General features: G+C 67.9%; 53 protein-coding genes and 2 tRNA genes (2 of these 55 cut by a window edge). 27 read left to right on the top strand and 28 right to left on the bottom strand.

From position 1 onward, the window contains the following. The 3 genes from gcvPB to ACZ5KP_RS07880 form a co-directional block, all read left to right on the top strand. Nucleotides 1-480: the end of an aminomethyl-transferring glycine dehydrogenase subunit GcvPB gene (gene gcvPB / locus ACZ5KP_RS07890; RefSeq protein WP_460922780.1), read on the top strand. It extends 972 nt beyond the left edge of the window; 480 of the gene's 1,452 nt are visible here — the last part of the coding sequence; its start codon lies off the left edge, out of view; the stop codon is at nt 478-480. A gap of 142 nt (nt 481-622) precedes the next feature. Further along, complete coding sequence (locus ACZ5KP_RS07885; RefSeq protein ID WP_460922783.1) at nt 623-982, top strand: MarR family transcriptional regulator; 360 nt, start codon at nt 623-625, stop codon at nt 980-982. Nucleotides 983-988: 6 nt separating this feature from the next. Beyond that, nucleotides 989-1,321: a type II toxin-antitoxin system PemK/MazF family toxin gene (locus tag ACZ5KP_RS07880; RefSeq protein WP_460922786.1), complete on the top strand. Its 333-nt coding sequence runs from the start codon at nt 989-991 to the stop codon at nt 1,319-1,321. 138 nt (nt 1,322-1,459) lie between these two features. Here ACZ5KP_RS07880 and ACZ5KP_RS07875 read toward each other — a convergent pair whose 3' ends face one another. Together ACZ5KP_RS07875 and ACZ5KP_RS07870 are read right to left on the bottom strand one after the other, a co-directional pair. After that, complete coding sequence (locus ACZ5KP_RS07875; protein WP_460922789.1) at nt 1,460-1,651, bottom strand: hypothetical protein; 192 nt, start codon at nt 1,649-1,651, stop codon at nt 1,460-1,462. 86 nt (nt 1,652-1,737) lie between these two features. Further along, a complete protein-coding gene (locus ACZ5KP_RS07870) occupies nt 1,738-2,595 on the bottom strand; it encodes a hypothetical protein (protein WP_460922792.1) in 858 nt (285 codons plus the stop codon). A 156-nt stretch (nt 2,596-2,751) separates the two neighbouring features. On the opposite strand from ACZ5KP_RS07870, the gene nikR reads away from it, so the two are divergent. From nikR to hepT, 3 genes are read left to right on the top strand one after another with little or no spacing between them, the layout of a single operon-like run. After that, on the top strand, nt 2,752-3,198 hold the full coding sequence (gene nikR / locus ACZ5KP_RS07865; RefSeq protein ID WP_460922795.1) for a nickel-responsive transcriptional regulator NikR: 447 nt from the start codon (nt 2,752-2,754) through the stop codon (nt 3,196-3,198). A 54-nt stretch (nt 3,199-3,252) separates the two neighbouring features. After that, entirely contained in the window at nt 3,253-3,681 is a 429-nt protein-coding gene (gene mntA, locus ACZ5KP_RS07860) for a type VII toxin-antitoxin system MntA family adenylyltransferase antitoxin (protein ID WP_460922798.1), read from the top strand. Further along, the gene (gene hepT / locus ACZ5KP_RS07855; protein ID WP_460922801.1) at nt 3,681-4,112 is read left to right on the top strand and encodes a type VII toxin-antitoxin system HepT family RNase toxin; all 432 of its coding nucleotides are present in this window, start codon (nt 3,681-3,683) and stop codon (nt 4,110-4,112) included. Before mntA ends, hepT begins: the two co-directional genes overlap by 1 nt. Before the next feature lie 12 nt (nt 4,113-4,124). Here hepT and ACZ5KP_RS07850 read toward each other — a convergent pair whose 3' ends face one another. Beyond that, nucleotides 4,125-5,966 carry a Rieske (2Fe-2S) protein gene (locus ACZ5KP_RS07850; RefSeq protein ID WP_460922804.1) on the bottom strand — a complete coding sequence of 614 codons (1,842 nt, stop codon included), beginning with the start codon at nt 5,964-5,966 and terminating at the stop codon, nt 4,125-4,127. Nucleotides 5,967-6,138: 172 nt separating this feature from the next. Between ACZ5KP_RS07850 and ACZ5KP_RS07845 the strand changes: the two genes are divergently transcribed. The 3 genes from ACZ5KP_RS07845 to ACZ5KP_RS07835 all read left to right on the top strand — a co-directional run bounded on the left by ACZ5KP_RS07845 (nt 6,139) and on the right by ACZ5KP_RS07835 (nt 12,165). Further along, nucleotides 6,139-8,175: a helix-hairpin-helix domain-containing protein gene (locus tag ACZ5KP_RS07845; protein WP_460922807.1), complete on the top strand. Its 2,037-nt coding sequence runs from the start codon at nt 6,139-6,141 to the stop codon at nt 8,173-8,175. A gap of 771 nt (nt 8,176-8,946) precedes the next feature. After that, complete coding sequence (locus ACZ5KP_RS07840; protein ID WP_460922810.1) at nt 8,947-10,863, top strand: glycoside hydrolase family 2 protein; 1,917 nt, start codon at nt 8,947-8,949, stop codon at nt 10,861-10,863. A 405-nt stretch (nt 10,864-11,268) separates the two neighbouring features. Next, complete coding sequence (locus ACZ5KP_RS07835; protein WP_460922814.1) at nt 11,269-12,165, top strand: coiled-coil protein; 897 nt, start codon at nt 11,269-11,271, stop codon at nt 12,163-12,165. A 504-nt stretch (nt 12,166-12,669) separates the two neighbouring features. Here the strand turns inward: ACZ5KP_RS07835 and ACZ5KP_RS07830 are convergent. Both ACZ5KP_RS07830 and ACZ5KP_RS07825 read right to left on the bottom strand, forming a co-directional pair. After that, a complete protein-coding gene (locus tag ACZ5KP_RS07830; RefSeq protein ID WP_460922817.1) occupies nt 12,670-13,806 on the bottom strand; it encodes a thiolase family protein in 1,137 nt (378 codons plus the stop codon). Nucleotides 13,807-13,934: 128 nt separating this feature from the next. Next, nucleotides 13,935-14,156, bottom strand: a complete 222-nt coding sequence (locus ACZ5KP_RS07825; protein WP_460922821.1) for a hypothetical protein — start codon at nt 14,154-14,156, stop codon at nt 13,935-13,937. 121 nt (nt 14,157-14,277) lie between these two features. Here ACZ5KP_RS07825 and ACZ5KP_RS07820 point away from each other — a divergent pair, with 121 nt between their 5' ends. Next, complete coding sequence (locus ACZ5KP_RS07820) at nt 14,278-14,598, top strand: DUF5783 family protein (RefSeq protein WP_460922823.1); 321 nt, start codon at nt 14,278-14,280, stop codon at nt 14,596-14,598. A gap of 86 nt (nt 14,599-14,684) precedes the next feature. On the opposite strand, the gene ACZ5KP_RS07815 is transcribed toward ACZ5KP_RS07820, so the two are convergent. From ACZ5KP_RS07815 to ACZ5KP_RS07795, 5 genes are all read right to left on the bottom strand, one after another. Next, nucleotides 14,685-15,692, bottom strand: a complete 1,008-nt coding sequence (locus tag ACZ5KP_RS07815; RefSeq protein ID WP_460923434.1) for an AAA family ATPase — start codon at nt 15,690-15,692, stop codon at nt 14,685-14,687. 182 nt (nt 15,693-15,874) lie between these two features. Further along, a complete protein-coding gene (locus tag ACZ5KP_RS07810) occupies nt 15,875-16,969 on the bottom strand; it encodes an MBL fold metallo-hydrolase (RefSeq protein ID WP_460922826.1) in 1,095 nt (364 codons plus the stop codon). A 246-nt stretch (nt 16,970-17,215) separates the two neighbouring features. Then, on the bottom strand, nt 17,216-17,386 hold the full coding sequence (locus tag ACZ5KP_RS07805) for a hypothetical protein (RefSeq protein ID WP_460922829.1): 171 nt from the start codon (nt 17,384-17,386) through the stop codon (nt 17,216-17,218). Continuing rightward, entirely contained in the window at nt 17,383-17,547 is a 165-nt protein-coding gene (locus ACZ5KP_RS07800; RefSeq protein ID WP_460922832.1) for a hypothetical protein, read from the bottom strand. Before ACZ5KP_RS07800 ends, ACZ5KP_RS07805 begins: the two co-directional genes overlap by 4 nt. Nucleotides 17,548-17,709: 162 nt before the next feature. Beyond that, nucleotides 17,710-18,837: a multicopper oxidase domain-containing protein gene (locus ACZ5KP_RS07795; protein WP_460922835.1), complete on the bottom strand. Its 1,128-nt coding sequence runs from the start codon at nt 18,835-18,837 to the stop codon at nt 17,710-17,712. 238 nt (nt 18,838-19,075) lie between these two features. Here ACZ5KP_RS07795 and thiE point away from each other — a divergent pair, with 238 nt between their 5' ends. From thiE to ACZ5KP_RS07775, 4 genes are all read left to right on the top strand, one after another. Continuing rightward, on the top strand, nt 19,076-19,732 hold the full coding sequence (gene thiE / locus ACZ5KP_RS07790) for a thiamine phosphate synthase (RefSeq protein ID WP_460922838.1): 657 nt from the start codon (nt 19,076-19,078) through the stop codon (nt 19,730-19,732). Beyond that, entirely contained in the window at nt 19,729-20,583 is an 855-nt protein-coding gene (gene thiM, locus ACZ5KP_RS07785; RefSeq protein ID WP_460922841.1) for a hydroxyethylthiazole kinase, read from the top strand. Before thiE ends, thiM begins: the two co-directional genes overlap by 4 nt. 75 nt (nt 20,584-20,658) lie before the next feature. After that, nucleotides 20,659-21,924 (top strand): AGE family epimerase/isomerase, encoded by a 1,266-nt coding sequence (locus tag ACZ5KP_RS07780; protein WP_460922844.1) that lies wholly within the window; start codon nt 20,659-20,661, stop codon nt 21,922-21,924. A 288-nt stretch (nt 21,925-22,212) separates the two neighbouring features. Continuing rightward, nucleotides 22,213-22,812 (top strand): HalX domain-containing protein, encoded by a 600-nt coding sequence (locus ACZ5KP_RS07775; protein WP_460922846.1) that lies wholly within the window; start codon nt 22,213-22,215, stop codon nt 22,810-22,812. 112 nt (nt 22,813-22,924) lie between these two features. Here the strand turns inward: ACZ5KP_RS07775 and ACZ5KP_RS07770 are convergent, their stop codons facing one another. Continuing rightward, nucleotides 22,925-23,974 carry a phytoene/squalene synthase family protein gene (locus ACZ5KP_RS07770; RefSeq protein WP_460922849.1) on the bottom strand — a complete coding sequence of 350 codons (1,050 nt, stop codon included), beginning with the start codon at nt 23,972-23,974 and terminating at the stop codon, nt 22,925-22,927. A gap of 213 nt (nt 23,975-24,187) precedes the next feature. Beyond that, complete coding sequence (locus ACZ5KP_RS07765) at nt 24,188-25,639, bottom strand: MATE family efflux transporter (RefSeq protein ID WP_460922852.1); 1,452 nt, start codon at nt 25,637-25,639, stop codon at nt 24,188-24,190. Between the two features lie 317 nt (nt 25,640-25,956). Between ACZ5KP_RS07765 and ACZ5KP_RS07760 the strand changes: the two genes are divergently transcribed. Then, nucleotides 25,957-26,571: a TetR/AcrR family transcriptional regulator gene (locus ACZ5KP_RS07760; RefSeq protein WP_460922855.1), complete on the top strand. Its 615-nt coding sequence runs from the start codon at nt 25,957-25,959 to the stop codon at nt 26,569-26,571. Nucleotides 26,572-26,598: 27 nt separating this feature from the next. Here ACZ5KP_RS07760 and ACZ5KP_RS07755 read toward each other — a convergent pair whose 3' ends face one another. From ACZ5KP_RS07755 to ACZ5KP_RS07740, 4 genes are all read right to left on the bottom strand, one after another. Then, nucleotides 26,599-27,021, bottom strand: coding sequence for a DUF7575 domain-containing protein (locus tag ACZ5KP_RS07755; protein WP_460922857.1), 423 nt, complete (start codon nt 27,019-27,021; stop codon nt 26,599-26,601). 179 nt (nt 27,022-27,200) lie between these two features. Further along, nucleotides 27,201-27,902 carry a TVP38/TMEM64 family protein gene (locus tag ACZ5KP_RS07750; protein ID WP_460922859.1) on the bottom strand — a complete coding sequence of 234 codons (702 nt, stop codon included), beginning with the start codon at nt 27,900-27,902 and terminating at the stop codon, nt 27,201-27,203. A gap of 106 nt (nt 27,903-28,008) precedes the next feature. Then, nucleotides 28,009-29,043 carry an LLM class flavin-dependent oxidoreductase gene (locus ACZ5KP_RS07745; protein ID WP_460922861.1) on the bottom strand — a complete coding sequence of 345 codons (1,035 nt, stop codon included), beginning with the start codon at nt 29,041-29,043 and terminating at the stop codon, nt 28,009-28,011. A gap of 503 nt (nt 29,044-29,546) precedes the next feature. Next, a tRNA-Gly gene (locus tag ACZ5KP_RS07740) sits at nt 29,547-29,617 on the bottom strand. Between the two features lie 250 nt (nt 29,618-29,867). Between ACZ5KP_RS07740 and ACZ5KP_RS07735 the strand changes: the two genes are divergently transcribed. After that, nucleotides 29,868-30,662, top strand: coding sequence for an NAD+ synthase (locus tag ACZ5KP_RS07735; RefSeq protein WP_460922863.1), 795 nt, complete (start codon nt 29,868-29,870; stop codon nt 30,660-30,662). Between the two features lie 42 nt (nt 30,663-30,704). Here ACZ5KP_RS07735 and ACZ5KP_RS07730 read toward each other — a convergent pair whose 3' ends face one another. Further along, nucleotides 30,705-31,313 (bottom strand): hypothetical protein, encoded by a 609-nt coding sequence (locus tag ACZ5KP_RS07730; RefSeq protein ID WP_460922865.1) that lies wholly within the window; start codon nt 31,311-31,313, stop codon nt 30,705-30,707. 156 nt (nt 31,314-31,469) lie between these two features. Here ACZ5KP_RS07730 and ACZ5KP_RS07725 point away from each other — a divergent pair. Further along, a tRNA-Val gene (locus ACZ5KP_RS07725) sits at nt 31,470-31,544 on the top strand. 255 nt (nt 31,545-31,799) lie between these two features. Further along, on the top strand, nt 31,800-32,666 hold the full coding sequence (locus ACZ5KP_RS07720) for a ribonucleotide-diphosphate reductase subunit beta (RefSeq protein ID WP_460922867.1): 867 nt from the start codon (nt 31,800-31,802) through the stop codon (nt 32,664-32,666). Nucleotides 32,667-32,706: 40 nt separating this feature from the next. On the opposite strand, the gene ACZ5KP_RS07715 is transcribed toward ACZ5KP_RS07720, so the two are convergent. Further along, nucleotides 32,707-34,194 carry a cryptochrome/photolyase family protein gene (locus ACZ5KP_RS07715; protein ID WP_460922869.1) on the bottom strand — a complete coding sequence of 496 codons (1,488 nt, stop codon included), beginning with the start codon at nt 34,192-34,194 and terminating at the stop codon, nt 32,707-32,709. A 240-nt stretch (nt 34,195-34,434) separates the two neighbouring features. Here ACZ5KP_RS07715 and ACZ5KP_RS07710 point away from each other — a divergent pair, with 240 nt between their 5' ends. Continuing rightward, nucleotides 34,435-35,679: a DUF7978 family protein gene (locus ACZ5KP_RS07710; protein ID WP_460922871.1), complete on the top strand. Its 1,245-nt coding sequence runs from the start codon at nt 34,435-34,437 to the stop codon at nt 35,677-35,679. 75 nt (nt 35,680-35,754) lie between these two features. Here ACZ5KP_RS07710 and ACZ5KP_RS07705 read toward each other — a convergent pair whose 3' ends face one another. From ACZ5KP_RS07705 to ACZ5KP_RS07695, 3 genes are all read right to left on the bottom strand, one after another. Continuing rightward, entirely contained in the window at nt 35,755-37,260 is a 1,506-nt protein-coding gene (locus tag ACZ5KP_RS07705; RefSeq protein WP_460922873.1) for an RtcB family protein, read from the bottom strand. Nucleotides 37,261-37,360: 100 nt separating this feature from the next. Further along, nucleotides 37,361-37,741 (bottom strand): Rid family detoxifying hydrolase, encoded by a 381-nt coding sequence (locus ACZ5KP_RS07700; RefSeq protein ID WP_460922875.1) that lies wholly within the window; start codon nt 37,739-37,741, stop codon nt 37,361-37,363. Nucleotides 37,742-37,879: 138 nt separating this feature from the next. Beyond that, nucleotides 37,880-39,088, bottom strand: coding sequence for an aminotransferase class V-fold PLP-dependent enzyme (locus ACZ5KP_RS07695; RefSeq protein WP_460922877.1), 1,209 nt, complete (start codon nt 39,086-39,088; stop codon nt 37,880-37,882). Between the two features lie 407 nt (nt 39,089-39,495). Between ACZ5KP_RS07695 and ACZ5KP_RS07690 the strand changes: the two genes are divergently transcribed. The 4 genes from ACZ5KP_RS07690 to ACZ5KP_RS07675 all read left to right on the top strand — a co-directional run bounded on the left by ACZ5KP_RS07690 (nt 39,496) and on the right by ACZ5KP_RS07675 (nt 44,081). Continuing rightward, nucleotides 39,496-40,782, top strand: coding sequence for an extracellular solute-binding protein (locus ACZ5KP_RS07690; RefSeq protein ID WP_460922879.1), 1,287 nt, complete (start codon nt 39,496-39,498; stop codon nt 40,780-40,782). A 107-nt stretch (nt 40,783-40,889) separates the two neighbouring features. Further along, complete coding sequence (locus ACZ5KP_RS07685) at nt 40,890-41,867, top strand: carbohydrate ABC transporter permease (protein WP_460922881.1); 978 nt, start codon at nt 40,890-40,892, stop codon at nt 41,865-41,867. After that, entirely contained in the window at nt 41,864-42,796 is a 933-nt protein-coding gene (locus ACZ5KP_RS07680) for a carbohydrate ABC transporter permease (RefSeq protein ID WP_460922883.1), read from the top strand. The genes ACZ5KP_RS07685 and ACZ5KP_RS07680 overlap by 4 nt, the downstream gene beginning before the upstream one ends. A gap of 127 nt (nt 42,797-42,923) precedes the next feature. Continuing rightward, a complete protein-coding gene (locus ACZ5KP_RS07675; RefSeq protein ID WP_460922885.1) occupies nt 42,924-44,081 on the top strand; it encodes an ABC transporter ATP-binding protein in 1,158 nt (385 codons plus the stop codon). A 95-nt stretch (nt 44,082-44,176) separates the two neighbouring features. On the opposite strand, the gene ACZ5KP_RS07670 is transcribed toward ACZ5KP_RS07675, so the two are convergent. Next, nucleotides 44,177-44,737 carry a KH domain-containing protein gene (locus ACZ5KP_RS07670; RefSeq protein ID WP_460922887.1) on the bottom strand — a complete coding sequence of 187 codons (561 nt, stop codon included), beginning with the start codon at nt 44,735-44,737 and terminating at the stop codon, nt 44,177-44,179. A gap of 269 nt (nt 44,738-45,006) precedes the next feature. Between ACZ5KP_RS07670 and ACZ5KP_RS07665 the strand changes: the two genes are divergently transcribed. After that, complete coding sequence (locus ACZ5KP_RS07665) at nt 45,007-45,288, top strand: 4a-hydroxytetrahydrobiopterin dehydratase (protein ID WP_460922889.1); 282 nt, start codon at nt 45,007-45,009, stop codon at nt 45,286-45,288. A gap of 121 nt (nt 45,289-45,409) precedes the next feature. Then, entirely contained in the window at nt 45,410-46,141 is a 732-nt protein-coding gene (locus ACZ5KP_RS07660) for an HAD family hydrolase (RefSeq protein ID WP_460922891.1), read from the top strand. Between the two features lie 36 nt (nt 46,142-46,177). Here ACZ5KP_RS07660 and ACZ5KP_RS07655 read toward each other — a convergent pair whose 3' ends face one another. From ACZ5KP_RS07655 to ACZ5KP_RS07645, 3 genes are all read right to left on the bottom strand, one after another. After that, nucleotides 46,178-48,121, bottom strand: a complete 1,944-nt coding sequence (locus ACZ5KP_RS07655) for a molybdopterin biosynthesis protein (protein ID WP_460922893.1) — start codon at nt 48,119-48,121, stop codon at nt 46,178-46,180. Next, the gene (locus ACZ5KP_RS07650) at nt 48,118-49,434 is read right to left on the bottom strand and encodes a molybdopterin molybdotransferase MoeA (protein WP_460922895.1); all 1,317 of its coding nucleotides are present in this window, start codon (nt 49,432-49,434) and stop codon (nt 48,118-48,120) included. Before ACZ5KP_RS07650 ends, ACZ5KP_RS07655 begins: the two co-directional genes overlap by 4 nt. A gap of 75 nt (nt 49,435-49,509) precedes the next feature. Next, the gene (locus tag ACZ5KP_RS07645) at nt 49,510-50,214 is read right to left on the bottom strand and encodes an SDR family oxidoreductase (protein WP_460922897.1); all 705 of its coding nucleotides are present in this window, start codon (nt 50,212-50,214) and stop codon (nt 49,510-49,512) included. 313 nt (nt 50,215-50,527) lie between these two features. On the opposite strand from ACZ5KP_RS07645, the gene ACZ5KP_RS07640 reads away from it, so the two are divergent. Further along, nucleotides 50,528-51,199 carry a glycerophosphodiester phosphodiesterase gene (locus ACZ5KP_RS07640; RefSeq protein WP_460922899.1) on the top strand — a complete coding sequence of 224 codons (672 nt, stop codon included), beginning with the start codon at nt 50,528-50,530 and terminating at the stop codon, nt 51,197-51,199. Nucleotides 51,200-51,224: 25 nt separating this feature from the next. Here the strand turns inward: ACZ5KP_RS07640 and ACZ5KP_RS07635 are convergent, their stop codons facing one another. From ACZ5KP_RS07635 to ACZ5KP_RS07625, 3 genes are all read right to left on the bottom strand, one after another. Beyond that, entirely contained in the window at nt 51,225-52,832 is a 1,608-nt protein-coding gene (locus tag ACZ5KP_RS07635; protein ID WP_460922901.1) for an HVO_2922 family protein, read from the bottom strand. A 189-nt stretch (nt 52,833-53,021) separates the two neighbouring features. Further along, a complete protein-coding gene (locus tag ACZ5KP_RS07630) occupies nt 53,022-53,537 on the bottom strand; it encodes a DUF371 domain-containing protein (protein ID WP_460922903.1) in 516 nt (171 codons plus the stop codon). Between the two features lie 105 nt (nt 53,538-53,642). After that, nucleotides 53,643-53,819 carry a hypothetical protein gene (locus ACZ5KP_RS07625; RefSeq protein WP_460922905.1) on the bottom strand — a complete coding sequence of 59 codons (177 nt, stop codon included), beginning with the start codon at nt 53,817-53,819 and terminating at the stop codon, nt 53,643-53,645. Nucleotides 53,820-54,150: 331 nt separating this feature from the next. On the opposite strand from ACZ5KP_RS07625, the gene ACZ5KP_RS07620 reads away from it, so the two are divergent. Then, nucleotides 54,151-54,394 carry the 5' portion of a mandelate racemase/muconate lactonizing enzyme family protein gene (locus tag ACZ5KP_RS07620; RefSeq protein ID WP_460922907.1) on the top strand. The gene runs 869 nt beyond the window's last position, so 244 of the gene's 1,113 nt are visible here — the first part of the coding sequence; the start codon lies at nt 54,151-54,153; the stop codon falls past the right edge of the window.

Below are 54,394 nucleotides of genomic sequence, written 5' to 3'. Positions count from 1 at the left end.
ATCGGCAAGGTCCACGGCTACGAGGGCAACTGGCTCGTCCTGCTCAAGGCCGCCGCGTACATCGCCCGCCTCGGCGACGACGGCCTCTCCGACGCCAGCGCGAAGGCGGTGCTCAACGCGAACTACCTCGCGAGCCAGCTCCACTACGACGTGCCCTACGGCCCGTTCCACCACGAGTTCGTGGCCTCCGCGGGCCATCGCGACGCCGCGGAGGTCGCCAAGCGGATGCTCGACCACGGCGTCCATCCCCCGACGACGAAGTGGCCCGAGACCGTCCCCGAGGCGCTGATGACCGAGCCCACGGAGGTCGAATCGCGGGACTCGCTGGACCAGCTCGCGGCGGCCTTCGACGCGGTCCAGGCGGAGGACGACGAGACGCTCGCGAACGCGCCCCAGCGGACCGCAGCGAAGCGGATCGACCAGACCAGTGCGGCGCGATCCCCGCGACTGTGCTGGCAGGATCTCGACGGCGAGGAGTGAGCCACTGCCGCTCTGGAAGCAATCAGTCTCCTGTCCTGCGCCCTCGTACGCTCCGTCCCCAGCGACTGATTTTCGCTGCCATTTGGCGAATTTTTATGACTCCTGGCGACAAACGCTGACAACAACGGACGCCTCTCCCACCATGCCAATCCAACTCGACCCCGACGGCAACGACGATTCGCCGCCCGTGACGCCCGGAACGAACGCCCACGAGCTTCTCGAAGTGCTCGCTGACCACCCCGACATGGGCTTTGCCCCGAAGGAACTCGCGGAGTTGACCGAAGTTGCGTCGGGCAGCATCCACAAAACGCTCTCGCGACTGGAAGATCGTGGCCTCGTCCGGCAAATCGATTCCTACTGGGCGATCGCCGACGACGTCGCAGCCTCGCGACTCGCGAACGTGGTCAGCCTGTCCGCCATCGAAGACACGTACGGTGACGACGCCTACGGTGAAGACGACGAGTGGGCCGAGAGCGTGCCGGATCTCGGAGAGCCCGGATAGCTACGCATGACGTACTCCCAGGGAAGCGTCGTACTCGCTCCAGCGACGTTCAAGAGTGGGCTCCGTCCGTATCTCGTCGTCTCGAACGCGAATCGACCGTTTCAGGGCGATCGATACACGGTGGCAGTCGTCACGTCGACTGAGCGTGCCCCTGCGATCCCGATTACTGAAACCGGATTGCGTGCGGGTGAGCTGAAGACGTACCCCAGCTACGTGAGTCCGTGGTCCTTGCACGTGTTTCCACATCGGGATATCTCGAAACGAGTCGCGCACGTGGACCCGTCCATCGTCGCGGACGTTTCCGATCAGATCCGGGCATTCACGGAGGTACTCTCGTAGATGGCTGGCCCGTGCGTGCTACGGTCGGTTCTCCGGGAGGTGTTGCCTCGCAGCCTTTCCACGAGCGAACCGTGTCACGTGACGGGCTGGCGACGACTCGCACCAGCAGCGTCGAATCGATCACTGCTTGACGAGCCGTTAGTTCCGCCGCCGGTCCAATGCCCAGGTGACCACCGTCGCCCCGGTGGCGGCCGCGATCCCCATCCAGAGCGACGGCCAGAGGTCGGCGCCGATGAGCACGATCCGCGTCAGGATCACCGCGACTGCGACGAGGACGAAGAGGACCGGCAGCGATCGGTTCGGGGCGGGGGCGGCGACCGGGAGGGGCATCGAGGTCGATTTCGCCCGCCCCTCCTATCCAGGTTTCGCCGCGTCGCAGCTCGTGCGACTCGCTCCGCGGCGGTGCGGTCCAGCGATCACCACTCGACGTAGGCGAGATACGCCGCTGACTCGTACTCGAGGAGCCAGGTTCCGTAGAAATCGTCCTCGTTCAGCCCCTCGTGTTGGTGGATGCGGTCGACGACCGACTGGAACGCGTCGTCGTCATCGAAGTACGCCCCGTCGATGGCCTCCTCGACGACGGACCGTTCGTCGTCGGAGAGCCCCTCGAGCGCGAACAGGTACTGGTCCCGGAGCTGTTGGGCGAACGCTTCGACGCTGGGCGCGATCTGGGTCACCTCGTAGCGGTACTCGGGCAGGGACTCGGTCTCGGCGGAGACGTGCACCCGATACCGATCCGCACCGTCGACGATCACGTCGTACTGCTGGTCGGGAACGAACACGGACTGGTTCCCCAGCTCCGCCGCGGTTCCCCACTCGTCGGTCACGTCGACGCCGTCGCTCCGCGACTGCGGCTCCGGCGTGAGGAGTGGGTCGAGCCGGTGGCGATCCACTGCCGGGAGCGCCTCGACGGCGATCTCGCCGCGCTCCGGCGTCGCGTCCGCCGGGTCGAAGTCGAAGCCGAGGTCGTAGACGGTGACGTTGCTGCTGCCGACTCGGTGCTCCGAGACGTCGTACACTGCGCCGTCGACCCGGACGGTGCTGGTGCGCCGGAACCGCTCGCCTCGTCCGGTTAGCGTCGTCGATCCGTCCTCGCCGGCCGCCCCGACGATGACTGCTTCTTCGGATCCCGGTTCGGCGGCCATCGACGCCTCGTCGGCGAGTTCGTCCGGCGTCGCTTCGGTCAGATCGAGCACGACTGCTGGATGGGCACAGCCTGCGGCGGCGACCGAACAGAGGGCTGCTCCGCTCGCGAGGAACTGGCGGCGTTGCATACGACCGTTCGATCCACGGACCGGATGAATGCCTTCTGGAGCGCTTCGCGACGAGAAACTGGTGCCGGCCGGGTCTCGCCGACCGCTGTTAAATCGTGGCGAATATGGCGGCCATTTTAGCAAGATATAGATAATCGCACCGCCTTCAGTTGTTACATGGCAGTCGTCTCCGTCTCGATGCCCGACGAATTGCTCGATCGCCTCGACGAGTTCGCGGATGAACACGGCTACACCGGCCGGAGCGAGGTCGTCCGGGAGGCGAGTCGCAACCTGCTGGGCGAGTTCGAGGACGCCTCCCTCGAGGACAAGGAGCTGATGGGCGTCGTCACCGTCGTCTTCGACTACGAGACCACGAGCGTCGAACAGCGCATGACCGAGCTGCGCCACGAACACGAACACCTCGTCGCCTCGAACTTCCACTCCCACGTCGCCGAGCGGTACTGCATGGAGCTGTTCGTGCTGGAGGGCACGCTTCCGGAGATTTCGACGTTCGTGGGGAAGGTCCGGGCGACGAGAGACACGCTCTCGGTGGACTACTCCGTCCACCCGATCGAGGAGTTCTCGCAGACGCTGGAGGCCGCGGAAGAGGCGTCCGAGGACTGAGACCAGCTGGTCTGCCGCCCCAATTATATATCCGATCGCCCGTAAGGTGTCTTCATGGCAGCCGACGCGGTCATCGACGGCGTGGACACGGGGGGAATGCACGAGTACCTCCTGGACACGCCCGTCGTCTACGCCGTCTGCTTCGGATCCAGCGTTCGGGGAGATTCTACGTCCACGTCGGACGTCGACGTCGCGTTGCAGTTCCCCGACGAGCTGGACGACCGGGAACGATTCGACGCGCGCAACCGGATCGATGCCGAACTACAGTCGTACGCTGAGCGCTTCGTCGACGTAAGCGACGTCGAGCGATTACCGGTCAGAATCGCGGCCAGAGCACTCCGGGACGGTCGAGTGCTCTACGGCGACGAGGACCTGGCAGCGGACGATCGGAAGCGATTCGAGGAGCAGGTGGCGGCCGACGCGGACGATCGGAAACGGCAACGCCGCGACGTCATCGACCGACTTGCAGAGGGCAGTTCCTGATGGTCGACGAGGAGATCTTCGTCACGAAACTGGAGCACATCGACGAGTTCGTCACGGATCTCGAGGAGATGCGTGGGATGTCGCGAGCAGCGTACTCCGCCGACACCGTCGTCCAACGAGCCGTAGAGCGGACGCTGATGAATCTCGTTCAGGCGTGTATCGACGTTGCAGGGCACGTCCGGCGTGCCGAGGAACTTGGCGCCGCTGACACCTCGAAAGCGGAGATCGACAGGCTACGAACTGCAGGAATTGTTACCGAGGAGACAGGATCGAAACTCAAGGAGGCAATCGGTTTTCGCAACGTCCTCGCCCATCGATACGGCGAGGTCGACCACGACCTCGTTTTCGACGTGTTGCACGAGGACCTCCACTGGTTCGAGCGATTCGAACGGGAACTCGCGACCTGGTACCGACGTGAACGCGACGTATAGCTGGTCGTTCTCCTACTCGTGTAGCTTCTCCCCTCGATGCAACCGCGTCGCGATCGAGAAGGTCTGCTCGGCCTCGCGTCGCGTCGGGAAGTGGGCGGCCTGGTAGCGGGCGACGGCGACGAGCGCGCGGCGCCGCTCCGCCGGGCTCGCAGCTCTGTGGAACTGCCGCCACCCGGCCTCGTAGTTCTGGAGCGTGTGGAAGCCGGCGTCCTCCCGGAGGAGGGTCTCCCCGAGCGTCGTCCAGACGTCCCCGGGATCGTCGGCTCCGGCGAGCCACTCGACGGCGGCACGGCCAGCGTCGTTGACCTGGCCCTCGCGATCCATGGCGTCGATCAGATCGTCGCGGAGTTGAGCTGGATCCCCGTCTCCGTCAGGCTCGGGGATCGGCGCCGGCGGACTGTTGAGGAAGCGATCGAGGTAGACGTTCATCGCGGCGTCGAAGACGCCCCGGTAGAGCTCCTGGATCTCGGTGCGGAGGGCCGCCTCCCGCACCGCGTTCGCGTAGGTGAACGTGTGGTGGACCGTGTTCCAGTCGGAGAACTCGTTGGAGGTGCCAAACTGCGCGACGCGGGTGGCCGCGGCGTCGGCGACGGGCGCCGCGAGGTCGCTGGGCGTCGCGCCCTCGCGGATCCCCGCCTCGAGGGCGTCGACGATCGCCTGGGGATCCTCCGAGAGCAGGGTCTCGCGGACCTCCTCGTCGGGGGTCCAGCGCCAGCCGTCGGCCCCGTCTGCGCGGTCCCGCCGATCGCTGCGGACGGATTCGCCGGCTGCCGCCGCGTCGTCGAGGTCCTCGAAGGCGTCGAAACACATCGCCGCGACGTCGATCGGCTGGCGCCACTGTGAGAGCTCCTCGCTGCGCGTCGCGTCGGTGAGCCGGGGCACGAGGCTCGCGAGCACCGGCGCGGGATCGGCCCACTGGGTGCGGTCGAGCGCCTCGATCGCCTTGTTGATCATGTCGAGGCTGTGACCCGAGTCGAGGTACAGGTGGTCCGTGGCCGCGCCGAACAGCATCCGCTCGATCGTCTCCCGGCCGTGATCGCCCTCGACGGCATCCTGGCGAGTTCGCGAGCCAGGGCTCGTCGAGCTTCGCTCGACGGCGGTCCGGAGACAGCGCTCCGCGCCGTCGCGATCGCGGACCTCGACGGCGTCCCGGAACCAGCGAACGAGCCGGTCGGGGTCGACGTCGGCGTCGAACGCCGGCTGGGAGAAGTTCGGCGGCTCGCCGGCACAGTCGCTCGCGACGTGGCGGAGGCCGGTGTAGAGCGCGCGGCGCGGGTCGTGCCCCTCCAGCGTCGGGAGGACGTTCCCCATCGCGGCGAGGATCGTCAGCCCGGAGCTCCAGCCGTCCTCGCGGTAGCGTGCCCCGAACCCGAGCCCGCGTTCGAGTGGCCCCTGGTCGGCGACTCCAGCGACGTCGAGGCCGATGACCGACTTCGCGATCACGAGCCGGAGGTTCTCCTCGAGACCGGTCTCGAGACGGTTTCGCCAGCGTTCCTCGGGTGGGAGGTCCGATTCGGGTTCCGGCCGGACGAAGACCCGGCCGTCCTCGATCTTCGTGGGGTAGCTCGCCACGTCGTCTGCCCAGGGGTCGAAGGTGTCGCCACAGGAAAGTTCGAAGCGGGCGTGGTGCCAGTGACAGGTCAGGATGCCGTCGTCGACGCTGCCCTCGATCAGCGGGAACCCCATGTGCGGACAGGCGTTGTCGACAGCGTGGACCTCGCCGTCGTGGTGGAACAGGGCGATCGGCGTGCCCTCCGCGGCGGCGATCGCGGCGCCGTCGTCCTCGAGTGTCTGGAGATCGGTGGCCTCGACGAACCCCTCGGGCGGGTCGGCCGGTGTGTCGTCGGTTGCCATGCGTACCCGTAGCGCACTCGGCGGGAAGAACGTTCCCTGAACGCGGTTTTTGTAAGCCCGTCGGACATCTGTGGCGACACTGGGCCCGCGTTCGGACGTGGTACCCACTCGGCCACCACTTCCACCCCGCTGTCGGGAGCTTTTTCTCGTCACGCGCGTTCGACCCCCGTAGATGGAGCTGGAGGCGATCCCCGGCGTCGGCGCGAAGACGGCCGAGTCGCTGGCCGAGCTCGACGACCCCGAGCGAGCGCTCCGGGAGGGCGACGTCGCCCGGCTCTCCGAAGCACCGGGTGTCTCGCCGGGTCGCGCGGCGCGAATCGCCCGCGGCGCGATCAGGGCCGAGCACGACGATCCCGGTGGGTTCCTCGGGACCGACCGCACGCGCGAGATTCACCAGGAGCTGCTCGGGCTCCTCCAGGAGCGGACCGTCACCGACTACGCCGCACACCGGCTGGAGACGTTCTACCCCTCGCCCGCCGCCTCGCGGATCGAGGAGGCCCGCGCGATCGCGAGTGCCGCGATGGAGCGAGAGCCCGACGAGGCGGTGCTCGAAGCGCTGGAGGGCGTGGCGCCGCTGTCGGCGCCCTCGGACGTCCGCGTCCGGGATCGCTGCCTCGCGACGACCGACGCTGAGCGCTACTCGGAGGCCAACGACGCCATCCCGGAGGTCACCGTCGAGGTCGTCGACGACGCCCGCGGCCTCGCGGAGCTTGCCCGGGGCTATGCGACCGTCGTCGCGCTCGACGAGTCCTTCGCTGGCGTGGACGTCGACGGCGACGTGCGGGTCGAACCGGACGCGCTTGAGCGCCCACAGGACGTGGTGCCGGAACGGGCGCTTTCCTTCTTCGCTGCGAATCGCGAGTCGCTGCGGGCCGCGGCGGCGGTCCACCGCGCCGCCGATCTGGACGCGCAATTGGACCTCGACGCGCTCGAGGACGCCCTCGACCGGCTGGGCGAGGACGGCGAGCCCGTCGGCGACGAGGAGCTCCAGCGGCTCCAGACGGCGCTCGACGATCTCGACACGACGGTCTCGACCGCCGAGAGCGTGGCGACGGACCACCTCCGGGACACCCTCCGCGAGCGCGAGGTCTCCGTCGAGGGCGCGGACCTGCTCTCGCTGGTCGAACAGGGTGCCGGCGTCGACTCGATCCTCGACCGGGAGCTCGCCGACGAGCACGCCGAGGCGGTCGAGGCTGCCCGCGAGCACCTGATCGACGCGCTCGAACTCGAGGGTACCGAGGCCGAGCACGCTCGGCGGATCATTCCGGAGGAGCCCGCCTTCCCCGTCGAGCGCAACGACGACGAACTCTCGCGATTGCGGGAGTCCCTCCGCGCGGACGCCGAGCGCCGCGCGGCCGAACGCAAGCGGGAGCTGGCCGACGACCTCGCGGGGATGCGCGAGGACGCCCGTGCGCTCGTGCGGGCGGCACTGGAACTCGACGTCGAGCTGGCGATCGCGCGGTTTGCAGCGGATTTCGAGTGTACGATGCCGACGTTCGCGGATCCAGCACTGACGCCCGAGGGGGAGGCGGTTCCTGACCCGCCCGACGGGATAGCCGCCGATGCGTCGGGCTGGATCGCCATCGAGGGCGGCCGCTCGCCACTGCTCGACGAACCGCCCGAGGCCATCGAGCCCGTCGACTACGCCGTCGGCGGCGTCGCGCTCCTCTCCGGGGTCAACAGCGGCGGGAAGACGTCGACGCTGGACCTCGTGGCCGCGACCGTCACGCTCGCCCAGATGGGGCTGCCGGTGCCCGCCGACGACGTGACGCTCACGCGCTTTGACGCCCTGCACTACCACGCCAAGACCCAGGGCACGCTCGACGCCGGCGCGTTCGAGGCGACCGTCCGGGAGTTCGGCGACCTGGCGTCGGGGGGCGACGGCGCGCTCGTGCTCGTCGACGAGCTCGAGTCGATCACGGAGCCGGGGGCCTCGGCGAAGATCGTCGCCGGGGTGCTGGAGGCGCTCGACGACCGCGGGGCGACGGGGATCTTCGTCTCACATCTGGCCGGCGAGATCGCGGAAACGGCCGCCTTCGACGTGACCGTCGACGGGATCCAGGCCGAGGGGCTGGAGGACGGCGAGCTGGTCGTGGACCGCTCGCCACGGAAGGATCACCTCGCTCGGTCGACGCCGGAGCTGATCGTCGAGAAGCTGGCGGAGGAGCAGGGCGAGGACTTCTACGAGGACCTGCTCGCGAAGTTTTGACGAATAGGTAGGTTGATCTCGCGTCGGCAGAGCAACCGTTCGGCCTGTGCACCCCGAAAGCCCCAGAGCGCTCGGTACACCGTCGATCAAAGATCGACGGGCCCTCGCTCGTTCCACTCGCGAGGACACCGTCGGAGCAAGCTCCGACGAGGTCACACTCGCTTCGCTCGTGTGACTCCCGGGCCTCGCTGCGCGCTTCCCTCCCTCGCTACGCTCAGTCGGTCCAGTGCTTATTCCGAAAGGCTCGCTTCGCTCACCTTTCGACGTTCGCCTCACGCTGTTCGGCTCACCTTCGCCCGGGGACAGCCGAGTCGCCCTGCCCCTTTCGAAGTCCCACCCGACAGCACCTCGTACCTCCCCAACCTCTTGCGCTGCTCACGTGGCTTCGCTCGTTGCGCTGCTCATCCCTCGCACGCTAGTCGGCGAGTGGCCGCTTGCCCGGAAGCGGGCTCGCGGCCATCGCAAGCGCGCGCCGGAGGGATCCCCGGGGTTTCGCGATAGGTGGAAAATCCACGGGGTGGGACCCCGGAAGGAGCCGACCGCTCGCGTCCTCCGACGAAGTAAGCACTGCAGCGAGCGAACGGAGTGAGCGAGTGAAGCGCGTAGCGAGTCAGAGGTCGCGAGCGGGAGGGGGCTTCCGTAAGCAGTTGCTGTCGCCGGTCTACCAACATCTGCGGTCCCGAACCGATTCCTGCGATCCCGCCACTTCGACAGCAATCCAGCGTTCAGTGGCGGTTCCTTTTTGTCGTACGGGCGTCTCGCCACTGTCGAATGGAGTTCGAGTGGCAGGGAGCCGTCGTCGAGGAGCGCGGGGGAGCCGGGCCGCCGGAGCCCGATTCGTGGGAGCGGGTCGAGGTGCCTGGCCGTCCCACGTCGCTGGCGGGGGCCGACCGCGTGGCGTACCGGACCCGCTTCGCGGACCCACGCGAGTCCGACGTCGAGCGCGGGCTCCTCACGATCGAGGACGTCTACGCGAGCGCGACGGTCTACCTGAACGGCCAGCAGCTCGTGCGCGGCGACTGGGCCGCGCCGATCCGCGCGCCGTTCGAGCCGATGGAAGAGAACGAACTGCTGGTGGTCTGCCACGCCGCCGAAGACCGCTTCGGCGGGGTGGAGGACACGGACGCGGTGCCGGCACGGGCGCGGGTGCCGTCGATCCGCGGCGGAGTGGCGGTCGAGGCGGTGCCGCCGGTGTACGTCCACGACCTGACGGTGATGGGGGACACGAGAACCGGGGAGCGAAGCGCCTCGAACGCTGGCTCGGACGATCGCCAGAACGGCGAGGAGCCGACGATCGAGGTCTCGGCGCTGATCGACGCCGCGAGTCCGATCGACGACAAGCTCACCATCTCCGTGCGCCCGGAGGGGTTCCGTGGCGGCGGCACGATGGAGCGTACGGACGTGACGGCCGACGCGGGCGAGCGGGTGCAGGTCGAGGGTTCGCTGCAGGTCGGCAACGAGCGCCGGTGGTGGCCCGCCGAGCTGGGCGAGCAGCCCCGCTACACCGTCCGGGCGAAGCTCGACGCTCACGAGCGGACGGCGACGACGGGATTGATCGACGTCGAGCGCGAGGGCGGCGACCTCTTCCTGAACGGTCACCGGCACCGTCCCCGCGGCGTGACGGTGCCGCCGACGGCGGATCCCGAGACCGTCGTCGAGCAGGCCCAGGCCGCGAACGCCACGCTCGTCCGGGCGCGATCGCACGTCCCGCCCAAGCGCCTCGCCGAGGCCTGCGACCGGGCCGGCCTGCTCTACTGGCAGGACCTCCCGATCGTGGGGCCCGGCGACATCGACGTCGAGCGCGGGCGCAACGTCGCGCGGGCGCTCGCGGCCTCGCGCGGGAACCACCCGAGTCTCGTCTGCTGGGGCGTCCACGACAGCCCCGTCGACCCCTACGGCACCGGCATCGGGAGTGGCGCCCTCGACAAGCTGAAGTTCCGCTGGCGGGCGTGGCGTTCGAGCTACGACGCAGCGGGTGCGGAGGCACTGGCGGGATCCTTACCGTCCGACGCGGTCGTCTTCCCGGTCACCGGTCCGCCGGGGACCGATGCGGATGCCGTCCACGCCTACCCCGGCTGGCGGTACCTCGACGCGACCGACGTCGAGTGGCTGCTGGAGCAGTACCCCGAGGTCGGCGACGTGGTCGGCGGGTTCGGCGCGGGCTCGCTCGCCCGTCCGGGCGACGGAACCGCAGCCGGGATAGATCGCGACGCCCTCTCCGCTGCCGAGCGGGGCGATCCCGGACGGAGCCAGCGTACGCAGGCCCGGACGGTCCGCACGGTGCTCGACGCGCTCCGTCGGGCGGGCGTCGGCACGATCGTCCTCGATTCGCTGGTGGACGCCGACGTCGCCGGCGGGATGGGCGTCCTGACCGCCGAGGGCGAGCGCAAGCCCGCCTTCCAGTCGGTCGCGAGCGGGTTCCAGCCGCTCCAGGCGGTGCTCGACGGGCCACCGGTGCGGGGCTCCGCCGTCGGGATCACGGTCTGTAACGACACGGACACGGCGCGCTCCGGCGAACTGGCGTGGACCGCCGGCGGCCGAAACGGCGCGACGGACGTCTCCGTGGGCGCGTTCGAACGCGCGGCCGCTGGCGAGGTGTCCCTGCCGAACACGGCCGACCGCCTGACGCTGGAGCTGCGACTCGACGCCGGCACGGTGACGAACTCCTACGACCTCACGATCTGGTGAGAGCAGCTGGGCGTCGGTTCGCCCGCTCGCTCCCGAACTGTCGGCGAGCCCGGGCAGACCGTGCCGCGACAGCCCGGCGTCTGGCCGCCGTCGGGGTCGTCGATTCGCTTTCTCGCGGGAATCGTCGCTTCCGACGGGAAACGAACAGGTCCGTGGACCACTGACCACGTCCTTCCCAACCGTGTGTTGGCCTAACACGGCAGTAGCAGGCCCGTGCTAGCCGTTTTCACGCGAATCCACCGGTACCTTTACAAATGGGCAGGTGAAAGATGTGGGTACCCAGAACGTCACTGGAGTCGGTGGTATCGCCCGCGGAAGAACGACACGAACTATTGTGGCGGGTCGTCAGCTTCCGGAGCGACGCCATCTCCCAGTGCAGTATGGCACAGAGGCACGATTGAACACATGGCAGACGTAGACACACTCGACGACGCGGATAACATCGAACTCACCGACGAGGACCTCGAGTCCGAGTCGAAGGGCGAACTGATCAAACGAGCCGGTCAGCTGCGAGACCGGCGCAACGAACTCAACCAGATGGCTTCCGAGCGGGCCGGCAAGCGGGACGACCTCAACGCCGCGACCCGCGAGAAGGTCGACGAGGCCCAGGAACACCGCGAGAAGCGGGACGAGCTCAACGAACTGGTCCAGTCCCACAAGGAACAGCGCAACGAGCTCAACGCGGAGGCCAACGAGCTCTTCGACGAGGTCGACGACGAGAAGGAGGACCTCGAACTTGAGGACGGCAAGAGCCTCGACACGCTCGAGGAGGAGATCGAGGACCTCGAGTTCAAGCAGCAGACCGAGGTGCTCAGCTCCGAGGACGAGCGCGAGCTCATCGAGCAGATCGAGGAGAAGCGGGAGGAGTACCAGTCCCGCAAGGAGAAGCTCGACAACTCCGGCGACCTCGAGGGGCTCAAGGAGGAGGCCGAGGAGGTCCGCTCAGAAGCTTCCAAGCACCACCGCAAGGTGACGTCCCTCGCGGACGAGGCCCAGGAGCACCACAACGAGATGATCGAGGCCTACCGGGAGGCCGACGACATCCGTGACGAGGCCGACGAGATGCACGAGCTCTTCGTCGAGGCCCAGGAGGCCGCCGACCGCCACCACGAAGACTTCGTGCGCGTCCAGAAGCGCCTGCGCGAGCTCGACAAGGAGGAAGAGGAAGAGCGCAAGACCGAGCGCCAGGAGAAGAAGGAGGACGCCAAGGAGGAGGCCGAGGAGATCTACCAGAAGTTCAAGGACGGCGAGACCCTCGACACCGAGGACCTGATGAAGCTCCAGAAGACGGGGCTGCTCTAAAGACGATCGCGTAATCTGCGGTTTCTCACGTTTTCCACTCTCGTGTAGCGACTGCTGGGATCTGAAGTCAGAATATATGGGTGTCCGAAAGCCCCAGGGCGCTCGGAATCCCGGGGTTCGCTGCGCGCTTCGCTCGGTCGTACCTCCCTCACTGCAGTGCTTGCTTCACCCGGGGACAGCCGACCGCTCTGCCCCTTTCGATGTCCCACCCGACTGCATCCTCAACCCTCCCCAACCTCCTCCCTCGCTTCGCTCGGTCGTCCCTCGCACGCTACGCGGGTGCTGACGCACCCGCGAAACGCGCGCCACCGCGCTTTCCCACCGGTGTTTGGCCAGTCTACGCAAACCTGTGGGTGGGGCTCCGGAAGGGGCCGACCGGTCGTGGATTGTAACGACGTAAGCACGGCTGAGCGTAGCGAAGCCGCGCGCAACGAGTTAGAATCCGCGAGCGGGAGGGGGCTTCCGTATACAGAAATCGCAGTTCAGAAACCGCAGCTTCCTCGTTCAGACTTCGAATTCGATAGCGGCGCCCTGGCCGAAGCCGACGCAGAGCGTCGCCAGCCCGCGGCCGCCGCCGCGCTTCTCCAGTGCGTGGAGCAGCGTCACGGGCAGCCGGGCACCCGAGGCACCGAGCGGATGGCCGACCGCGATCGCGCCGCCGTTGACGTTGAACTGCTCGGGGTCGATCCCGAGCTCGTCCCGGGCGTAGAGCGTCTGGCTCGCGAACGCCTCGTTGAGCTCCACGAGGTCGTACTCCTCGATCGACCGGCCGTTGCGCTCGAGCAGCCCCTCCGTCGCGGGGACGGGCCCGATCCCCATGACGCGGGGATCGACGCCGGCGACGTTGTTCGCGCCGACGGTGGCCATGATCTCGAGGTCGTGCTCCTCGGCGAACGCCTCGCTCGTGACGAGCGTCGCCGCCGCGCCGTCGCTGACCTGCGAGGCATTACCGGGCGTCACTGTCCCGTCGCTTTTGAACACAGTCGGCAGTCCGGCGAGCGTCTCGAGGTCGGTGTCCCGGCGGATTCCCTCGTCCTCCTCGACGGTCCCCGCCTCGGTCTCGATGGGGACGAGCTCGTCGTCGAAACGGCCCTCGTCCGTGGCGGCAGCGGCGCGCCGATGGCTCTCCAGGGCGTACTCGTCCTGGGCCTCCCGGGACACCTCGTAGCGGTCGGCGACTTCCTCGGCGGTCATCCCCATCTGGAGCTCGCCGATGTTGTAGAGTTCGGCGAGTCGCGGGTGGACGTTGTGGGTGTTCTCGCCCATCGCCACGCGGCTCATCGACTCGACGCCACCGGCGATGACGGCGTCGCGGTTGCCCGCTGCGACGGCGTCCGCCGCCGAGATCACGGCCTGCATGGAGGAGGCACACCAGCGGTTGATCGTCGTCGCGGGGACGGACTCGCCCAGCTCCGAGAGGAGGGCGATCACGCGCGCGAGGTTGTTGCCCTGCTCGCCGCGCTGCTGTGCACAACCCCACATCAGGTCGTCGATCTGCTCGCCCTCGAGCCCGGTCTCCGCGAGGATCTCGTCGATCAGCGGTACCGAGAGGTCCTCGCTGCGGACGTCGGCGAAGACGCCGTCTTCCTTGCCCTGCGGCGTGCGATACGCGCGAACGATTACGGGTGTCGGCCCTGCCATACTCGGACGCACGCCCGCAAGCGTGTTAAAGCCTCACAAACGCTCGACTCGTCGCGCGGAGTTGCCGCGCCGCTGGCTGCGCGCTTACGCGAACGGAGGAAGCGAGGCCAAGTGCGTGCCCGGCCGCCTCAGGCCAGTTCCAGCAGCGCCAGCAGGATCTGGGGAACGGCCAGCAGCACGATTCCGAGGACGATCAGTCCGATCGGCACCAGGATCGTCACGTCCACGAACAGCCAGACGCCGATCCCGGCGAGAATGGCGATGATGCCGACGATTCTGAGGAGCCACGCGAACGCCTCTTCGAGCCCCGAATCGGCCAGTACGTCCGCGACCTCGAGGATCTCGTCCATCGTGTCCGGTGACTGGCGACGCGATCCCTATACGTCTTGTGTACGCACGTCTCGGCCGTCTGGCCCGCCGTCGCTCCACCCGATCGCGCGACTTTTCCCGCTGCCACCGCTCTCCTCGGCCATGAGCGATCTCGATCCCGAGACCTTCGACGAGCGAAAGTACGTCGAGGACTTCCCGAAGCTCCAGCGCGCCTACAAGAACGCCTTCGAGACGATGAACGACGCCTACGACTCCGAGCTGGTCCACGCGATCGACCAGCAGGTGCTCGCCGAGAGCGAGCCATTCTACGAGGGCGACGGCGAGTTCCGGATCGAGCTGCCCGAGGACCCCTACGATCGCCTCGAGGGCGCGCTCGTCGACGAGACGAAATTCGAAAAGACGCTCGAGGTGTATCTCGAGGAGCTGGAATCCGAGATCGCGCGGACGTTCTCGGTGCAGTAGCTGGCACTTGGCGCGCCGTTCGCTGGTACCCGGCGGGCCGTTCGCTGGTGCTCGATGGTCCGTCCTTCCCAGACAGAAACCCCGCTTCAGCCGTCCATCCCGAACCGGCGGTGGCGCAACTGCGGCGTCACCTGGATCCGGTCGATGGACTGGCCGGTGCGGTCCCACACGAACGCCGCCCGGGTGAACAGCTCGCGACACTCGATGCGAACCTCGCGAGCGTTCCCACCGCTCCGCTCGGCGACGTCCTCGATCGCGTCGCGCGTGAACAGCGTCTGGTCCTGGCCGTCGTAGCGTTCGCCACGCATGTAGGCCAGGGACCGCTCGACGTACTCCTCGACGGCGTCGGCGTCGAAGGGCTCGATCCCCTCGTAGTAGCGCAGCCGGGAGTCGAGCGTGCCCCGGAGGTTCGCGATCCGATCCTTCCCCTCCGGCGTCCCGAGCAGGAACAGCCGGACGCCGGCGTCGCCCGCGGTCTGGAGCGGCGACAGGAGTTCGGCGGGGAGCACCTCGATCTCGTCGACGATCAGGAGCGGGCGCCTGTCGTCGGCCCGGATCTCCTCGGCCATCTGGCGGACCGCCTGTCTGGCCTCGTCGGTGGCCCACGGGATGCCGTCGCGTGCCTGCGTGAACTGCGCGGTATCGAGCTCGTAGCCGGCCTCGTAGGCGGCTTCGAGCATCTCGCCGTAGAGCTGGCGCGGCGTGGTGTCGCGGGGGTTCTCGACGTGTGCGACGACGAAGTCGTCGTGGGCCCGCAGGTCGCGTAGCGCCACCTCGCGGAAGGCGGTCTTACCCGTCCCGTAGGGCGATACCAGCCCGATGTGCTGGTCCTGGAGCAGCCAGCTCGTCACCTGGTTGAGGAGGACCTCGTCGTGGCGCACGTACAGCGCGGAGGGCATCTCGTCCTGGGCGGCCTCCTCCGTGAAGGGCAGCTCCGAGACGTCGTCGATCTCGCCGCCGAGCGCCCGGCCGAAGGAGAGCAGCCGGTTCTCGACGACGTCGAGCTGGTCGGCGATGACGCCGTCGCTTTCGCCGGTTCCGCGCTCCTCGGATTCCTCCCGACGGGCGCGGATTCGCTCGACGACGTCGCCGATCCGCTCGCCGGGTTGCTCGTCTGCGCCGGGAGCGGACGAATCGTTCGACACGTGACGGTGCTGGCGTTCGAGGGCGTTAGCTCTTTTGCCCGCGCCGGTGGCTTCGTTTCGCGTCGGATCCCCCTCACGGAACGGACCGGCGTGGGCCCGGCGTGGCCGCACTGAAGCACCCGCCGATCGGCTCAAACTGCCCGGAAGACCAGTTGTCCGTCCCGCTCCTCGCGCACGATTTCGCCCCGTTCGACGAGCACGTCGAGGTGTCCCAGCGCCTCGCTCATCCCCGGGAAGTAGTCGATGACCGCGAGATCGGGGAACAGTCCACGCATGACCTCGACCGCCGTCGTGGCGTCGTCGACGATCTCCAGCACCTCGTCGGTTCGCTCCTCGTGGCGTTGGAGGATCTCGTCGATCCGGCTCGGCGGATCCGCGATCGGCTCGCCGTGGCCGGGGAGCAGCCGATCGTGACCGGCGGCGCGGAGTCGCTCCAGCGACTCGTTGAACGCGGGGAGCTGTCGCGAGCGCAGGTCGTCGAGGTCGGCGAGCCCGTCGTGCTCCGGCACGGCGGTCGCGTCGCCATCGCGGGGCGGCGGCTGGAGGAACGGGTTCGGCGTCGTGTCCGGGAGCACGTGGTCGCCGACGATGGCGGTGAACTCGCTCCCGGTGCTCGCGGTCTCGTTCGATTCCCCTCCGTCCTCGCCGCTGGCTGCTGCCGCGCCGCCGAACTCCTCCCACTCGAAGGCGAGTTCGACCTCGGAGTGGCCGACGAGCTCCCGGACCGTGACGTCGACGTCGGTCGCCTGCCGTTCGGTCCCGCCGGTGGCGCCCACGTCCTCGATCGTCACGACGTCGCCGTCGGCGAGCTCCCGATCGACCGCCGTCGAGGGCGCGTACTCCACGAACGCCTCGGGGAGCTGCGTCACGGTCTGGGTCGTCTCGGGGGCCATCCCGTGGGCCTCGAACAGCGCCGAGAAGTAGGACTGCTCGTAGTCGAGGTGGCCCTCGAAGTCCCGCAGGATCCCGGCCGAGGCCGGGCTCGTCAGCACGTCCGCGCCGTGATCGCGGAGGTGGCTCGCGAGCCCGAAGTGATCCGGATGCGGGTGGGTGATCAGCACCTGCTCCACGTCGTCGAGTGCGAGGTCGTTCGCCGCGAGCCCCTCGGTCAGGGCCGCCAGCGCGTCCTCGCTCTCGGGGCCGGGATCGACGACCGTCCGCCCGGCGAGGTACGTGTTGACGGGCCCGACCTGGAACGGCGTCGGGATCGCAAGCCGCTCGAACATAGCTGCAGTCCGGTCGCCACGACCTAATGCGTTCGTGAACGGGCGATGCTACAGTGACCGGTTGATTCGTCGCCGTCCTCGACTGGGCGAACCTGGCGGCAGCACCGCCGGCCTACAATCTGGCGAACGCGGAGTCGCTCCTGCTCACCCCGGACCGCGATCCCGCCGAGCGCGACGACCGGGCCGCCGAGCACCGCGCGTTCGTTCGAGCGTATCTGTAGCGATCGCAGACGGGCGGGGACCCGGTCACTTCTCGCGCTTTTCGAACTGGTTCGCGCCGGAGTGACCACGGAACGTGTCGGCGAACCAGCCGGCGGCGGCGACGAGCCGCTGCCAGATCCGTGCCGGCAGCCCCGCCGATTCCCCACTCGGGGCGTCGTCGCCCGCCGAATCCACGGAATCGACGTCGTCGGTCATCGTTCTGGTGGTCCCGACCGCGAGCCGTCCGGCGCGGCGACGCCCTGTCGGCGCACCGTCCGCTCGCCGCGGTGATTCTCCGAGACGGCGATGCCGGGGAAATCGTCGTTCGTCGTGGAGGGGCAGTCGTACCGTGGCACGTCCCTCGCGAAATCGATCATGAACGATTCATACGAACACCCCGCGCTTAACCTTGGCGCAGGCCACGATCCGCCGCCGTTCTATATGGCGTCGAGAGCCACCGGCTGCCGTCCTGCGACTGGACAGCCTCCGTGGCGCCTCGGAGAAAAAGACGCTCTGTATCGCCGCCCGCTATCGCTGCTCTACCCCTCGTAGCCCGCGTAGTCCATCAGCTCGGCGAAGATGTCCGACTCCATCGCCTCCTCGTAGACGATGCCGCCGACCATCCCGCCGGGGTAGGTGTTGCCGTTCATCGCGTGGGACACCTTGTGGCAGTGCAGCAGGTAGATGCCCGGATCGGCGTTCGCCTCGAACTCGATGGTCTTGCGCTCGGCGGGCGCGACGTTGATCACGTCCTGCTCGTACTGGGCGGCCTCGGGTACCTGTGAGCCGTCCTTCTCGACGAGCCGGAACCGGTGGTTGTGCGTGTGCAGCGGGTGGCTCATGTAGCCGTTGTTGGCGAAGTGGACGCGGACGGTGTCGCCCTGGGAAACGATGATCGGCGAGCCGTCCTCGGGGTGGAGCGTCCGCGGCGCCGAGCGGCCGTTGATCGTGAACACGTCCGGGTGGCGATCCCGCGGCGAGTAAGACACGTCCTCGCCGTTGAGCATCCGGTTGAGTCGGGAGTCCCAGTCCTTCACCGTCATGAACAGCTCCTGGTCGGCGGGCTCGTACCCCTCCGGGTCGACGCGGAAGAAGCCGTACATCCCCATGTCGATGTGCCGGTGGGTCTGGAAGTGGCAGTGGTAGAGGTGCGTGCCGGGCACGTTCGCCGGGATTTCGTAGGTGTGGGACTCGCCGGGCTGGACGGTGATCCCGGTCGTCGTCGGGACGCCGTCGTTCTCCCACGTCTTCGAGACGCCGTGGAAGTGCACCGTGTGGGGCATGTCCGCGTCGGTGTTGTCCAGCGTGACCTCGATGTCCTCTCCCTCCTGGGTCCGGATGATCGGCCCGGGGACGCTGGGCTCACGATCGTCGGCCTGCCACGCCCAGACGCGCGGAAGCGTTACGGGACCGCCCATCGAGCTCTCAGGGTGGACGGGGAGGTGGGACGTGACCGAGCGCAGCGTCACCTCGTTGTTCTGCTCGGTGACGTCGACGACCTGCGGCGGGCCCGCGGCCGGAAGGTCGCTCTGGACTCCCGCGGCAGCCGAGCCGATCTGGTCGGGCACCGTGCAGCCAGCAAGGCCGAGCAGCCCGACCCCGCCGGTCGCCTTCGCGAAGTCTCGACGCGTCCACTCCGAGCCGGGTGCACCGATTGTGTTCGTCATCGTGTATTTAGCGGTTGGTAGCCGGGAAATACACCCCCACTGCCAGTTTCCAGTTCGTGGGAACGCCACCGCACGCGTTCGGAGCGAGAGTCCGTAACACGATACTGCCCGTGCAGCGAGCGAAAGCGATTACGAGCGGCGATCCTCCTCCTCCGGTACTGGCGACGATCCTCACCGTCTCGTCGGTTGACCACCGCGAGGCACCACACCCAAATCCCCTCGTCACCGAGTGCAGTCGATGAGCGTCCTTACCGACGACGATCCGATCGTCTACCTCGTCACGCAGGCCGACGCGTCGGCCGGCCGAGGCACGATCGAGATCGTCGAGGCAGCGATCGACGGCGGCGTCGACGTCGTCCAGCTCCGGGAGAAGAACGCACCAGCGCGCACGCGCTACGATCTCGGTCGCGAGCTCCGCGAACTGACCGCGGCGGCGGACGTCCCGCTGATCGTCAACGACCGGATCGATCTTGCGATCGCCGTCGACGCCGACGGCGTCCACCTCGGCGACGAAGACCTGCCCGTCGCCGTCGCCCGCGAGCAGCTGGGCCCGGACGCGATCGTGGGCCGCTCGGTCTCGACGCCGGAGGCCGCCCGCGCCGCGGAGAACGCTGGCGCGGACTACCTCGGCGTCGGCGCGATCTACCCCACCGACTCGAAGGACAAGCCGCCCGAGGAGAGCGATCTCGGGCCGGAGGGCATCCGCGCGGTCCGCGAGGCGACCGACCTCCCGCTGGTCGGCATCGGCGGCATCGACGCCGAGAATGCCGGTGACGTCGTCGCCGCGGGCGCGGAGGGCATCGCCGTGATCTCCGCGATCACGCAGGCCGAGGATCCCGCCGCCGCGACGCGCGATCTCGCCAGCGCGGTCTCACAGGGGGTGGCCGCCCGATGAGCGACGCGAACAGCGCGTTCGCCCTCGACGTCACGCTCCCCGACGCGTTCGGCGCGATCGCCGAACAGCCGCCGCTCGTCCACTGCATGACCAACGACGTGACCGTCAGCGAGGTCGCCAACGTCACGCTCCACTGGGGCGGCCTCCCGGTGATGGCCGTCGATCCCCGCGAGGTCGAGGACATGGCCGGTGCGGCGGCGGGCCTGTACCTCAACATGGGCACCGTCGACGAGGACGAGGACGCGATGATCGCCGCCGGGCAGGCCGCCAACGAGGGCGGCGCCCCCGTCGCCTTCGACCCGGTCGGCGCCGGCGCAACGCCCACCCGCGACGCGGTCGCCGAGCGGATCCTCGACGAGGTCGGCGTCTCGATCGTCAAGGGCAACTACGGCGAGGTGACCGCGCTCGCCGGCGAGGACGCGGAGGTCCAGGGCGTCGAGTCCGTCGGCGAGTACTCAGAGATCGCCGAGACCGCGATGGCGCTCGCAGCCGACAGCGACGCGGTCGTGGTCGCGAGCGGCGAGGTCGACGTCGTCGCTGACGATACCGTGGCGTACGAAATCGCCTGTGGCGATCCGATGATGGGCAGCTTCGTCGGCAGCGGCTGCATGCTCGGCGTCACCGAGGCCGTCTTCGCGGGCGGGCTCGGCGTCGAGCGGATCCTCGACGCGGCGATCGCCGGCACGGCCGCCTTCGGCATCGCTGGCGAGCGAGCCGCCGCGGCTGACGAGCAGTGGAACGGCCCCGCGAGCTACCGGACGGCGTTCCAGGACGCTGTCGCGGCGATGGAAGCGGGAAGCGTCGACGACGGCGAACTTGCGTCGCGGGTCGAACTGGTCGCGGAGCGATAGCGCGCGGCGGCAGCCACCGTCGCGGTATCGGCGCACGAACGCAACGACTAATTTCCGCGCCGAGCGATTCCTGGTATGGGAGATCTCAGCACGCTCGGCGAGGAGTACGCGCCGGCACTGGAGACGGCCCTCGACGAGTCCATCGTCGACTTCTGGTACCCGCGCTGCATCGACGAGGAACACGGCGGCTACGTCACCAGCTACGATGCAGCGGGCGAGTTCGCCGGCACGTCGGAGAAGCAGATCGTCACCCAGGCCCGCTTCGTCTGGTTCTTCTCGCGACTCGACCGCGAGGGGTACGGCGACTACCGCGAGGCCGCCGAGCAGGGCCTCGACTTTCTCCTCGAAGAGATGTGGGACGACGAGCACGGCGGCTTCTACTGGCAGGTCGAACGCGACGGCACCGTCACGAAGCCGAACAAGCACATGTACGGCCAGTCCTTTGGCCTCTACGCGCTCGCGGAGTTCGACCGCGCCTTCGACAGCGGCCTCTCGACGGGGAGCAACCAGGCGCGCGAGTACGCCGACGAGCTGGTCGAGCTGTTCGAGACGGAGGCGCACGACGACGAGAACGGCGGCTACGTCGAGTACTTCGAGCCGGACTGGACGCCGATCCTGGAGGGGCGGACCTACCTCGACGGCATCGAGCCCGACTGGTCGACCAAGGAGTCCGACGACGAGGAGCTCGACGCCTCCTTCAAGCTGATGAACACGCACCTCCACCTGATGGAGTCCTTCACGGAGTACCACCGGGCGACGGGCGCGGGCAGCGACCAACTGGAGGAACTCCTGCACATCTGCACGAACACCGTGTTCCGCAAGGGCGTCGGCGCCTGCACCGACAAGTACGCGCCCGACTGGGAGCCCCAGCTTGGCGATCTCGCACTGGCGTCCTACGGCCACGACCTCGAGAACGTCTGGCTCGTCATGGACGCCGTCGACGCGCTCGGGCTCTCCCAGGAGCTGTTCGAGGACTTCTACACGACGCTGTGGGACTACTCGCTGGAGTACGGCTACGACGACGAGCACGGCGGGTTCTACTTCTTCGGCCCGCTCGGCGAGCCCGCGACGAACCGCGTGAAGGCCTGGTGGGTCCAGGCGGAAGTGCTGACCTCCGCGCTGCGGATGTACGAGCTGACCGGCGAGGAGCGCTACGCGTCGGTCTTCGAGCAGACCTGGAACTTCCTCGAGGAGTACCAGATCGACCACGAGGTCGGCGAGTGGCACTCCGGGGTCACCGAGGACCTCGAGCCCGTCGGTCGGAAGGGCGCGCTCTACAAGGGCGCCTACCACAACGGCCGCGCGATGATCGAGTGTCTCGACCTGCTGGCGGCGGAATAGCCGACACCTGACGAGCGTTCACTGGCGGCCGTCTGTGCGGCCGGCGCCAGTCCGGTACACGCGCGTCGTCGCCAGGCTCCGGAGTATTCTCAGCCCCGTCTCCCCCGCGTCTCCCGCGAGATCAGTACAGCGTCCTCGCAGATGAATCTACGTCGGATCACCGAGAAGGTTGCACATATCGGCGGATAGCGGGCTTCTATCGAGGTTTCGGCCCGCCGTGGCCAATGGCCATAACACTTTACTCACGAGTTCGCGTGCATTGTTCACACCCAGAGCCCGAGCCCACCCATGAGCACTGCCAACCGAGCATCCGTCCTGATCGTCGAGGACCGTCCGGAGATCGCCCGGCTCTACGAAAGCTGGCTCGAGGACGACTACGGCGTCACGATCGCCCACGACGGCGACGAAGCCGTCGAGATATTCGACGAGAGCGTCGACGTCGTCGTCCTCGACCGCCGTCTGCCCGGCCGACCGGGCGACGAAGTGCTCGCGGCGATCCGCGAGAGGAGCGACTGCAGCGTCGCGATGGCGACCGCCGTCGAGCCCGACTTCGACATCCTCGAGATGGGGTTCGACGAGTACGTGGTCAAACCGCTCACCCGCGGCGAGCTCATCGGGACGATCGAACGGCTGCTCGCGCGCCACACCTACGCGGACTCCCTCCAGCGCTACTTCGCGCTGGTCTCCAAGCGCAGCGTCCTCGAAGAGCACAAGTCCAGCGCGGAGCTCGACGACGAGCGCTACCAGGAGTTCACGGGCCAGATCGACGACCTCGAGGCGAACCTCGAGCACTGCGTCGACAGGTTCGAACACCGCGACTTCGAGGCTCTGTTCCGCTCGCTCGACGATTCCGCGGAGTCCAGTGAGCCGAGCCGCGTCGTCGAGTGACGCGGCACACCTTCTGCGCACCTACGCCCTCTTTCATAGAGCGTTCTCGCTATCGGTCGCCGCTCCTGGAGAATGCGTTCTTCCGGCGGTGGCTGGCTGCCCGCCCTGCCCGCTACTGGATCGTGAGGTGAAACGGCTCGCGGGCAATCGTCTCGCGAACGTCGGCCAGTGACTCCCGTTCGGCGTCGTGGGCGGCCTCCATCACGGCGAAGACTTCCTGTTTCGAGACCTTGACGCCCGCCTCGGTGAGTGCGTCCGCCGGCCGGGTACGGAGCTCGCGGAGCGTGCCGACGCTCAGCAGGTAGGGGATCGACCAGGCTGCAATCGTGTTGCCGAAGACCTGGGGCGCAGCCTCGAGGTACGTCTGCGCGTCGTCGAGGAACGTCTGGGCGTAGCGGGCCGTCCGGTCGACGACGGCCGCAGCGGCGTCGCGGTTGTCCGGCTCGAGCACGGCGTCCTGGGCGACGTCTTCGGCGGCGAGCCACTCCGCCGGGAGGTAGACGTTGTTCTCCTCGGTGTAGTCGTCGTGGACGTCCTTCGAGACGTTCACGAGCTGCAGGAGGAGGCCGAAGGAGTCGGCCGTCTCGTACAGCACCCGCGAGCGCTCGGGCGCGACGTCGCCACGAGTGAGCAGGTTCGTGATGAGCGTCCCGACCGTGCCGGCGGCGTAGTAGCAGTAGGATTCGAGCTCGGTGCGGTCGTCGATTCGCAGGCCGCCGGTGTCGGCGTAGCGATCGACGAACGTCGCCATGCCGGTGACCATCTCGCGCACCGGCGGCACGATGGCCTGCTGGACGTCCTCGGGCTGTTCGGCGAACGTCGCCCAGATCGTCGGCGCCTTCGCGACGACGGTCCAGTCGTCCGTTCGCTCGGCGGGTGCCGGCAGCCACTCGTCGACCGCCTCGCGAAAGTGCGCCATCGTGACGTCGCGTTCGGGACCGAGCGCCGCGTCGTAGCTCTCGAGCAGCGCCACCTGCTCGGCGGGCGGAATGTGGCTGGCGTCCTCGACGGTATCGGCGACCCGACAGAGGAGGTAGCCCAGACAGATCTCGGTCGCCATCGGCTCCTCGAGCACGTCGACGGTGAGCGCGAACGTTCGCGAGACGCCCTGAACGGCCTCGTGACACCACTCGAGGTCGGGCTGGGGCGAGCGGGCGATCACGAACGGGGCCCCCGTTCGTTCGCCCGGGTCCCGAGGGATGGACTGGGCCGTCCTGCCGCGGCGGCGGGGATCGTGGAGGAAGCAGCGGTTCGGGGGACTGCTTCGGAGCGCTGTACGGTTGTGGGCCGTAGCATTCGTTCGTCTGCCCCTACCGACGGTCTCCGAATGCTTGCAATTTCCGGCTTCGGACAGCCGGCGGGATCCCACCGCCGGTCAGTCATCGGTGGCCACTGGTTCGACGCTGGGATCGCCGACGTCGGCGGTCGCGTTCGTGAGGTCCTCCTCGCGCCACGTCCCGCGTCGATACCACGCGTAGGCGATCGCCGCGCCGACGACGTTGGAGATCGCGAAGGACAGCCAGATTCCCGCCTCGCCGATCGCCTCGGCGCCGATCCACGCGATCGGGAACCGGACGACGCCGAGCATCACCACCGATATCGCTGCCGCGGTGAGCGTCTTTCCGGCACCACGGAAGCTCCCGGTGTACGCCCGCATGATCCCGATGAACCCGAAGGTGAGCGCGACGTAGCGCAGGAACTGCGAGGCGACCTCGACGACCCGGTCGCCGTTCGCCTGGTCGCTCCCGACGAACACCGACGCGAGGGGTTCGGGAAACAGGAAGACGACGATCCCGGCGACCGTGAGTACGCCGAAGAGTACCTTGGCCGCGAGCCCGGCGGCCCGCTCGGCCCGCTCCGGCTTGCCCGCGCCCATGTTCTGGCCGGTCATCGTCTCGACGCCGCGGGCGACGGCGATCGCGGGGAGGAAGACGACGGAGAACATGCGCGTCCCGATGCCGTAGGCGGCGACGACGGCGTCGGGGAAGAGCGCGACGATGAACAGCAGGAGGTTCATGGACACCGCTCGGCCGGTCCCCTCGATCGAGGCGGGGAGACCGATCCGCACGAGACGGCGCAGATAGCCGAGGTCTGGCGCCATATCCCGGAGGTTGATCTGGACGCCACGCGACCCGTGGAACATGATCGCGAGCCCGACGACCAGCGCCAGCGCCCGCGAGAACACCGTGGCGATGGCGGCACCCTGGATGCCGAGCTCGGGGAACGGCCCCCAGCCGAAGATGAGGAACGGATCGATGACGATGTTGAGGACCACCGATCCGAACATCACGAGCATCGGCGTGATCGTGTCGCCGTAGCCCCGCATGAGCGCGACGAACACCGCGAATCCGAACATGCACAGCAGCCCCAGCGAGATGACCTCCATGTAGCTCGTCGCGAGGGGTAACACGTCCTTGGAGGCGCCCATGATCCCGAGGAACTCCTCGACCAGAAGGTAGCCGATGCCACCGAGCAGAACCGACGCGATCACGGCGAACGTCACCGTCTGGGACGCCGCGTACTCGGCCTCGGATTCCTCCCCGGCGCCGGTGTACTGGGCCACGAGCACGCTTCCGGCGACGGAGATCCCCATCCCCAGGGATATCAGCAGGAACACCATCGGGAACGCGAAGCTGATCGCCGCGAGCGCGTCCGTGCTGTACTGGCCGAGCCAGAACGTGTCCGCGAGGTTGTAGGCGGTCTGGAAGAGGTTCGTGACGACGATCGGCATCGAGAGGAAGAAGAGCGGCTTCCCGATGCCGCCGGACGTCAGGTCGAACTCCTCGGGACCCCGGAACAGCGAGTCGAGGCGTCTGCGGACGCCCATCAGTCCGTTGCCTCCGCCGGATCGTCGGTTTCGTGGGCGGCAGTCCTGCGGTCGGCGATCGGTCGAACGGAACCGGCGCTGGGCCGTCCAGGCCTCCCGCGACGCGAAGTGCTCCGAACGGTACAGACGAGTGCGGCCTCCATACGTTGGTTGCAGGAACTTACTAATCGGTTAGTCAAAAGGCTTTGGAACCATCGGCATATCGGCGAAGGAGACGGATAACGGCTCGAAGGCTGCTCTACTACCTCTTTGATCCACTGGCACGATCTGACGACAGAGTCAAAACGGTTAACCGGTCCCCAACGAATGATCGACCAATGGCCGACACGCCGGAGCGCTCCTCCTCGGATCCGGACGAGGAGATCATGCGAGCGACGTATCGCGCGCTCCGCGAGCACGGGTACGCCGACCTCACGATCAAGCGGATCGCCGCGGAGTACGGCAAATCGACCGCAGCGATCCACTACCACTACGATACCAAGGACGATCTGCTCGCCGCGTTTCTCGATTTCATCCTCGACCAGTTCGTGGAGACGATCCACGAAGTCGAGACGACCGCACCCGAGGAACGGCTCGACCTGCTGCTCGACAAGCTGCTCGTCACCCCACAGGATCATCCGGATCTGCTGATCGCCATGCTGGAGATGCGAAGTCAGGCGCCGTACAAACCGGCCTTCAGCGAGCGATTCCAGCAGAACGACGAGTACGTTCGCTACGTGCTCAGGACGGTGATCGACCACGGGATCTCCGAGGGCGTGTTCGCGGACGCCGACGCCGAGCACGTCGCGCGATCGCTCCTCACGATCGTCGACGGCGCCCGCACGCGAGCAGTCGTCCTCGACGACACGGCGGCGCTGGAGACGGCCAGACGGACGGCGGAGGAGTACGTGACTTCTATCCTCCTCGACGAGCAGCCAGCGAGTGACGAGTGAGTCCCGAGACGGAGCAGTATGCCATTCTCATGCGTCTCCGTCGTCCGAGCTAGCGACGTTCGCGTCCTCGAGTTCCGTCGTACACCAGTGACAGAACTCCAGCATCGGGTCCAGTTCCTTTCCACACGTGGGACAGTGCGTGCGCTGCCCTTCCGTGGCGGCGGACAGCCGAACGGCCGCGTTCTGGACGTGGGCGAGAAGGTAGGCGTCGACGGCACTGAGCCCTCCGAGGACGAACACCGGCGCGACCGCGACCGGATCGACGGTCCCGCCGGTCGCCAGCGCCTCGAGCGCTCCCGGATCGACGAATAGCACCGCCACTGCGACCGCACCAGCGATCCATCCCAGCGCTCGGCGCCATCGACGGAGGTAGCAGTGCCCGAGCCCCGTGAAGAGCGTCGCGAGCGCCGCAGCGAGCCATGGCCGTTTCCGACCGACGGATCGGCTCATACGTTGACTAACTGGTCAGTCAGCCATAAGTCTTCATACTACTATCGGCGGCGCTCTGGGGGGAACGAGCTCCCGGCGACGTGCTTCGCCGGAACCGGGACGACGTCGTCGCGGTGAACGAATTCGTACGCGGGGGTTCGGGCAGTCGACGGTTCCGTACCGTCGGACTGCAGCAGGCGTCAAAACGGGAGTTTCGGTTCGAGCCGCTGGACGAGCTGCTGGATCTGCTCCTGGTTGCGGAGGCCGAACAGCGAGAGCGAGATCACGATCCCGACCAGCGCGAGCGCGGAGAGGAACTGCCCGCTCGCGAACTGGCCGCCGGCGTACACCGTGATCACGTACGCCGGCAGGCGTCCGATCGTGATCACGATCATGAACGTCTTGAGCGACCATTGCGTGAGGCCGGCGAAAAAGCAGATGACGTCGTCGGGCAGTCCCGGCACGAGGACGAACGCGATCAGCCCCGCGATGCCGACCCGGTCGACGAACCCGTCGAACCGCTTCACCACGTCCTCGTCGAGGATGTCCTCGACGAAGGATCGGCCGTACCGTTTGGCCAGGAGGAAGGCGATCGCACTGCCGATGAGGACGCCGACGAGGCTGTAGACGGTGCCGGCGATCGACCCGAAAAGGTAGCCTGCGACGAGCGCGACGACCTGCCCGGGGATCGGCGCGACGACGACCTGCACCGCCTGGATCACCACGAAGACCAGCGGCGCGAGCGCGCCGAACTGGTCGATCCAGTTCCGGAGCTCCTCGTCGTCGAAGACGAACGGCGCGTAGCGTTGGAGCGCGACGTAAAGCCCGACGAACGCAAGCACGACGACGAGCAGCCCGAGGGCTGCTCGCCAGCGGTCTCGCCGGGAGGAGAACACCTCCATCGTTTCGATACGCGGGTGCCCCACTCAAGAACTTTCTGTGCTGGTCCGGAGCGCCGACCACCTGTCCAGTCTCTGTCCGCGTGGTCGTTCTCTATCCCTGTGATCGTTACCGGCCCTCGAGCCCGACGCCCTCGGCGATCAGCTCGTGGGACCGGATCCGGTCGTCGGGATCTTCGATCAGGTTCTGGACGACGACCTCGTCGGCGCCGACGGCGTCGGTCATCCCCTCGAGCAGCGCGCCGACCGTCTCCGGGCTCCCCGAGATCGCGCGCGGCCACGCGCTGGGGGAGTCCGCGATCGACGCCGACGTGGGCTCCGGCACGCCACCGATCTCGTCGATGGCCTCCTCGACGGTCGGCGGCGGGCCGAACGCACCCTTGGCCATCCGCTGGTAGGCCGCCTCCGAGGACGCCCGGAGCTTCGCCGCCTCGTGGTCTGTCTCCGCGCAGGCGACGTTGGCGGCGAGCATGCTATGGGGCTCGGTCAGCCCCCGATCGAACTCGGAGTCCTCGAAAGCCGCTCTGTAGCGCTCCATCGCCTGCCCGGCGACTGTCGGCCGGATGAACGCCGCGAACGCGTACGGAAGGCCGAGCTTCCCCGCGATCTCGGCGCTCGACGGGCTCGACCCGAGCACCCACACCTCCGGCGTGCCGTTGGCCGAGCGGGGAATGACGATGTCGCTGTAGGGGTGGTCGTCGGGAAAGCCGCCGTAGACGTGCCGTGCCGTCTCCTCGATCTTCGCGGCGTGATCGGCGCCCGACTGCTGGTGGGGAACGCCGGATCGCAGCGCGCGGTCGGCGGCGGGCATCCCCGTCGCCCGGCCGAGCCCGAGGTCGATTCGGTCCGGCGCGAGCGCGTCGAGGCTGGCGAACGTCTCCGCGACCTTGAACGGGCTGTAGTGGTTGAGCAACACCGTTCCGGAGCCCACGCGGATCGACTCCGTCTCCGCGGCGAGGCGAGCGATCAGCACCTCCGGCGTCGTGCTCGCGATCGCGTTCGCGAGCCCGTGGTGCTCCGCGACCCAGAAGCGCGAGTAGCCGAGCTCCTCGGCTCGCTGGGCGAGGTCGATCGTGTCCTCGTAGGCGTCCGTCGCGGTCTCGCCGTTCCGTACCGGGGCGATGTCGACGATCGAGCAGTCCATCTGGATAGCTGCCGTAGGAGGAGGATCCGGGAAAGGTCGTTGTCTCCGGCAGTCGAGGCGCGTTGGTGAGGGCGTGTTGCCGACCGGGACTGAGTAGAACCAACGGTTCTGCGAACACCGCGAGACTCGCAACGCTCGTCTCGCGTGCGCTGGCTCGCCGTGCTCGCCAGCAGGTCGGTCGACATCCGGTCGAGCATAGTGAGACCGGGCTCGGAAACGGAGCGAAGCGACGTTTCCGGTGAACGACCGAAGGGAGTGCGCCGACCGGGAGTTGAACCGGAGGAAGACGGTCCTGCTCGGCTCGCTTCGCTCGCCTGTGCGGGCTGCGACTTCCCGGGCTCAACTCCCGGCGGGCGCAGTTGCTCCTCACGTTCGTTCACCGGAGCAGCAAGCTGCTCCGAGCCGTCGCTCACTACGATCGCGACGACGCCGCAGGATGCGCTCACGGCTCGCTCCGCTCGCCGTTCGCTGTACCGAGGCGCTCACTTCGTTCGCGCCTCGAATGCGCCGACCGGGAGTTGAACCCGGGCTATGAGCTTGGGAAGCTCATGTCCTACCACTAGACCACCGGCGCGCATCGCTCACTTCGTTCGCTCGCGCGCCGAGCCCCGCCTCGCTTCGCTCGGCAGGACACCGGCGCTCGTTCACTCGCCCCGTGCCTCGCCTCACGACTTCGGCGAGACGCCGGCGCGCTGGAACGCGGTGAGTACTCCATCGTACCGGAGTCGCGCACTTCAACGTAGCGCTCCGCGGTGACTCCACGACCGTCCAGCAATTTGCGCCGACGGACGGCTATTTGGGGGCCGATGACGAAGGCTCCGCCAATGGTAGATCTTCGATTCTCCGAGGCCGAACTCGCGGCGCGTCGCGAGCACGTCGTCGAGTTCGTCCGGTCCCAGGTCGACGCTGCAGGCGCGGACGGCGCGGTGATCGGGCTGTCCGGCGGCATCGACAGCGCCACGACGGCATCGCTCGCGGTCGAGGCGCTCGGTGCGGAGTCGGTCCGCGGGCTGGTCCTCCCCGGCACGGTCAGCATGGACGAGAACATGAGCGACGCCGAGCTGGTGGCCGAGGAGCTGGGCATCGCCTACGACGTCGTGCCGATCGGCGGGATGGTGGACTCGGTGCTCGACGGGTTCCCCGAGATCGCCGACGATCGGGTCGCTATCGGAAACGCCCGCGCGCGGCTGCGCGCAGTGTGTGGCTACCTCGTCGCGAACCACGACGACCGGCTGGTGCTCGGCACGGGGAACCGCTCGGAGGCGCTCGTGGGCTACTTCACGAAGTACGGCGACGGCGCGGTGGACTGCCATCCCATCGGGAATCTCTACAAGGTCCAGGTGCGCCAGCTCGCCCGCGAACTCGGCGTGCCCGAGGCGATCGTCGAGAAGCCGCCGACGGCTGGGCTCTGGGCCGGCCAGACCGACGAGGCGGAGCTGGGGCTGTCCTACGAGGACCTCGATCCCATCCTGGCGCTCCACGTCGACGGGCCGCTGTCGGCCGACGCGACCGCGCGGGAGCTCGACGTCGATCCCGAGACTGTCGAGCGGGTGCGGGAACTGCACGAACGGAGCGAGCACAAGCGCGCGATGCCGCCTGCGCCGGCACCGCTGGAGTGAGAAAGCGACGGAGTGAACGTCCCAGTTCGGCGATCGTCGCGGTCAGTTCTCCGTCTCGACGACGATCCTGATGTGGTCGCCCTCCTGCGGGTTCGGGCCGCTGCCGTGGAGTTCGTACGTCGCGGGATCGACCGACTCACCGTTGACCTCGATCGTCAGATTCGTTCCGGGATCGCTCGCATTGTACGTCTCCCCCTCCACTGTGATCGAGTTCTCGGTCAGCTCGATTCCGAGCCGGCCCATCGCCTCGGCGAGGGTCAATCGCTCGGGCGGGCTGGGATGCATGTGCCATTCCGGACCGCTGCCGTGGAAGTGGAAATCCGTCGGGGTGGTGTACTGGGAGCTGGCGAAGGCGATCCGCTCACCCTCGACGGTCATGTTGATCGTCCCGTGCTCGTGGATTCGCTCGGGCGGTGACTCGCTGAACGCGCCGACGGCGACGTACACAGCGCCACCGATCACGGCGACGAAGACGATCCCGATCACCGCGTAGCCGATCGTGGTCGAGAGCTCCGTGCCGCCGTCGCCGCGGTGGTCCGCGACGCGGCGCTGGTCGATGCGTCCCAGCTCGCCCTCGTGGGCCTCTCCCATGTGCTCGAGGAGCGAGCCCTCGTCGGGAAAGGACTGTTCGCAGTAGTCGCAGTCGGCCATCTTCCCGGAACGTCGGCACCCGAGCGATACAACGGTTTCGGACGAGTGGGGCGCCGCGCCGGCCGTGTCCGGTCCGGTCCCGTGGGACGGAGTCGCCCGCTGTCCCCGACATCGAAACCCTTTATTGGAGCCGTGGCGAATCCGGAGATGCACCGCGGGTTGGTGGTCTAGTCCGGTTATGACACCTCCTTGACATGGAGGAGATCGGCGGTTCAATTCCGCCCCAACCCACTTTTCGTGGCCTCACGCGACGAGCGAAGCGAGGAGCGACGGCCACGAAAAGTGGCGTGACGAAGGAATTGAACCAGACGAGTCGCAGCGTCCGAACGGAGTGAGGACGACCGTCTCGGCGAGGTTCAATTCCGCCCCTTCCTCTGCCAGCGACGACGCACGACGTCCCCTCACGAGGCAGTACCTGCTCCCTTGCGTTTTCGGCGGTCCGAATGCTCCTTGGGAACTTATAGCATTCCATGCCCATTTTCGCGTATGGACTCCGCAGCCCCACCGCCGACCGGCATCGACCGCGACCACCGGAGCTACCGGTACTACCGGACGGAGGTCGGCCGCCACTGGGATCCGGCCGAGGTGGTCCTCGAGGCGGACGTCGACGCCCTCCTCGACGCTCCGGCGTCGGCGCTCGACGGGCTCCGCGACGCACTCGCGAAGTTCGGGGCGGGCGAGCAGTCGGTCACCGCCGACCTCGCGCCGCTGGCGGTGGTCCTCGAAGACGTCGAGGACCAGTCGTTCGTCGCCACCCAGCTCTACGAGGAGGCGAAACACGCCGACTTCTTCGACCGGTACTGGCGGGAGGTGATCACGCCGGTCGAGCGCGAGCGGGGTCTCGAGGTCACCACGCCGACCGACGATCGGTGGTTCGACTCGGACTACGAGGCGCTGTTCGACCGCCAGGAGGCCCACCTGCAGGAGCTACTGACCGACGACTCCCCGGAAGCGCGGGCCCGGGCCTACAGCGTCTACCACCTCGTCGTCGAGGGGATCTTCGCCCGGACGGGCTACCACGCGCTCCAGACGCTCTACGGCGAGGAGTACGACGCGACGCCGACGCTGCCCGGGCTGGTCGAGGGCGTCCTGTTGATCCAGGGCGACGAGGGACGCCACGTCGGGTTCGGGGTCTCGAAGCTCCGCACCCTCGTCCACGAGGAGGGCGTCGACCCCGACCTCATCTCCGACACCGTCGGGGAGCTGGCCGGCCTCGTGCAGGGGTCGCTCACGGCCAGCCAGGAGGCTGGCGATGGGGAGCCACAGACGGAGGTCGACATCGACCTCGTCGGGTACGCGATGGAAAAGCACGCCGAGCGAATGGAGGAGATCACGGCGCCCGACCCGTCGTGATCGGTGGCCGACGAGCGATCTCGCGTCGCCGCCAGCGATTCTACGACTCTCCGCGCGCCCGCTCGAACATCGCGATGGCTTCCTCGCGGCGCTCGGCGTGATCGACGATCGGCGCGGGGTACGCCGGGGCGGTTTGACGGCGCTGCGTCGGTGAGAGCTCCGTCCAGTCGTGGATCACGTCTGGCTCGACGTCCCGCAGTTCGGGCACGTATCGCTGAATGTACTCGGCGTCGGGATCGTGGCGTTCGCCCTGGGTGACGGGGTTGAACACCCGGAAATACGGCTGTGCGTCGACGCCGACGGAGGCGGCCCACTGCCAGCCGCCAGCGTCGTTGGCGACGTCGTGATCGACGAGGCACCGCCGGAACCACGCGAGGCCCGCCCGCCAGTCGATCATGAGGTCCTTCGTGAGGAAGCTCGCGACGATCATCCGCAGGCGGTTGTGCACGTACGCCTCCTCGCGGAGCTGGCGCATCCCTGCGTCGACGATCGGGTAGCCCGTCTCGCCGTCCTTCCAGGCCTGCAGCCCCTCGGGATCGTCGCGCCACTCGATCGGATTCTCGAACGTGTTGAGCGGCTGCGTCGGCATCTCGGGGTTGTCCGCGAGCACCTGTGCGTAGAACTCACGCCAGCAGAGTTGCCGGCGGTACTCCTCGGCGTTCTCGCGAGCGTCCGCGTCGGGCGCCTCCGCTTTCGCCGATTCGACGGCTGCAAGCACCTCCCTGGGCCCCAGCGTGCCAAACGAGAGGTGAGGCGAGAGTCGGGAGGTGGCCGCGGCCGCGGGGTCGTCGCGCAGATCGTCGTACTCGTAGATCGAGCCGTCACAGAAGCGACGGAGGCGGTCGAGCCCATCCGCGCGGCTACCAGCCTGGACGTCCGCGCTCGGTTCCGGGATGCCGAAGTCGGCGAGCGCCGGGATCGGCCCGGCCTGGTCCCCGGAGTTCCCGTCGCGAGCGAACGCTTCGACCCGATCGGCGTCGTTCGCGACGGTCTCGATCCTCTCGGCGCTCGCGAGCGCATCGGAGGCCGGCGGCCCGGGTGGCTCGCCGGGGTCGCGATTGGCCCACTTCCGCCAGTAGTAGCTGAAGACGGAGTAGTGCTCGCCCTCGCTGGTGAGGATCGATCCGGGTGCGTGGCAGACGGCGTCGTCGTAGGAAGCTCGATCGACGTCGCGGTCGGCGAGTTCGCGCCGGACCGCGGCGTCCCGGTCGCGGGCGATCTTCGAGTAGTCGCGGTTCCAGGTGACGAGGTCGGCGTCGTGTTCGGCGGCGATCTCGGGGACGACCTCCCGGGGATCGCCGCGAGCGACCAGCAGGTCGCTGCCCCGCTCGCGGTACCACCCGCGCAGGGACTCGAGGGCGTCGCGGAGGAAGGCGACCCGCGGCGGGCCGGCGTGGGCCAGCAACGCGTCGTCGAGGACGAACAGCGGGACGAGGCTCGCGCCGTCGCCGGTGACTTCGGCGGCCGCGTTCGCGAGCCCGACGTTGTCCGCCGGACGCAGGTCTCGGCGATGCCAGTGAACGGGCACGCCGCACCGTCGGGGCCCCAGGCGCATCAAAGCGCGTTTGTCGGCGGATCTCGTTCGCGCTCCTGCGGCCCTCGGCCGTCGCGGCGGATGTTCGCAGGCGTGTCTTGACGTGACGATCTCCTCGACAGGTGTGTTTCGGCAAGGAGTGTTCCACGTCGTCCGTTCCAAGACGGGAACTCGTAGAGCGGCACTGACTTCGTTTCCGAAATTTATTTCAATTAATTTTCTGTGTTTGCGTGTATGGAAGGGTCAAACGGTGCACTGCGACCGCATCTCGAGCAGATGCGCGATCGGATCGACTGGCAACGAACGGCGGCGATCGGCGGCGGCGCGTGGCTGGTGGGCTACGTGCTCAGCTTCGTCATCGTCGCGATCTCCGGTGCCGATCGCGACGGCTCCGGCACGACGGACGTCGCCACCTGGGCGTACGTCGAAGGGATGGGTGGGCTCTACGAGATCTCGCTTCCGATGGGAGGCAGTACGACGGCAACCCAGCTGACCTACGGCTCGATGCGTTCGAACTTCTGGGGTGCGGGCGTTTTCCTCCATTACCTCGTCCCGGCGGTCGTCCTGGTCGTCGCGGGCTACGTCCTCGCCGGCGAGTACGCGACCGACGCGCGGCGATCGACGCCGGGCGGTCGGTTCGAGGCCTGGGTCGGCGGCGTCTCGCTCGTGGTGGTCTTCGGTGCGCTCACCTTCCTCGCGGCGTACGTCATGTCCCCGAGCGGGGCGAGCCCGGACGTGCTCCGGCTCCTGATCGCGGCGATCGTCTATCCGGTCGTCTTCGCCGGGATCGGCGCGGCGCGACGGGTCGGTATCGACGTGCTCTCGCTGCGCGCCGCCGGCGTCGGTCTCCTCGGCTTCCTGGCGATGATCGCGCTCTGGAACTTCGTCGAGGACCCGATCGGCGCCGCCGGGCTCACCGACCTCTCCGGCGCCGACGAGTATCTCCCCTACCTCGGGAAACTCTTCGTCGATCTCGGCGTCGCGATCACACCGGGCCAGCAGAGCTACCTCCTCGACTACTCGCCGTCGGGAACGAGCACGGATCCGGGCGTCGTCGGCCCGGGCGGGATCGCGCTGGTGCTGTTGCTCGGTCCGGCGGTCGCCGCCGGCGTTCTGGTCTACCGCGAGTCGGTCACCGATCCGATCCGGGGTCTCGGCGCCGGTGCCCGGACGGCGGCTGGCTACCTCCTCGGCGTCGCTCTCCTGACGATCGCCGTGCTCGCCCAGCGGATGAACTTCCTCTACAACGAGCTCTACGGAACCGGCACCGAGGAGGCCGTTCGCGAGGAGCTGATCCACGACGCCAACGTGATGTTCGGGGCGATCCTCCCGCAGGTCCTGCTCGTTGCCGGCGTGTTGCTCGCCGCGTTCGCGGCGGGGATCGGCGGCGCCGTTGGCGCGAAAGTCGCTGCGAGCCAGCAAGAGTCCGCGCCCGCGGAGTCGGCGGCCGCGAGCGGTGCGCCCCAGCAGGCGGAGTAGCGCCGCCCGATTCGCCCTGCTACTCCCGCCTTCCTCGTCCTCTCGCTCGTTCGCCCTCGCCGTCCAGGGTCTCGACTACCCCTTGATGTTGCAGACCGGGAACGTTCGCGCGACGCGATCGCCGATGCCGAGTGCGTCCGAGACTCGGACGACCTCGTCGACGTCCTTGTAGACGCCCGGTGCCTCCTCTGCGATCGTCGCACCGCTGTCGGCCTTGACGTAGACGTGCTGTTGCTCGCGGAGGTCGGTCTGGACGTCGCCGCCCCAGTAGTCGTTCTTGGCCTGCGTGCGACTCATCAGCCTGCCGGCGCCGTGGGCGGTCGAGCCGAAGGTGCGCTCCATCGACGCTTCGCCGCCGCGGAGGACGTAGGAGCCGGCGCCCATGCTTCCTGGAATGATGATCGGCTGGCCCACGTCCCGGTAGGCCGCCGGCACCTCATCCCTGCCCGCCGGGAACGCTCGCGTCGCGCCCTTGCGGTGGACGAAGAGTTCGCGCTCCTCCGTGGACTCGGCGCGATCCCGCGGGACGGCGGCGCCGTTCTCGTCGATCCCGACCTCGTGGACCTCCTTCTTCGCGATGTTGTGAGCGACGTCGTAGAGGAGCTCCATCTCCATGTCCTGCCAGGGCCGGTCGAAGACTTTCTCGAAGACCTTCCGGGTGCGGTGCATGATCAGCTGGCGGTTCACCCACGCGAAGTTGATCGCGGCGCACATCGCGCCGTAGTACTCCTCGGCGAGCTGGGAGCCCGCGGGCGCCGCGGCGAGCTCCTTGTCGGGGAGTGAGTCGAGCAGTCCGCGGTGGGCCTGCTCGATCTCGCGGAGGTAGTCGTTGCAGGTCTGGTGGCCCAGCCCCCGCGAGCCACAGTGGATCAGGACGACGATCTGGTCAGGTTCGAGGCCGAAGGAGTCGGCAACGTCCTCGCGGTAGATATCCGTCACGCGCTGGACCTCGAGGAAGTGGTTGCCGCTCCCCAGGCTCCCGACCTGGTTCTTCCCGCGGTCCTTGGCCTTCTGCGTGATCGCGCTCGGGTCCGCGTCGGGACGACGCCCCTCGTCCTCGCAGTGGCGCAGGTCGTCCTCGACGCCATACCCCGCGTCGATCGCCCACTCGACGCCGCGGTCGAGGATTTCTTCGATCGTGTCGACGTCGGTCTCGACGATTCCGCCGCCGCCGAGGCCGCAGGGGACGTTGGCGAACAGGCTCTCGACGAGTTCCTGCTCGCGCCCCTGGACGTCCTCGTAGGTGAGGTTCGTCCGCATCATTCTGACGCCGCAATTGACGTCATAGCCGACCGCTCCGGGCGAAATACAGCCGTTCTCGGCGTCCATCGCACCGACGCCACCGACGGGGAAGCCGTACCCTTGGTGGCCGTCGGGCATGCAGATCGCGTGGCTCGTGATTCCGGGAAGCTCGGTCGTGTTTTTGAGCTGCTGGAGGGTCTTGTCGTCGGAAATCTCCTCGAGGAGCGCCTCGCTCGCGTAGACCCGCGCCGGCACGCGCATGTCGCCGGACTTCGGGATCTCCCAGACGTACTCCTCGACCTGCTCCAGGGTGATCCCGTCCGCGTCGAAGGTGGTCATGCCTAGGTGTCGGCTCGGCATCCCGGTTAGTGTTTCGCAGGGCGGTGAGTCAAACGGTCGCGGTTTCGCCGTCTAGAAGGGGAGTCGCTACCGTCTGCCTTTACTCCGTGACGCGGCCGATGACTTCGATCTCGACGCCGATCTCGACGGGCAGGCGCTCGACCTGCATCGCGGAGCGGGCGGGGTAGGGCTCGCTGAGGTACTCGGCGTAGACCTCGTTGATCTCGTCGTAGTTGTCCATGTCACGGACGAACACCTGCGCCTTGACGACGTCGTCGAGCGACGATCCCGCGGCATCGAGCACGGCCCCGATGTTCTGCATCGTCTGGTGGGTCTCCTCGCGGATGTCCTCGCCGACGATCTCGCCGGAGTCGGGGTCGATCGGGCCCTGGCCGGAGACGAAGACCTGGCCGTCGTCGATGACGCCCTGGGAGAACGGGCCGATGCTGGGCGGTGCCTCGTCGGTGGAGACTTCTTCCATAGCGGTTCGATCCTCTCCGCGGCGCGAGGAAGTAGGTTTCGATGATCGGGGGAATTCGAGGGCGAGAGCGCCGCTACCGAGTGATTACTCGAAGTCGAGTAACGATTCGCGCTGGAGGGCAGGAGGTCGCTGGAGACGCTACGTGGCGTGCGCTCGAATCCGTTCGATCACGTACTCGATCTCGTCCTCGGCGAGACACATTGGGTTGATCGTGAACGCGCCGGATTCGAGGCTGTCCGCGCCGACGAAGATCCGGGGCTCCTCGCGGCGCAGCCCCCGGACGACGTCCGTCGCCGAGCCTGCGGCGACGTCGGGATCGACGGTCACGATGACCTCCGGCGCCACGGAAACGGCGCTGCCGGTCGGGACCTCGGTGGTGATCCCGTCGATCTCCGACAGCGCATCGGCGATCCGCATCGAGATCTCGGTCCACTCCTTTGCCTTCGCGTCCTGGTCTTCCTCGAGGAACTCTTCGAGCGCGACGAGCAGGCCGGCGAGCTCCTCCTTGCCGACCTTGCACTGGCGGCCGATGCCCTGCCGCGGCACCCCGCCGAGCGCTTCGACGTCGACGAGCTCCTGTGCGGGCTCGTAGACCGCCTCCGCGGCGTGCATGTCGAGGTGCTGGGCGGCAATGGACTCGATCAGGTCGCCCCGGCCGGCGACGATGCCGGTGGTCTGCGGGCCGCGGATTGCCTTCCCGCCGCTGAAGACGACGAGGTCCGCGCCGGCGTCGACGAAGCGCTCGAAGTTCGTCGTCGGGGGTAACTCCGCGGCGGCGTCGACGATCACGGGGACGTCGTGTTCGTGGGCGATCTCCGTGACGACGGAGAGGTCGGGCTCGGTGTACTCCTTCTGGATGTAGCCCACCGCGGCGGTGTCCTCGCCGATCGCTCGCTCGATCTCCCAGGGCTCGACGTTCCGGGAGCCCGTGCCGAGGTGGCGGTCGTTGCTCCCGACGTCGACGATCGTCGCGCCGGCGGCCCGTAGCGCGTGGTCGTAGCCCGTACGATGTGTGCGCGGCATGACGATCTCGTCGGCGAGCCCCTCGGTGTCGGGGAGCTTCGCCATCGCGGCGACGTCGTCGCCGGCGATCGCCGCGGCAGCGCCGAGGTACATCCCCGCCGCGGCACCGCTCGTGACGTAGCCCTTGTCGGAGCCGGTCAGCTCCGCGATGCGCTCGCTGGCGGCGGCCTGGAGATCCGAGAGGCGGACGAAGCCCTGCGAGGCCTCCTCCATCGCCTCGACGGCCGCCGGGCGGATCCGGCTGCCGCCGATGCGCGTCTTCGTTCCCGTCGCGTTGATCACCGACGGGGCACCGAGCTCCTCGAAGATCGTGTCGGCGTCCATGTGGCCTCTCTCGGCGGAGGGCAGTGAAAACAATTCGGTTCCGGAAGCCGGTCAATCCGGGACGGATCGTGCTCGCTGTTCCCGGGCCCCACGACGGCGACTCCAGTTAACCGGTACCAGTGGCCGGAAGCGAACCAACGAGGGCACGATTGGCGAACACCGTTCGATCTCCGATCGACCGTCCGCATTCGTTCTCCGACGACCAGTTCACACGCTCTGCAAGCACTCGTCGGGCCGCCACCGATGCCGGAAGTTTACTTCTCGAACGAGAAAAATTCTGGGCGATACTATCCGAATCGTATTTCCTCATCGAGTAAATTACTGGCGGATTCTAAGGCAATCATCGGCAGAAATTATAAAATTATAAATAGTGGTTGACTGTACTTCGCTACTGGGTTTCACAAAACATGGTTTCGAAAACTCGTAGGAACTTCCTGAAAGTTTCTGGCGCCGCGACGGCCTTCGGCCTCGCTGGCTGCCTGCAAGAGGGCGGTAGTGGCGCACTCCAGACCCAGTATATGGATACGCCGGGCTACGAGGACTTCTTCAGCAAACACACCGAGAAGTTCGAGGAGCAGACCGGGATCGCGGTCGACTACGAGTTCGTCGGCTGGGGCGACGCGAAGTCGACGATGCAGTCGAACATGACTGCGAAGTCCGGCCCCGACGTACACGAGATTGCCTCGACGTGGATCCCCGCGCAGGTCGAGGCCGGCGGCTGGATGGACCTCCGCGACGAGGCTGCTGCCCAGCACCTTCCGGACACCGAGAACTATCCGGAGGGTGCACTCGAGGTCGGACAGTTCGACGACATGCTCGTCGGCATCCCGTGGTTCTGGGGGCCTCGTGCGTGGCAAGAGAGCGGACCGAAGATGGACGAGGCTGGCGTCGAGGGCGGCCCGGAGAACTGGGACGAGCTCGTCTCCCAGGGGAACGCCTACAACGAAGCCACCAGCGACGGCGACTACTTCGGTGCGATGTCCGGTGGTATCGAGCCAGGCCGGAACTTCGCGATGTTCCTCTGGCAGAACGGCGGTTCGTTGCTCAACGAGGACAACTCGGCACCGGCGTTCAACTCCGAGGCTGGCGTCGAGGCGATGAACTTCTACAAGGACCTCATCGTCGAGCACGAGATCATCCCCGAAGCGTCCCTCGGCTGGGAGGCCAGCGGACTCCAGTCCGCATTCGCTGCCGGCGAGATCGCGAGCACCTGGGGTGCCCTCTCGATGACGAACGCCTACGCCGACGCAGACGGTAACAGCCGCGACGAACTCCGCGTCTCCGCGCCGCCGAAGGGGCCAGACGGTGACAGTGGCACCTTCTTCGGAATGGAGCTGCTGGGGATCGCCTCCTGGTCTAACAAGGTCGAGGAGGCCGCCCAGTGGATCGACTACCTCGCTCAGCCCGAAGTCAACGCCGAACTCGCCGACATCGCCGGATTCCTCCCGCCGACCAGCGGCGGGATGAACACTGAGCTCTACAGTGATCCGTTCTACGAAACCTTCGACGAAGAGGTCTTCCCGGCAGCGAAGACCTATCCGCAGGTTCGGGGGTGGGGCGAAATCGAGACGGAAATCTACCAGACGGCCACCGATATCCTCAACAGTGCCGTCACCGGCAACTGGTCGGAGGGTGACACGAAGTCGGCCCTCGACGACGCTGCGAGCGTCGCAGAGGAGGCGCTCAACAACTAACCGCCACGGTCACAACCGACTCACACTATCACATGGCCGGTTCCAATTTCGATATTCGTCGACGAATATCAGCTGTCACGGATCGTGTTCCTGCCGTTCGGCAGCACGTGCCGAGCCTCGGCATCGGGGACCGACTCCCCTTTTACCGCCGGCTCTCCGGGGGGCAGCGGTTCGCGTACAAGCTCCTGCTGCCCGCGCTCGCGGCGATGACGGTCGTTCACTTCATCCCGATCCTCTGGGGATTGACGATCAGTACCATGGGCGTGGACTTGACGTATGCCAGCCACTGGTACGACGCCCCGTTCGTCGGACTCGACCACTTCCGGTACGTGCTCGGCATCGAGAACCTCGACGACGTTCTCGTGTCCGACACGGTGGTCGGCGAGCGGTACCGAAACGCCCTGAAGAATTCTGTGATCTTCTCGGTCGGAACGCTCGTCGTCACGTACGTCCTCGGGCTCACGGCGGCGCTGGTGTTGAACCAGAAGTTCAAGGGCCGGTTCGTCGCACGAACGCTGTTGCTCTTGCCCTGGGTCGCACCCGTCGTCGTCTCGTTGTACGTCTGGCGCATGATGTTCTCCCAGCAGGGAATCATCAACCAGACGCTACTCACGATCGGACTCATCGACGAGCCGATGTTTTTCCTCATCGGTGACAATTCGATGTGGGCGCTCATCTTCGCTCACTCCTGGACGCAGTTCCCCCTCGTCATGATCTTCCTGTACGCGGGGCTCCAGTCGATCCCCAAGCAGCTCTACGAAGCCGCTGCGATCGACGGAGCGGGACGTTGGGGGAAGTTCCGATACGTGACGATGCCCCAACTCAAGCCAGTCTCGGCAGTCATCGTCCTCCTCATGTTGCTCTGGACGATGATCAACTACACCGCGCCGTTCGTCCTGCTGGGAGGAGCGCCGCCCAAGCAGGCCAACGTTGCCATCCTCTACATCGAGAACTACGCGTTCGGTAACAGTCAGTTCGGGCGCGGCGCCGCGATGAGCGTCGTGTTGTTCCTCATCGCGATGGTGATGGCGATGGTGTACTACCGCTATCTGTTCGACGATGACACCACGGGGGCGGCAGCATGATTCCCGAGGAGTGGCGACTCACGCAGGATCGAGCGGACTTCCTGTTCGATCTCCTGTCGAGAGGCGTCCTCGGTCTGTTCATCGTCCTCGCGTTGTTCCCGATCTACTGGATGGTGATGATCAGTCTGCGAAAACCCACGGAAATTGGCACCTCCGATCCGAGCTATTTCGTGTTGTCTCTCGACGAGCTACGCACTGTCGTCTTCGAGGGCGATCTCGACTTGCTCGCGTCGGAAGTTGACTTCGCGAACTACGTGGATATGTGGGATCAGATCCCGCTGCTCGAGTTCTACGTCAACAGTCTGATTATCGCCGGAGTGACGACCGTGCTGGCGCTCGTCGTCGCGATTCTCGGCGGCTACGCGTTCTCACGGCATAGCTTCCCCGGCAAGCGCTACATCGGCGGGGCGTTGCTGGCCACGCAGATGATCCCGGGCGTCCTCATCCTGTTGCCGATGTTTCTGTTGTTCATCTGGATCCAGACGGAGACGCCGTTCAAGGTGATCGACACCTACCACGGCATCATCTTCGTCTACATGACGTTCACCGTTCCCGTCGCGATCTGGATGCTTCGCGGGTTCTTCGATTCGATCCCGGCCTCGATGGAAGAGGCCGCGAGGGTCGATGGCTGCACGAGATTCCAGGCGCTGTACCGGGTCGCCCTTCCAATGGCGGCGCCGGGTATCGCCGCGACGGGGATGTTCGTGTTCCTCACGGCGTTCAACGAGGTGCTCTTTGCTGGCATTCTCGCGGGCGGGGAGGTGACCCCGTTCTCGATCGGCATCAGTCGATTCCAGACCCAGCAGACCACCTACTGGGGACAGATGATGGCGGCGTCGTCTGTCGCGACGATCCCCATCATCATCCTGTTCGCCCTCTTCCAGCGGCCGATCGTCGAGGGACTGACCGAAGGCGGGGTGAAGCAGTAGCCATGGCCGCGACGCATCCCCCCGTTACCCGCGTCGGCAGCACCGCTCGCGCGCTCCCCGCTACCGGGCGTTTTCGCTGCCACCGAATCGACACCGAACCGACCACCGCTGTCACGGAGTCACTACAATGAGCGACGTCGAACTCGATCAGCTGACCAAAGTGTACCGGTCGTCCGACGAATCCGTCACGGCCGTCGACGACCTCGACCTCACCGTCGAGGACGGGGAGTTCCTCGTGCTCGTCGGCCCGTCGGGCTGTGGAAAATCGACGACCCTGCGCTGTATCGCCGGCCTGGAGGAGGTCTCGGAGGGCACGATCCGCTTCGGTGACGAGGACGTCACCGACGACAGGCCGAAGGATCGGGACATCGCGATGGTGTTCCAGAACTACGCGCTCTATCCCCACATGACTGCCCGGCAGAACATGGCGTTCGGGCTGAAGATGTCCACGGATCTCTCCAGGGAGGAGCGCGCCGACCGCGTCGACGACGCCGCCGCGACGATGGGCATCGAGGAACTGCTCCCCGACAAACCGAAGGCGCTCTCCGGGGGCCAGCAACAACGCGTCGCGCTCGGCCGGGCGATCGTCCGTGATCCGGCCGTGTTCCTGATGGACGAGCCGCTCTCGAATCTCGACGCCAAGCTCCGCGCCCAGATGCGTACGGAGCTTCAGGAACTCCAGCAGAACCTCGGCGTGACGACGGTGTACGTGACGCACGACCAGACCGAGGCGATGACGATGGGCGACCGGATCGCGATCCTGAACGACGGCGAGCTCCAGCAGGTCGGCGCGCCCCTGGAGTGCTACCACCAGCCAGCGAACCGTTTCGTCGCGGGCTTCCTCGGCGAACCGAACATGAATTTCCTCGACGTCGAGCTGTCCGAGGGCCGGCTCCTTCACGACGAGTTCGTGCTACCGATCGACGACGGCCTCGCTGACCGGATCGAGCCCACCGACCTCGTACTCGGCGTTCGCCCAGAGGACGTGACCCTCTTACCGGACGAGGGTGCGGGGGCCGAAGGAGTCATTCCTGCGACGGTCACCGTCGTCGAGCCGATGGGCAACGAGAGCAACGTTTACGTCGACGTTGGAAGCACGTCCGCCACCGTCACGGTGGAGGGCCACGCGGACGTCGCCCCGGGCGAAGAAGTGTTCCTCGGCGTGGACGAGTCGCGGCTTCATCTGTTCGATCGCGCGACAGGCGCGGCCTGCAAGCACAGGGCGGTCGAGGACGCGGAGTTCGGGGCAGATGACTTCGACGACGGCGCCGTGGAGGTGCCGTAGCCGGGAGTCCGCGACGACCACCTGCGACAGGCGATCCGTTTCGAGCGAGTCGAACCGGTGCAGAGAATAAAGCCGACGATCAACCGGCGGTCGATTCAGCTACTGCCCGGGAACCGGTGGTACTCCATCCCCTCCCGTTTGATCTCGGAGTGTTTGTCCTCGAGGAAGGCGTAGACGGTGCCGTGGGGTGCGCCGTCGATGATCATCTCGGCGGCCTGTCGGACCGCGTCGACCTGCTGGGGCGTCCCGATCGAGCCAAGCGTCGAGCCGTAGATCACGACCGACGCGCCGGTGAGCTCCTCCATCAGCTCGCGGGTCCGGCCGTCCTCGCCGATCAGGCGGCCCTTCTTCCGCGTGAGGTCGTTGCGGTTCCGGGTCGCGGCGTCGATGTCCAGCAGATCGAACATCATCATCTCGTCGTCGAGCAGCCGCAGCGCGTCCTCGGGTTTGAACCCACGGCCGATCGCCTTCACGATGTCCGGGCCTTTCAGCGCCCGGACCGGGTCGGCGTCGCCCTGCTGGTCGATCTTGACGGCGCCGTTCTCGGAGTCGACGTCTAATCGTACGTCTGCCTTCGACTCGATCTCGCGCAGCGTCTCGCCCCCATCGCCGATGAGCACGCCGATGCGGTCCTGCGGAATCTTCACGTGCTGCATATAATCGGCGGGTAGGATGTGGCGGCGGTTAAGCGTTCGGCACTACGTTCGCGGGTGTGGTGTGCTGGAGCCCCTCGCAACGATAGCGGGGTAGATGCCTCGGTCCCGAACGGGCCGTCCGAAAGCCCCAGCGTGCAGCGAGCGTACACCGTCGAGCGGGAGGAGGTTTCCGTAGGCAGTTGCGGTATCGTTTCCGTCCCTTCGACACCTCCTCGTCACGTTCCAGCACAGCCCCAACCTTCAACACCGGCGAGAGCGACGAGAAGGGTATGGCAGACGTGCTATCCGAGGAGGAAATCGAGGCAGGGCTCCCAGAGGGCTGGGAGTACGAGGAAGACGAGATCCGCCGGACGTACGAGTTCGACGAGTATCTTCGCGGGGTCGCCTTCGCCCAGCTCGTCGGCGAGATCGCGGAGGCGCAGTTCCACCACCCCGAGATCGTCATTCGCTACGAGGAGGTCGACATCACGCTGACGAGCCACGAAGCCGGCGGCGTCACGCAGGACGACCTCGACATGGCGGAGATCATCGAGTCCGAGACCGACGCCTGAGGAACGGTAGACTTCCGCGGCGGAGCGCAGCCGGGCTCACTGTCGCCCGATCGACGGACTACGGGCGCAGGCGATCGAGCCCACAATCCCTATATCCTGGCGACGCCTACCGACGGTCCAGATGGCCGGCACCGCCTACGACGCCGTGCTCTTCGATCTCGACGGCACGATCGTCGCGCCGGCGTTCGACCACGTCCGCGCGACGTTCGACGCCGTCGGCGCGGAACTCGGCCACCACTTTTCCGACGAGGAGGCCCGCCGGCTATGGCACGGCCTCGGCGGCCCTCGCAACGACCACCTCCGCGACCTGGACGTCGACCCGACGGCGTTCTGGCGCGTCTTCGACGCCACCGAGGATCCCCAGGACCGCGCCGCTGCCATGCGAGTGTTCGACGACGCCAGGCTCGCTGCCGACCTCTCCGTTCCCACCGCGATCGTGACGCACTGCCCGCCGGAGCCGACCGCCGCGGTCCTCGATTTCCACGGCCTCGACGAGTGGTTCGACGCCGTCGTCTGCTGCTCGGACGACCTCGGCTGGAAGCCCGATCCCGGCCCGATCCAGCACGCGCTCGGTGAGATCGGGATGGCGCACGTCGGCACCGCTGGCGACGGGCCCGTCGCCGCGGACGGCGGAACTCCCGAACGGCGGCACGAGGATCCCGACGAGGAATCACCCCGAGCGCTTTACGTCGGCGACACGGCGGGCGACGTCGGCGCCGCCTGGAACGCCGGGCTCGACGCCGTCCACGTCGAGCGCTTCGACCACGAACGCCGCGAGCACTGCGTCCTCGCGGACTACCGGGTCTCCTCGCTCGCGGACTGTGCGCCGCTGCAGTCGCTCGCCGGTAACTGACTTCTCGGAAACGAACCGCCGTTCTCGACGCAGCGATCACTCCGCTTCGTAGCCCGCGAGTCCCGACAGCACCGTCTGGAGTTCGTCGAGTGCGTCGGCCAGCGCGCTTCGGCCAGCGCTCTCCGCCCGCTCCGGGTTGCCGACCAGCCGGACTCGCTGCCTGCCCAGGGAGACGAATCCGAGGTCGAGCCGATCGGCCGTGGCCCGGAGCCCGAGTCCGACGTCGGCCTCGCCGCGCTGGACGCGCCGTGCCGGGCTCTCGTGGCCGCGGAGGCCGACGCCGTACCCCTCGACTGCGTCGGGCGAGCACTCCGCCTCCGCGAGCCGATCTTCGAATGCGCTCCGGAGCCCGGAGCCACTCGCGAGGTTCGCGAACGCGAGGGCCGACTCGACGAGATCGTCGAGTCCTGCGACGCCCTCGGGGTTCCCGGCTGGCACCACCAGCCCCCACTCCCGGGTCCACGAACCGATCTCCGCTCCGTCCGGATCGCGACGTGGCTCGCCGGCGACCACGGCCACGTCGGGCACGCCGGCGCGGAGCCGTCTGACGCCCGCGTCGGTGCCGTCGGGCAGATAGCGCGGCCGCTCCAGCCGGTCCATCACCGCCGCGGCACCGGGGTCGTCCTCCCCGATCGCGAGCAGCGTCGGCGGGCGAACGTCCGCGAACTGCTCGACGGTGACCGTCTCGCCCGGGGCGACGTACGTGGTCTCGGCGGGCACCGTCACGAGGCCGTCCGCTCGCGAGAGACTCGTCGTCGCGCCGGAGCCCCGATCGACCGGGTAGGCGAGTGGCCCTCCGTCTGCGCTACTGCCGGTACCGCCGTCCGCCACCTCCGCACCGATCACTCCGACCGGCACCAGCCGTCGCCGCCCAGGCTCGAACCGGGCCTCCTCGAGCAGCTCGGCCTCGACGCTCGCGCGCTCGGGTTCGGGCAGCCCCACGGCCTCGCGGATCGCCGGGGCGACGAGCGTCCGAAACACCATCATCGCGGAGACCGGGTAGCCCGGCAGCCCGACGTAGCCGCAGTCGTCGAGGCGTCCGACGAGCGTGGGTTTGCCGGGTTTGAGCGCGACGCCGTGGAGGAGCAATTTGCCCTCGGACTCGAGCACCGAGTGCAGTGCGTCGACCGCGCCGGCGGAGGTCGATCCGGACGTGAGCAGGAGATCGCACTCAGCGGCCGCGTTCCGGAGCGACGCCGCGAGCGCCTCGGGATCGTCGCCCGCTTTCGGGAACCGTCGCACCGTCGCGCCCGCGGTTCGAGCCGCGGCGGCGATCGTGGAAGCGTTCACGTCGTGGATCTGGCCTCGGTCGTGGTCGAGGGGATCACCCGGCGGAATCAACTCCGCTCCCGTCGAGAGCACCCCGACGGTCGGGCGAGTGCGGACCGGCACCGACGCCACGCCGAGCGCTGCCAGCAGGCCGACTTCCCGTGGCGTGAGCCGCGTTCCGGGTCCGAGCGCGCGCTGGCCCGCGGCGAGGTCCGCGCCCGCGGGCATGACGTTCTCGCCGGGCGCGACCGCGGTGCGGACGTCGATGGCGGCGACGGACTGCTCCGCCGCGCCCTGCGGCCTGCTCGCGTCGTCGGCGATCTCGTCGATCCGCTCGATGGGGACCATCGCGTCGGCGCCGGGTGGCAGCATGGCCCCGGTCGAGATTTCGACGGCCTCGCCGTCCTCGACGCCCATTGCCGCATCCGGCGCTTCGCCGGCGTGGATCGCGCCGACTACGGTGAGTCGGGCCGGATCGCGCTCGTCGGCACCGGCGGTGTCGGCCGCCCGGAGCGCGTAGCCGTCGAGACTCGCGCGGTCGAAGCCCGGGACGTCGATCCCGGCGTCGATCCGCTCGGCGAGAACGCGGCCCGCGGCGTCGTCGAGCGGTACGGATTCGACCTGCGGATCGGGAGCGATCGGCAGGTCGGCGATCGCCGCGGCTGCCTCGTCGGGATCGGCGAGATCCCGGAACTCGACGCGATCACTCACGGCTGCCACTCCCAGTTCTGGACGGCGACGAGCTCGCCCTCGGGGAGCCCCTCGACGCCGGGTTCGATCTCGATCCAGCCGTCCGCGAGCGCGACCGAGGAGAGCACGCCAGCGCCCTTCGTCCGCGTGGGTCTGGCAACCGTCTGGCCCGCTTCCGCGTCGAGTTCGACGCGGGCGAACGTCCGGGTGCCCGGCTCGCTCTCGATCTTCCGGGTCAGCGTCGCCGGTCGCGTCGGCGGCTGGTCGGGCTCCGTGCCCGACAGCCAGTGGAGCACGGGGCGGAGCAGCTGGACCGCGGTGACGATACAGGAGACGGGATAGCCCGGGAGGCAGAGGACGGGCGTGTCCTCGACGACGCCCAGGCAGACCGGGTGGCCGGGCTGGAGCGCGACGCCGTGGACGACCACCTCCCCGAGCTCCGCGAGGACCTCCGGCAGGAGATCCCGTTGTCCCACCGACGTGCCGCCGGTCGTGACGATCACGTCCTTCGTCAGGTCGCGCTGGATCGCCGCCCGGAGCGCGTCGGGATCGTCCGTGACGACGTTCCGGTACTCCGCGCGTGCGCCCCACCGCCCGACGAGCCGGGAGACGGTCAGCCCGTTCGTCTCGACGGCCTCTCCCGGCCCGGGATCGCGCTGGACCAGCTCCTCGCCGGTCGGCACGACGCCGACGGTCGGCTGCTGACGGACGGATACCTCCTCGATGCCGGCAGCTTTCAGCAGGCCCAGGTCGGAGGGTCGGAGCCGGTGGCCGGGCTCGTAGAGCGCCTGGCCAGCAGTCACGTCCTCGCCGACCGGGGCGACGTTCTCGCCCGGTGCGATCGGCTCTGCGAGTTCGATTGCCGTCGGGGGCCCTCCGGCGTCGTTCGTCCCGACGTCGGTATCGTCCTCGATTTCGGTCACCCGCTCGATCGGGACCACGGCATCGGCTGCGTCGGGGACGACGCTGCCAGTGTGGACGCGAACGGCGGTGCCCGGGGACAGCGTGGCGCCCTGTGGAGCCACCACCTCGGCCCCAGCGGCCTCGAGCACGGCCGGTGATCGACTCGACGCCCCGGCCGCGTCCTCGCTCCGGAGTGCGTAGCCGTCCATCGCTGCCCGGCGGTAGTTCGGAACGTCCCGTCGGGAGGCGACCGCCTCGGCGAGCACCCGGCCGTCGGCGCGCTCGATTCCGACCGGTTCGAGGCGGCCGATCGGCTCGACGAACTCCCGGAGACGCTCACGAGCCTCCGAGAGCGGCGTGTGCTTCTGGAAGCCGGCGGTCCGGCGGTCCGCTCCGCCGTCCGCCGGGCGTTCCGGGTCGTCTGTCGTCATGGCGAGCGGTTCGAGCGGGGCGGGCAAAAGGGCTGTGTGGAGCGGTGACCGGCCCTACGATAGCCCGAGCGTCCGTCAGGCCTCGCCGTACACCGGTACCGCCGCACCGCTGGTCACCGGCGTCGCGTCCGAGCACAGCACCGCGATCGTTCGCGCGACGTCGGCGGGGTCGACCCAGTCGTCGCTGTAGTCCATCATCTCCCGGTTCATCGGCGTGTCGAGCACGCTCGGCATGACGGCGTTCGCCCGGACGGTCCCGCGGTGTTCCTCGGCGATCGTCTCGGTCAGAATGCGGACGCCCGCCTTCGAGGCGCGGTAGGGGCCGTCGCCCTCGCCGCCCTCCAGCGAGGAGCGGGCACTGACGGAGACGATCGCCCCTTCGCTCTCCGCGAGGTGGGGCAGGGCGTGCTTGGCGGTCAGGAACATCGTCTTGAGGTTCACGTCGAAGACGAGATCGAAGGTCTCCACGTCCGTCTGCTCGATCGGATCGCCCCCGCGCCACGTGCCCGCGACGTTCGCGAGGTGGTCGATGCGGCCGTGGTCCTCGACCACCGCGTCGATCGTCGACTCGACGGCGTCCTCGTTCGTGAGGTCGGTCTCGTAGAACGTCGTTCCGTCGTCCGGTTCGAGCAGCGAGTCCTCGTCGTCCGGGCCGACGACGTCGATCGCCGCGACCGCCGCCCCGGCGGTTCGGAACTGGTCGACGACGGCGCTGCCGAGTGCGCCGCTGGCGCCCGTGACGATTGCGACGCTGTCCTCGAAGTCGAAGCTGACGGACATGGGTAGTCTGTCGGTGCGATCGGAGAAAAAGGTGGGCACGGGGGTCGCGAATCGGTGGTTCGACCGGGGGCTGTACTGTTCGAACCGCGGGACTGGCTTCGGATTGCTGGCACGGCGGGTGAATCGGCCCGTTCCCGCACGGTACATCGCTGGCCGCTATAGCAAATGAACGAACGTTGGCCGTCACGGTCCGGTCTCGATCCTCGGTAGACGCCGTCGTTCGGGCGGCTCGGTTCGCTTCCGCGTTCTCGCCGTCGAAGTCGTCCTGGCTTTCCCCAGAATCACTAAACGCCGCGGCGTGAAACGGCCGTCCGTGGAGCTGATCGCCCACCGCGGCTTTGCCGCCGAACGCGCGGAGAACACGGTTCCCGCTCTCCAGCGCGCCGCCGGGATCGCCGACGCCGTGGAGTTCGACGTCCGGCGCTGTGGCTCCGGCGAACCAGTGGTCGTCCACGACGCGACGGTCGATCGCGTCACGGACGCGTCCGGCCCCGTCTCGTCGTTCACCGCCGACGAACTAGCCGGGATGGACGTCCGCGGATCGGGCGCGGGAATCCCGACCCTCGCCACGGTCGTCGACGCTCTCCCAACCGAAACCCCGCTCTACGTCGAGCTGAAGGAGTCCGGAATCGCGGAGCCGGTTCTCGACCGACTCGCCGCCCACGAGGGGCCGGTGACGATCATCTCCTTCGACCGGACGGTGCTCGGGGCTGTTCGCGCGCTCGATCCCACGGTACGACGCGTCTATCTCGCTGGCTCGCTTCGCGAGCGGCCGATCGCGACGGCGATCGAACTCGACTGTGCGGGGATCAACGTCCGGGCGCGCCTCGCCGCGCTCCCTCCCGTCCGCCGGGCGGCCCGGCAGCTCGACCTCTACGTCGGCGTCTGGACGGTGAACCGTCGGGCAACGGCGCGCGTGCTCGAACTGCTCGGCGTGGACGCGATCACGAGCGATCGTTCGGACGTCTGCCCCGCGAAAACGTAGCGACGGCGATGGCGGCGGCGCTCGCTCAGTCTTCGATTTCCGCGACGTCGGCGCCGGGGGCGTTCTTCATGACGCTCCGCATCCCCTGGCGGGCTTTCTGCTTCGAGGCGTAGCCCTCGCCGGAGTCGGCGAGGATCTGGCCGTTGCGGTGGCGGAGCCGCCAGCGCCACTCGTCGGCGTTGTCCTGGAACACCTCGTAGGCGGCGGGGTCGTAGTCGAGCGTGTCGGCCTCGGGGGCGTACTCGGTGACGCGGTCGACGGCGTCCTCCGCGCGATTCTTCCGGCTGTAGCCCTGGCCGCTGTCCGCGATCAGCTCGCCGTTGCTCGCGACGAGTCGCCAGCGATAGTCGCCGCTGGCGTCCTCGTAGACCTCGAAGTGCTCGGCGTCGCCGACGTGCTTCCGGACGCTCTCGATACCGTCCCTGGCGTTGCGACGCGAGGCGTAGCCCTCGCCGGAGTCCGCTAGGACGCGGCCGTTGCGGTGACGGAGCCGCCAGCGCCACTCGTCGGCGGCGTCGGCGTAGAGCTCGAAGGCGGCGGGCTCGTACTCCAGCGTGTCGGCCTCGCCGGCGACCGCTTTGATCCGCTCGACGGCGTCGTCGACGCCATCCCGACGGGAGTATCCCTCCCCGGGATCCGCGATGACGTTGCCGTTGTCGTGGACGAGTCGCCAGCGGTACTCGCCGGCGTTGTCTTCGTAGACCTCGAAGCTGGCGTTGCTCTCGGCGGCTTCCGCACCGCCGTCGCCCTCGTCGTCCGTCTGTCCGAACTCGAAGGCGCCTGCCTCGTCGCTCGACGCAGCCGTCGCGGCGTTGCCGTCCGAGTCACCGTCCGCCGCGTCGGTATCGTCACCGCCGGTCTCACTTGCGTCAGTTTCGCTCGTGGCGTCACCGGCAGCGGTCGCGGCCGCCGGTGCGTCCCCGGGCACGGATTCGAGGATCTCTTCCTCGGCACCGGGGGCGTTCTTCTTGACGCTGGACATTCCCTGTCGGGCCTTCTGCCGTGAGGCGTAGCCCTCGCCGGAGTCAGCGATGACGTTGCCGTTGTCGTGGACGAGCCGCCACCGGTGTTCGGCGGCGCGGTCCTCGTAGAGCTGGAAGGTCGCCTTGCTCGTGTCGGCGGCCGCGGCGTCGCTCGCATCGGCGTCCGTCTCGTCCGCCGAGGCGACGGCCGGCTGTGCAGTGCTCGAGGACACCAGCGGATAGAGAAACACGGTCAAGATCTGGAGCCCGACGCCGACGCCGTAGCCGGCCATGAGGACGGCGCTCATGTCGCCGGAGCCCCAGTTCCAGTCGTCGGGGTAGTACAGGTTGAACGCAATCGCTGCTCCGACGCAGATCAGGAGGCCGAGCACCGCCAGCCAGACCGCCCTGGCCTGTAGCGGTAACAGGTAGACGATCGAGAGGACGACGATCGGTCCGGCAATCAGCGCCAGCGTGAACGCCACCCGGCGGAACAGCCAGAAGTTGTCCGTACCCCGGTCGAACGTCGAGGCAACGAGGAACAACACGAGCCCGATCAGCGCCAGCAGGGCGCCGAAGAGGAACGCCCAGTAGCCGTTGACGTGGTCGGGCTCGAGGGGCTCCCCGAGGTGCGTGCGATACCAGCCGCCGAAGACGCCGTCGTTGGCCATAGTGGATCGCCTCTAGGTAACACACCGCAAGCACGTTATTAAAGATGTGGGACAGTTGTGGCAACGAATCGCCAGAAGGTGGGAAGATAGCGGCCGTCAGCGCTCGGGTATCGATCGCACGGCAGGTCGCCACGTGGCCAGCAACCGTCCGCATCCGGCGCCGGTCCGCGGCGATCGCCGGCGCCGATCCTACGCCGGCACTTCGACGACGATGCGGACCTCGAGCCTGGCGCCATCTGCGAGCGCGTCGACGAACGACCGATCGAGATCCTCGGCGGCGTGGTCGGCACCGACCGCCACCGTCCGGTCGTCGACGTAATCGCTCGTCCGCCAGACGGCGCTACGGTCGTCCTCGAGGGAGAGGTCGGCGTCGCCGCGGGCGACGATCCGCTGCTCGGGAACGGTCTCGGGATCGACGTCCGCCGAGCCGCCGTCCGTGATCGAGAGCGTGGTGACGATCCGCGCCTCGGCTCGCTGGCAGGCGGCGACGAACGCGTCGGCGAACGCCGACGGCGCCCGATCGGCCTCGATCCCGACGATGCAGTCCCCGGCGGGCGTGAGGTAGTCGTCGGTCGTCACTTCGAACGTCGACGCGTGGGTGCCAGCGACGTGCTCGTGTCCCTCAGCGTGTATGACCTCCTCGTGGCGCACGGACTCCTCGGCCGATTCCTCGCTGGCGCCCGTGGAGACGGCGTCGTCACTCATGCTGGAGCCTGACCACCGCACGCCGAAGAGTGCCGCGATTCCGCAGGTGGGCGATCGCGCTGCAGCGACCGTGCTGTGGCGGCAGTGCCACGGCGGTCGCGTCCCTTACTGTTCCTCGCGCGGTCGCTCGTCGCTGAGCACGGTGACCGTGACGGCCCCGCACTCGCACTCGTAGGCGCGTCGGATCCCGTCGGGCGTCTCCATCGTGAGCATCCGTCGGTCCTCCGAGAGCGTCCGCTCGCAGTCGGGGGCCGAACACACGCTGGCAAGGTGTTCGAGCATACCTCCACCGACTGACCGACCGCACCTTAACCCGCGCCTGCACCGGAGTGAAAGTGAAAGTGTCCCAGAGCGGCGCCGAAGGGCTGGATCTCTCCACCGGGCCCACTCCGCCGCGACGGCCTACCGCGCGACAATCACCGACGCGTACTACCGGAGTCTCACGATCCTCCACGGGCCGCAGGGTGGGCAAGGAGGCGCTTCCAAACGGTCCCCGGTTGCGGTCCTCCGGGCCCAGCGATTCGCAGGAATTCACTCGAACCAGTGTCAGAAACGTCCGAGTCCGCTTGCCGCGCAAGAAAGACGTAACCGCACTCACGCACGAACTCCCTGCATGAACGTCACCAACGTGGAGGCGATCCCCGTCGCGATGGCGGTCCGGCCCGAGTCCGAACCGGGCGGGCTCGCACCCTACGTCACCAACCACGGTCAGGTCGAGACGATGGAGCGTATGCTGATCCGCCTCGACACCGAGTCCGGCGTCACTGGCTGGGGAGAGATGCGCTCCTCGCTCGCGCTGGAGACCACCGCCAGCGTGATCGAGAACGACGTCGCACCGGAACTGATCGGTCGCTCCG

The sequence above is a fragment of the Salinarchaeum chitinilyticum genome, assembly GCF_055390775.1.
Note: the sequence above shows the minus strand (reverse complement) of the source record. Positions and strands in the feature narration are given on the sequence as shown.

Excerpts from the sequence above, each read along its gene's own strand:
- ACZ5KP_RS07675 (WP_460922885.1), top strand. The coding sequence starts at position 42,924 with ATGAGCGACGTCGAACTCGATCAGCTGACCAAAGTGTACCGGTCGTCC.
- ACZ5KP_RS07665 (WP_460922889.1), top strand. The coding sequence starts at position 45,007 with ATGGCAGACGTGCTATCCGAGGAGGAAATCGAGGCAGGGCTCCCAGAG.
- ACZ5KP_RS07750 (WP_460922859.1), bottom strand. The coding sequence starts at position 27,902 with ATGGAGGTGTTCTCCTCCCGGCGAGACCGCTGGCGAGCAGCCCTCGGG.
- ACZ5KP_RS07840 (WP_460922810.1), top strand. The coding sequence starts at position 8,947 with ATGGAGTTCGAGTGGCAGGGAGCCGTCGTCGAGGAGCGCGGGGGAGCC.
- ACZ5KP_RS07680 (WP_460922883.1), top strand. The coding sequence starts at position 41,864 with ATGATTCCCGAGGAGTGGCGACTCACGCAGGATCGAGCGGACTTCCTG.
- ACZ5KP_RS07755 (WP_460922857.1), bottom strand. The coding sequence starts at position 27,021 with ATGAGCCGATCCGTCGGTCGGAAACGGCCATGGCTCGCTGCGGCGCTC.
- thiE (WP_460922838.1), top strand. The coding sequence starts at position 19,076 with ATGAGCGTCCTTACCGACGACGATCCGATCGTCTACCTCGTCACGCAG.
- ACZ5KP_RS07690 (WP_460922879.1), top strand. The coding sequence starts at position 39,496 with ATGGTTTCGAAAACTCGTAGGAACTTCCTGAAAGTTTCTGGCGCCGCG.
- ACZ5KP_RS07695 (WP_460922877.1), bottom strand. The coding sequence starts at position 39,088 with ATGGACGCCGACACGATCTTCGAGGAGCTCGGTGCCCCGTCGGTGATC.
- ACZ5KP_RS07805 (WP_460922829.1), bottom strand. The coding sequence starts at position 17,386 with ATGACCGACGACGTCGATTCCGTGGATTCGGCGGGCGACGACGCCCCG.
- ACZ5KP_RS07700 (WP_460922875.1), bottom strand. The coding sequence starts at position 37,741 with ATGGAAGAAGTCTCCACCGACGAGGCACCGCCCAGCATCGGCCCGTTC.
- ACZ5KP_RS07835 (WP_460922814.1), top strand. The coding sequence starts at position 11,269 with ATGGCAGACGTAGACACACTCGACGACGCGGATAACATCGAACTCACC.
- ACZ5KP_RS07825 (WP_460922821.1), bottom strand. The coding sequence starts at position 14,156 with ATGGACGAGATCCTCGAGGTCGCGGACGTACTGGCCGATTCGGGGCTC.
- ACZ5KP_RS07705 (WP_460922873.1), bottom strand. The coding sequence starts at position 37,260 with ATGACCACCTTCGACGCGGACGGGATCACCCTGGAGCAGGTCGAGGAG.
- ACZ5KP_RS07775 (WP_460922846.1), top strand. The coding sequence starts at position 22,213 with ATGAGCACTGCCAACCGAGCATCCGTCCTGATCGTCGAGGACCGTCCG.
- ACZ5KP_RS07730 (WP_460922865.1), bottom strand. The coding sequence starts at position 31,313 with ATGGCCGACTGCGACTACTGCGAACAGTCCTTTCCCGACGAGGGCTCG.
- ACZ5KP_RS07870 (WP_460922792.1), bottom strand. The coding sequence starts at position 2,595 with ATGCAACGCCGCCAGTTCCTCGCGAGCGGAGCAGCCCTCTGTTCGGTC.
- ACZ5KP_RS07875 (WP_460922789.1), bottom strand. The coding sequence starts at position 1,651 with ATGCCCCTCCCGGTCGCCGCCCCCGCCCCGAACCGATCGCTGCCGGTC.
- ACZ5KP_RS07625 (WP_460922905.1), bottom strand. The coding sequence starts at position 53,819 with ATGCTCGAACACCTTGCCAGCGTGTGTTCGGCCCCCGACTGCGAGCGG.
- ACZ5KP_RS07735 (WP_460922863.1), top strand. The coding sequence starts at position 29,868 with ATGGTAGATCTTCGATTCTCCGAGGCCGAACTCGCGGCGCGTCGCGAG.
- ACZ5KP_RS07780 (WP_460922844.1), top strand. The coding sequence starts at position 20,659 with ATGGGAGATCTCAGCACGCTCGGCGAGGAGTACGCGCCGGCACTGGAG.
- mntA (WP_460922798.1), top strand. The coding sequence starts at position 3,253 with ATGGCAGCCGACGCGGTCATCGACGGCGTGGACACGGGGGGAATGCAC.
- ACZ5KP_RS07650 (WP_460922895.1), bottom strand. The coding sequence starts at position 49,434 with ATGACGACAGACGACCCGGAACGCCCGGCGGACGGCGGAGCGGACCGC.
- ACZ5KP_RS07795 (WP_460922835.1), bottom strand. The coding sequence starts at position 18,837 with ATGACGAACACAATCGGTGCACCCGGCTCGGAGTGGACGCGTCGAGAC.
- ACZ5KP_RS07830 (WP_460922817.1), bottom strand. The coding sequence starts at position 13,806 with ATGGCAGGGCCGACACCCGTAATCGTTCGCGCGTATCGCACGCCGCAG.
- ACZ5KP_RS07845 (WP_460922807.1), top strand. The coding sequence starts at position 6,139 with ATGGAGCTGGAGGCGATCCCCGGCGTCGGCGCGAAGACGGCCGAGTCG.
- ACZ5KP_RS07820 (WP_460922823.1), top strand. The coding sequence starts at position 14,278 with ATGAGCGATCTCGATCCCGAGACCTTCGACGAGCGAAAGTACGTCGAG.
- ACZ5KP_RS07635 (WP_460922901.1), bottom strand. The coding sequence starts at position 52,832 with ATGGCCAACGACGGCGTCTTCGGCGGCTGGTATCGCACGCACCTCGGG.
- ACZ5KP_RS07670 (WP_460922887.1), bottom strand. The coding sequence starts at position 44,737 with ATGCAGCACGTGAAGATTCCGCAGGACCGCATCGGCGTGCTCATCGGC.
- ACZ5KP_RS07660 (WP_460922891.1), top strand. The coding sequence starts at position 45,410 with ATGGCCGGCACCGCCTACGACGCCGTGCTCTTCGATCTCGACGGCACG.
- ACZ5KP_RS07850 (WP_460922804.1), bottom strand. The coding sequence starts at position 5,966 with ATGGCAACCGACGACACACCGGCCGACCCGCCCGAGGGGTTCGTCGAG.
- thiM (WP_460922841.1), top strand. The coding sequence starts at position 19,729 with ATGAGCGACGCGAACAGCGCGTTCGCCCTCGACGTCACGCTCCCCGAC.
- ACZ5KP_RS07810 (WP_460922826.1), bottom strand. The coding sequence starts at position 16,969 with ATGTTCGAGCGGCTTGCGATCCCGACGCCGTTCCAGGTCGGGCCCGTC.
- ACZ5KP_RS07800 (WP_460922832.1), bottom strand. The coding sequence starts at position 17,547 with ATGATCGATTTCGCGAGGGACGTGCCACGGTACGACTGCCCCTCCACG.
- ACZ5KP_RS07765 (WP_460922852.1), bottom strand. The coding sequence starts at position 25,639 with ATGGGCGTCCGCAGACGCCTCGACTCGCTGTTCCGGGGTCCCGAGGAG.
- hepT (WP_460922801.1), top strand. The coding sequence starts at position 3,681 with ATGGTCGACGAGGAGATCTTCGTCACGAAACTGGAGCACATCGACGAG.
- ACZ5KP_RS07720 (WP_460922867.1), top strand. The coding sequence starts at position 31,800 with ATGGACTCCGCAGCCCCACCGCCGACCGGCATCGACCGCGACCACCGG.
- ACZ5KP_RS07880 (WP_460922786.1), top strand. The coding sequence starts at position 989 with ATGACGTACTCCCAGGGAAGCGTCGTACTCGCTCCAGCGACGTTCAAG.
- nikR (WP_460922795.1), top strand. The coding sequence starts at position 2,752 with ATGGCAGTCGTCTCCGTCTCGATGCCCGACGAATTGCTCGATCGCCTC.
- ACZ5KP_RS07710 (WP_460922871.1), top strand. The coding sequence starts at position 34,435 with ATGGAAGGGTCAAACGGTGCACTGCGACCGCATCTCGAGCAGATGCGC.
- ACZ5KP_RS07745 (WP_460922861.1), bottom strand. The coding sequence starts at position 29,043 with ATGGACTGCTCGATCGTCGACATCGCCCCGGTACGGAACGGCGAGACC.
- ACZ5KP_RS07885 (WP_460922783.1), top strand. The coding sequence starts at position 623 with ATGCCAATCCAACTCGACCCCGACGGCAACGACGATTCGCCGCCCGTG.
- ACZ5KP_RS07645 (WP_460922897.1), bottom strand. The coding sequence starts at position 50,214 with ATGTCCGTCAGCTTCGACTTCGAGGACAGCGTCGCAATCGTCACGGGC.
- ACZ5KP_RS07760 (WP_460922855.1), top strand. The coding sequence starts at position 25,957 with ATGGCCGACACGCCGGAGCGCTCCTCCTCGGATCCGGACGAGGAGATC.
- ACZ5KP_RS07630 (WP_460922903.1), bottom strand. The coding sequence starts at position 53,537 with ATGAGTGACGACGCCGTCTCCACGGGCGCCAGCGAGGAATCGGCCGAG.